This is a genomic window from Streptomyces blattellae (assembly GCF_009709555.1).
Lineage (GTDB): Bacteria > Actinomycetota > Actinomycetes > Streptomycetales > Streptomycetaceae > Streptomyces > Streptomyces blattellae.
In genome coordinates, this window is sequence record NZ_WJBG01000158.1 from 1 (window position 1) to 57,671 (window position 57,671).

Annotated in this window: 49 protein-coding genes and 3 tRNA genes (1 of these 52 running past the window's edge); 23 read left to right on the forward strand and 29 right to left on the reverse strand. The window is 67.8% G+C overall.

What is annotated here, in order from left to right; all coding sequences use genetic code 11:
* Nucleotides 1-158 precede the first annotated feature (158 nt).
* A complete protein-coding gene (locus GFH49_RS18430; RefSeq protein ID WP_230396364.1) occupies nt 159-1,835 on the forward strand; it encodes an IS1634 family transposase in 1,677 nt (558 codons plus the stop codon).
* 214 nt (nt 1,836-2,049) lie between these two features.
* Here GFH49_RS18430 and GFH49_RS18435 read toward each other — a convergent pair.
* Nucleotides 2,050-2,136, reverse strand: a tRNA-Leu gene (locus tag GFH49_RS18435).
* A 474-nt stretch (nt 2,137-2,610) separates the two neighbouring features.
* On the opposite strand from GFH49_RS18435, the gene GFH49_RS18440 reads away from it, so the two are divergent.
* The 7 genes from GFH49_RS18440 (at nt 2,611) to GFH49_RS18470 (ending at nt 11,797) form a co-directional block, all read left to right on the forward strand.
* Nucleotides 2,611-3,468 (forward strand): FHA domain-containing protein, encoded by an 858-nt coding sequence (locus GFH49_RS18440; protein WP_155057108.1) that lies wholly within the window; start codon nt 2,611-2,613, stop codon nt 3,466-3,468.
* A 9-nt stretch (nt 3,469-3,477) separates the two neighbouring features.
* Nucleotides 3,478-3,990 carry an FHA domain-containing protein FhaB/FipA gene (locus tag GFH49_RS18445; protein WP_155057110.1) on the forward strand — a complete coding sequence of 171 codons (513 nt, stop codon included), beginning with the start codon at nt 3,478-3,480 and terminating at the stop codon, nt 3,988-3,990.
* 98 nt (nt 3,991-4,088) lie between these two features.
* Nucleotides 4,089-5,666: a Stp1/IreP family PP2C-type Ser/Thr phosphatase gene (locus tag GFH49_RS18450; RefSeq protein WP_155057295.1), complete on the forward strand. Its 1,578-nt coding sequence runs from the start codon at nt 4,089-4,091 to the stop codon at nt 5,664-5,666.
* Nucleotides 5,667-5,693: 27 nt separating this feature from the next.
* Entirely contained in the window at nt 5,694-7,130 is a 1,437-nt protein-coding gene (locus GFH49_RS18455) for an FtsW/RodA/SpoVE family cell cycle protein (protein ID WP_155057112.1), read from the forward strand.
* Nucleotides 7,127-8,596 (forward strand): peptidoglycan D,D-transpeptidase FtsI family protein, encoded by a 1,470-nt coding sequence (locus GFH49_RS18460; protein ID WP_155057114.1) that lies wholly within the window; start codon nt 7,127-7,129, stop codon nt 8,594-8,596. The genes GFH49_RS18455 and GFH49_RS18460 overlap by 4 nt, the downstream gene beginning before the upstream one ends.
* 173 nt (nt 8,597-8,769) lie before the next feature.
* Nucleotides 8,770-10,752: a Stk1 family PASTA domain-containing Ser/Thr kinase gene (pknB, locus tag GFH49_RS18465; RefSeq protein WP_155057115.1), complete on the forward strand. Its 1,983-nt coding sequence runs from the start codon at nt 8,770-8,772 to the stop codon at nt 10,750-10,752.
* 187 nt (nt 10,753-10,939) lie between these two features.
* On the forward strand, nt 10,940-11,797 hold the full coding sequence (locus GFH49_RS18470) for a restriction endonuclease (protein WP_155057117.1): 858 nt from the start codon (nt 10,940-10,942) through the stop codon (nt 11,795-11,797).
* 100 nt (nt 11,798-11,897) lie between these two features.
* Here GFH49_RS18470 and GFH49_RS18475 read toward each other — a convergent pair whose 3' ends face one another.
* Genes GFH49_RS18475 through GFH49_RS18505 form a run of 6 tightly spaced genes read right to left on the reverse strand, consistent with a single transcriptional unit; the run spans nt 11,898 to nt 16,383 of the window.
* A complete protein-coding gene (locus GFH49_RS18475) occupies nt 11,898-12,662 on the reverse strand; it encodes a class E sortase (RefSeq protein ID WP_196218041.1) in 765 nt (254 codons plus the stop codon).
* Between the two features lie 6 nt (nt 12,663-12,668).
* On the reverse strand, nt 12,669-14,045 hold the full coding sequence (locus tag GFH49_RS18480) for a class E sortase (protein ID WP_230396365.1): 1,377 nt from the start codon (nt 14,043-14,045) through the stop codon (nt 12,669-12,671).
* Nucleotides 14,042-14,680: an aminodeoxychorismate/anthranilate synthase component II gene (locus GFH49_RS18490; RefSeq protein ID WP_155057121.1), complete on the reverse strand. Its 639-nt coding sequence runs from the start codon at nt 14,678-14,680 to the stop codon at nt 14,042-14,044. Before GFH49_RS18490 ends, GFH49_RS18480 begins: the two co-directional genes overlap by 4 nt.
* Nucleotides 14,677-14,874: a hypothetical protein gene (locus GFH49_RS18495; protein WP_196218053.1), complete on the reverse strand. Its 198-nt coding sequence runs from the start codon at nt 14,872-14,874 to the stop codon at nt 14,677-14,679. Before GFH49_RS18495 ends, GFH49_RS18490 begins: the two co-directional genes overlap by 4 nt.
* A 17-nt stretch (nt 14,875-14,891) precedes the next feature.
* Nucleotides 14,892-15,584, reverse strand: coding sequence for a class E sortase (locus GFH49_RS18500; RefSeq protein WP_155057123.1), 693 nt, complete (start codon nt 15,582-15,584; stop codon nt 14,892-14,894).
* Between the two features lie 19 nt (nt 15,585-15,603).
* Nucleotides 15,604-16,383: a DUF881 domain-containing protein gene (locus GFH49_RS18505; RefSeq protein WP_155057125.1), complete on the reverse strand. Its 780-nt coding sequence runs from the start codon at nt 16,381-16,383 to the stop codon at nt 15,604-15,606.
* Between the two features lie 142 nt (nt 16,384-16,525).
* On the opposite strand from GFH49_RS18505, the gene crgA reads away from it, so the two are divergent.
* The gene (gene crgA, locus GFH49_RS18510) at nt 16,526-16,780 is read left to right on the forward strand and encodes a cell division protein CrgA (RefSeq protein WP_155057126.1); all 255 of its coding nucleotides are present in this window, start codon (nt 16,526-16,528) and stop codon (nt 16,778-16,780) included.
* Between the two features lie 271 nt (nt 16,781-17,051).
* Here crgA and GFH49_RS18515 read toward each other — a convergent pair whose 3' ends face one another.
* Together GFH49_RS18515 and GFH49_RS18520 are read right to left on the reverse strand one after the other, a co-directional pair.
* Entirely contained in the window at nt 17,052-17,954 is a 903-nt protein-coding gene (locus GFH49_RS18515; protein ID WP_155057128.1) for a rhomboid family intramembrane serine protease, read from the reverse strand.
* A 111-nt stretch (nt 17,955-18,065) separates the two neighbouring features.
* Entirely contained in the window at nt 18,066-18,599 is a 534-nt protein-coding gene (locus tag GFH49_RS18520) for a peptidylprolyl isomerase (protein ID WP_155057130.1), read from the reverse strand.
* Nucleotides 18,600-18,918: 319 nt separating this feature from the next.
* Between GFH49_RS18520 and GFH49_RS18525 the strand changes: the two genes are divergently transcribed.
* Entirely contained in the window at nt 18,919-19,620 is a 702-nt protein-coding gene (locus GFH49_RS18525; RefSeq protein ID WP_155057132.1) for a DUF5324 family protein, read from the forward strand.
* A 428-nt stretch (nt 19,621-20,048) separates the two neighbouring features.
* On the opposite strand, the gene GFH49_RS18530 is transcribed toward GFH49_RS18525, so the two are convergent.
* Nucleotides 20,049-20,121: transfer RNA gene (locus tag GFH49_RS18530), tRNA-Ala, on the reverse strand.
* Nucleotides 20,122-20,302: 181 nt separating this feature from the next.
* Here GFH49_RS18530 and GFH49_RS18535 point away from each other — a divergent pair.
* Both GFH49_RS18535 and GFH49_RS18540 read left to right on the forward strand, forming a co-directional pair.
* Nucleotides 20,303-20,851, forward strand: coding sequence for a helix-turn-helix domain-containing protein (locus GFH49_RS18535; RefSeq protein WP_155057134.1), 549 nt, complete (start codon nt 20,303-20,305; stop codon nt 20,849-20,851).
* Between the two features lie 198 nt (nt 20,852-21,049).
* On the forward strand, nt 21,050-22,690 hold the full coding sequence (locus tag GFH49_RS18540; protein ID WP_155057135.1) for a serine/threonine-protein kinase: 1,641 nt from the start codon (nt 21,050-21,052) through the stop codon (nt 22,688-22,690).
* Between the two features lie 39 nt (nt 22,691-22,729).
* Here the strand turns inward: GFH49_RS18540 and GFH49_RS18545 are convergent, their stop codons facing one another.
* Nucleotides 22,730-24,010 (reverse strand): hypothetical protein, encoded by a 1,281-nt coding sequence (locus GFH49_RS18545; protein ID WP_230396366.1) that lies wholly within the window; start codon nt 24,008-24,010, stop codon nt 22,730-22,732.
* 288 nt (nt 24,011-24,298) lie between these two features.
* Nucleotides 24,299-24,427 carry a DLW-39 family protein gene (locus GFH49_RS40195; protein ID WP_003999697.1) on the reverse strand — a complete coding sequence of 43 codons (129 nt, stop codon included), beginning with the start codon at nt 24,425-24,427 and terminating at the stop codon, nt 24,299-24,301.
* A 326-nt stretch (nt 24,428-24,753) separates the two neighbouring features.
* Between GFH49_RS40195 and GFH49_RS18555 the strand changes: the two genes are divergently transcribed.
* The gene (locus tag GFH49_RS18555) at nt 24,754-25,089 is read left to right on the forward strand and encodes a DUF6344 domain-containing protein (RefSeq protein ID WP_155057142.1); all 336 of its coding nucleotides are present in this window, start codon (nt 24,754-24,756) and stop codon (nt 25,087-25,089) included.
* Nucleotides 25,090-25,521: 432 nt separating this feature from the next.
* Here the strand turns inward: GFH49_RS18555 and GFH49_RS18560 are convergent.
* The 9 genes from GFH49_RS18560 to dnaA all read right to left on the reverse strand — a co-directional run bounded on the left by GFH49_RS18560 (nt 25,522) and on the right by dnaA (nt 38,266).
* Nucleotides 25,522-25,598, reverse strand: a tRNA-Ile gene (locus tag GFH49_RS18560).
* A gap of 124 nt (nt 25,599-25,722) precedes the next feature.
* On the reverse strand, nt 25,723-26,511 hold the full coding sequence (locus tag GFH49_RS18565) for a DUF3566 domain-containing protein (RefSeq protein WP_155057144.1): 789 nt from the start codon (nt 26,509-26,511) through the stop codon (nt 25,723-25,725).
* Nucleotides 26,512-26,529: 18 nt separating this feature from the next.
* Entirely contained in the window at nt 26,530-29,121 is a 2,592-nt protein-coding gene (gene gyrA / locus GFH49_RS18570) for a DNA gyrase subunit A (protein ID WP_155057146.1), read from the reverse strand.
* Between the two features lie 42 nt (nt 29,122-29,163).
* On the reverse strand, nt 29,164-31,248 hold the full coding sequence (gyrB, locus tag GFH49_RS18575) for a DNA topoisomerase (ATP-hydrolyzing) subunit B (RefSeq protein ID WP_155057148.1): 2,085 nt from the start codon (nt 31,246-31,248) through the stop codon (nt 29,164-29,166).
* 387 nt (nt 31,249-31,635) lie between these two features.
* Nucleotides 31,636-32,178, reverse strand: a complete 543-nt coding sequence (locus GFH49_RS18580) for a DciA family protein (protein ID WP_155057149.1) — start codon at nt 32,176-32,178, stop codon at nt 31,636-31,638.
* The gene (recF, locus tag GFH49_RS18585; RefSeq protein WP_155057151.1) at nt 32,175-33,296 is read right to left on the reverse strand and encodes a DNA replication/repair protein RecF; all 1,122 of its coding nucleotides are present in this window, start codon (nt 33,294-33,296) and stop codon (nt 32,175-32,177) included. The genes GFH49_RS18580 and recF overlap by 4 nt, the downstream gene beginning before the upstream one ends.
* A 52-nt stretch (nt 33,297-33,348) precedes the next feature.
* A complete protein-coding gene (gene gnd / locus GFH49_RS18590; RefSeq protein WP_155057153.1) occupies nt 33,349-34,224 on the reverse strand; it encodes a phosphogluconate dehydrogenase (NAD(+)-dependent, decarboxylating) in 876 nt (291 codons plus the stop codon).
* A gap of 140 nt (nt 34,225-34,364) precedes the next feature.
* Nucleotides 34,365-35,495 (reverse strand): DNA polymerase III subunit beta, encoded by a 1,131-nt coding sequence (gene dnaN / locus GFH49_RS18595; RefSeq protein ID WP_155057155.1) that lies wholly within the window; start codon nt 35,493-35,495, stop codon nt 34,365-34,367.
* An 860-nt stretch (nt 35,496-36,355) separates the two neighbouring features.
* Nucleotides 36,356-38,266 carry a chromosomal replication initiator protein DnaA gene (dnaA, locus tag GFH49_RS18600; protein WP_155057157.1) on the reverse strand — a complete coding sequence of 637 codons (1,911 nt, stop codon included), beginning with the start codon at nt 38,264-38,266 and terminating at the stop codon, nt 36,356-36,358.
* 364 nt (nt 38,267-38,630) lie between these two features.
* On the opposite strand from dnaA, the gene rpmH reads away from it, so the two are divergent.
* From rpmH to GFH49_RS18645, 9 genes are all read left to right on the forward strand, one after another.
* Nucleotides 38,631-38,768 (forward strand): 50S ribosomal protein L34, encoded by a 138-nt coding sequence (gene rpmH / locus GFH49_RS18605; protein WP_003956500.1) that lies wholly within the window; start codon nt 38,631-38,633, stop codon nt 38,766-38,768.
* A gap of 21 nt (nt 38,769-38,789) precedes the next feature.
* Nucleotides 38,790-39,161, forward strand: a complete 372-nt coding sequence (gene rnpA / locus GFH49_RS18610; protein WP_155057158.1) for a ribonuclease P protein component — start codon at nt 38,790-38,792, stop codon at nt 39,159-39,161.
* A complete protein-coding gene (gene yidD / locus GFH49_RS18615; RefSeq protein ID WP_155057160.1) occupies nt 39,158-39,511 on the forward strand; it encodes a membrane protein insertion efficiency factor YidD in 354 nt (117 codons plus the stop codon). Before rnpA ends, yidD begins: the two co-directional genes overlap by 4 nt.
* A 3-nt stretch (nt 39,512-39,514) precedes the next feature.
* Nucleotides 39,515-40,792: a membrane protein insertase YidC gene (gene yidC, locus GFH49_RS18620; RefSeq protein WP_155057162.1), complete on the forward strand. Its 1,278-nt coding sequence runs from the start codon at nt 39,515-39,517 to the stop codon at nt 40,790-40,792.
* Between the two features lie 15 nt (nt 40,793-40,807).
* A complete protein-coding gene (locus GFH49_RS18625) occupies nt 40,808-41,320 on the forward strand; it encodes a Jag family protein (protein WP_155057164.1) in 513 nt (170 codons plus the stop codon).
* A 127-nt stretch (nt 41,321-41,447) separates the two neighbouring features.
* A complete protein-coding gene (gene rsmG, locus GFH49_RS18630; RefSeq protein ID WP_155057166.1) occupies nt 41,448-42,164 on the forward strand; it encodes a 16S rRNA (guanine(527)-N(7))-methyltransferase RsmG in 717 nt (238 codons plus the stop codon).
* A 338-nt stretch (nt 42,165-42,502) separates the two neighbouring features.
* The gene (locus tag GFH49_RS18635; RefSeq protein WP_155057298.1) at nt 42,503-43,576 is read left to right on the forward strand and encodes a ParA family protein; all 1,074 of its coding nucleotides are present in this window, start codon (nt 42,503-42,505) and stop codon (nt 43,574-43,576) included.
* Nucleotides 43,573-44,673 carry a ParB/RepB/Spo0J family partition protein gene (locus tag GFH49_RS18640; protein WP_155057167.1) on the forward strand — a complete coding sequence of 367 codons (1,101 nt, stop codon included), beginning with the start codon at nt 43,573-43,575 and terminating at the stop codon, nt 44,671-44,673. Before GFH49_RS18635 ends, GFH49_RS18640 begins: the two co-directional genes overlap by 4 nt.
* A 319-nt stretch (nt 44,674-44,992) precedes the next feature.
* Nucleotides 44,993-45,610, forward strand: coding sequence for a GNAT family N-acetyltransferase (locus tag GFH49_RS18645; RefSeq protein WP_155057170.1), 618 nt, complete (start codon nt 44,993-44,995; stop codon nt 45,608-45,610).
* Between the two features lie 69 nt (nt 45,611-45,679).
* On the opposite strand, the gene trxA is transcribed toward GFH49_RS18645, so the two are convergent.
* From trxA to GFH49_RS18680, 7 genes are all read right to left on the reverse strand, one after another.
* The gene (gene trxA / locus GFH49_RS18650; RefSeq protein WP_123998972.1) at nt 45,680-46,012 is read right to left on the reverse strand and encodes a thioredoxin; all 333 of its coding nucleotides are present in this window, start codon (nt 46,010-46,012) and stop codon (nt 45,680-45,682) included.
* A gap of 41 nt (nt 46,013-46,053) precedes the next feature.
* A complete protein-coding gene (gene trxB / locus GFH49_RS18655) occupies nt 46,054-47,022 on the reverse strand; it encodes a thioredoxin-disulfide reductase (RefSeq protein ID WP_155057172.1) in 969 nt (322 codons plus the stop codon).
* Between the two features lie 166 nt (nt 47,023-47,188).
* On the reverse strand, nt 47,189-48,091 hold the full coding sequence (locus tag GFH49_RS18660; protein WP_155057174.1) for an RsmA family anti-sigma factor: 903 nt from the start codon (nt 48,089-48,091) through the stop codon (nt 47,189-47,191).
* Complete coding sequence (gene sigM / locus GFH49_RS18665) at nt 48,088-48,810, reverse strand: RNA polymerase sigma factor SigM (protein WP_155057176.1); 723 nt, start codon at nt 48,808-48,810, stop codon at nt 48,088-48,090. Before sigM ends, GFH49_RS18660 begins: the two co-directional genes overlap by 4 nt.
* Before the next feature lie 32 nt (nt 48,811-48,842).
* Nucleotides 48,843-50,564: a protein kinase family protein gene (locus GFH49_RS18670; protein WP_155057178.1), complete on the reverse strand. Its 1,722-nt coding sequence runs from the start codon at nt 50,562-50,564 to the stop codon at nt 48,843-48,845.
* Nucleotides 50,565-50,702: 138 nt separating this feature from the next.
* Entirely contained in the window at nt 50,703-52,991 is a 2,289-nt protein-coding gene (gene murJ / locus GFH49_RS18675; RefSeq protein WP_155057180.1) for a murein biosynthesis integral membrane protein MurJ, read from the reverse strand.
* A gap of 45 nt (nt 52,992-53,036) precedes the next feature.
* Nucleotides 53,037-55,427 (reverse strand): DUF6049 family protein, encoded by a 2,391-nt coding sequence (locus GFH49_RS18680; RefSeq protein ID WP_155057181.1) that lies wholly within the window; start codon nt 55,425-55,427, stop codon nt 53,037-53,039.
* 308 nt (nt 55,428-55,735) lie between these two features.
* Here GFH49_RS18680 and GFH49_RS18685 point away from each other — a divergent pair, with 308 nt between their 5' ends.
* Nucleotides 55,736-57,178 carry a CCA tRNA nucleotidyltransferase gene (locus tag GFH49_RS18685; protein WP_155057183.1) on the forward strand — a complete coding sequence of 481 codons (1,443 nt, stop codon included), beginning with the start codon at nt 55,736-55,738 and terminating at the stop codon, nt 57,176-57,178.
* 103 nt (nt 57,179-57,281) lie between these two features.
* Here GFH49_RS18685 and GFH49_RS18690 read toward each other — a convergent pair whose 3' ends face one another.
* A protein-coding gene (locus tag GFH49_RS18690; protein WP_155057185.1) for an LppU/SCO3897 family protein crosses the window boundary here: on the reverse strand, nt 57,282-57,671 show its 3' portion. 171 nt of this gene lie beyond the right edge of the window; the window shows 390 of its 561 coding nt (coding positions 172-561); its start codon lies off the right edge, out of view — the gene reads right to left on this strand; its stop codon occupies nt 57,282-57,284.

Sequence of the window (57,671 nt, forward strand, 5' to 3'; positions counted from 1 at the left end):
CCCTGGGTTCGACGTAATTCGAGGGTCCTGGAGGCTCTTGCGGGCTGAAGGTGCAGGTCATCGGGGTACGGACGGCGCAAACGGCTGGAATGGCCTAGAGACACGACTTTTCTGATTCACCTGTGTTGGCCTGCTACTTCGGCCTATCGTCTGGATCCATGTACGTGAGGACGACGAAGCGGGAGAACAAGTCCGGCACGGTCCGGTACCTGCATCTGGCCCACAACGAGTGGGATCCGGTGAAGGGGCGGGCGGTGCCGAAGGTGCTGTTCACCTTCGGCCGCGAAGACGACCTGGACCGCGAGGCGGTCAGGCGTCTGGTCATGTCTCTATCGAAGCTGCTGGAGCCGGGCGACGCGCTGGCCGCAACCGCGGCGTCGGACCTGGAGTTCGTCTCCTCGGTGCCGTTCGGCGGCGCCTATGTGCTCGACCAGCTGTGGCGCCGGCTGCGGATCGACCAGATCGTGGGCCGGGTCGGGCAGCCCAAGCGAGGCCGGCGCCGGGACATGACCGCGACCGAGCGGGTGCTGTTCGCCCTGGTCGCCAACCGGGCGCTGGCCCCGTCGTCGAAGCTCGCGGCGGCGGAGTGGATCACGAACGACGTGCACATCGACGGCCTGGCCGAGACCGGCGAACAGCCCTGCTACCGGGCGATGGACTGGCTGCACGAGGTGCAGGACGACTTGGAGAAGCAGGTGTTCGACGAGGTCGCGAACCTGCTGAACCTGGAAGTCGACCTGCTGTTCTTCGATACCACCAGCACCTACTTCGAACTGGAGGAGCCCGACGAGCCCCTCGCCCGCAACGACGCGGGCCGGCGCCTGGACGCCGACGATGTGGACGACAACGAGGCCAAGCAGGCCGGGTTTCGGACCTACGGCAAGTCGAAGGACTCCCGCGACGACCTGCCGCAGATCGTGATCGGCATGGCGGTCACCCGGGACGGGATACCGGTCCGCTGCTGGTGCTGGCCGGGCAATGCCTCCGACCAGACGCTGATCCGCCAGGTCAAGGACGAGATGCGGGACTGGACCCTGTCCAAGATCGTGTGGGTGGCAGACCGCGGTTTCTCCTCCGCCGCCAACCGCCGCTACCTGCGCAAGGGCGACCACGCCTACATCATCGGCGAGAAGCTCCGCTCCGGAAGTCCCGAGGTGCAGGCCGCCCTGTCCCGGCAGGGCCGCTACCAGGACGTCGGCGAGAACATGCGCGTCAAGGAGGTGCGGATATCCGACACCGACCGGTTCGTGATCTGTTACAACCCCGAAGCGGCCGAGCGCGACCGGCACATGCGTGAACAACTCGTCACCCAGCTCGCCGACCTGATCGCCGACACCGACAAGCTCAGCGACTTCAAGCGCGGCGAACTACGCGGGAAGATCGCCGACAAGCCCGGCCTGAACCGCTACCTTCGGGCCACCCCGGCCGGCAAGCTCCGCGTCGACCAGGCGAAGATCAAGGCGGAGGAGAACCTCGACGGGAAGTACCTCCTGCGCTGCAGCGACCCCCACCTGAGCGCCGAGGACATCGCGCTGGGCTACAAGCAACTGCTCGAAGTCGAGGGCATCAACGGCTACGCCAAGGACACCCTCCGCGAACGCCTCGAGAACCCCGGCACCCGTCGCATCCGCGGAATCGCCGCCCAGGCACTCCTCCTCGCCTTCCAGCTCGCCCACGCCAACAAGCGCAAACTCACCGCCTGGGCCGACGCCGTAGCCCTGAACGGCGACCGCCCCCACCGTCGGCCCACCCGCCGCCGCAAGACCAAGCCCCTGGGCACCTGGACCCCGAAGGGCTACACGACCGCCCCCGAGGAGTCCCAGTCCGACCAGTGAGTCAACTCACACTCAACCCCTCGCGCTGAAGATCAACAAACGAAGACCAGGAAGAGAAGTCCGACTGCCCGGCGGCTCTCCAGCCGCCGGGCAGTCATGCGTGTAAGCAGTCTCACACCGCGTCCAACCTGCACAGACACAACGAAACGGGCTCATCGTGATCACGATGAGCCCGTTTCGTCGGTGCTATCAGGACACTTTCGTCGGTGCCCCCTGGTGCGCGAGGGGGGAGTTGAACCCCCACGCCCTTGCGGGCACTGGAACCTGAATCCAGCGCGTCTGCCTATTCCGCCACCCGCGCATTGGGTGTGTCCTCGGGCCCTTCCCGCTTGGGGTCCGGCGCCTTCCGACACCCAGAACACTAGCACGGCGGCCAGGGTGGATTCACATCCCTTATCCCCGGGAAGCCGCCGACCAGCGACGTCTGGGCCACCGGCCGGGCCGGGCGGCAAACCTCCGAACGCCGGGCTACGTATCAAGGTGTACCGGTTCACGTATCAACCTCGTACCGGTACCGGCCGTCTCCCCAGAAGCCGGTCGGGGTCCACAGTCAGGTGCGGGACACTTGTCTGCGGCCGCCTCTACGATCCTTGGCAGGACCGTGTCCCCGAGGGAGTTCGAAGGGGACCTGAGGAGGGAACTTCGTCAGGCGTCGACAACCGTCGGAATGGGCCGACAGGGGGAACCAGCCGATTCACCGGCGCGTGGATACGATCAGTAAGCAGTACCAGGTAAGAAGCAGTACACAGGACAGCAGCCTAAGAGGAGGTGCCCCATGGGAGTCCTGAAGAAGTTCGAGCAGCGTCTCGAAGGTCTGGTCAACGGCACCTTCGCCAAGGTCTTCAAGTCCGAGGTGCAGCCCGTGGAGATCGCGGGAGCACTCCAGCGCGAGTGCGACAACAACGCCACCATCTGGAACCGCGACCGCACCGTCGTACCCAATGACTTCATCGTGGAGCTGAGCACGCCGGACTTCGAGCGGCTCAGCCCCTACTCCGGCCAGCTCGGGGACGAGCTCGCCGGCATGGTGCGCGACTACGCCAAGCAGCAGCGCTACACCTTCATGGGCCCCATCAAGGTCAACCTGGACAAGGCGGACGACCTCGACACCGGCCTGTACCGGGTGCGCAGCCGCACGCTCGCCGGCTCCACCGACCAGCAGGCCCCGGCCGGCGCCCCCGCGCCCCCGCCGGCCGGCCGCCCCGGCGGCGGATACGGCTACCCGCAGCCCGCCGCGCCCGCGGGCCCCCCGCCCATGCCGTCCGCGCCGCCGCCCGGCGGCCGCCCCGGCGGTTACGGCTACCCGCAGCCCGCGGGCGGCCAGCGTCCCCCGGCCCCCGCGGCCGGCGGCCGCACCCGCCACTGGATCGAGATCAACGGCACCCGCCATCAGATCTCCCGCGCGACGCTGGTGCTGGGCCGCAGCACCGACGCCGACGTGCGGATCGACGACCCCGGCGTCTCCCGCCGGCACTGCGAGATCCGGACCGGAACGCCCTCGACGATCCAGGATCTCGGATCCACCAACGGCATTGTGGTGGACGGGCAGCACACCACCCGCGCTACGCTCCGCGACGGCTCGCGGATCGTCGTGGGCAGCACCACCATCATTTACCGGCAAGCCGAAGGGTGAAGCGGGGGCATGTCAGAGCTGACCCTCACGGTCATGCGGCTGGGTTTCCTGGCCGTACTGTGGCTGTTCGTGATCGTGGCCGTGCAGGTCATCCGCAGCGACCTGTTCGGAACGCGCGTCACCCAGCGCGGCTCGCGCCGGGAGGCGGGCCGGGCGCAGCAGGCCCAGCGCCAGGCGCCCCCGCAGCAGCGCCAGCAGCCCGCCCCCGGCGGTCGCAGGGGGCGTAACGCCCCGACGAAGCTCGTCGTGTCCGAGGGCACCCTCACCGGCACGACCGTCGCGCTGCAGGGCCAGACCATCACCCTGGGCCGGGCGCACGACAGCACGATCGTGCTGGACGACGACTACGCCTCCAGCCGCCATGCCAGGATCTACCCGGACCGCGACGGCCAGTGGATCGTCGAGGACCTGGGCTCCACCAACGGCACATACCTGGACCGGTCCCGGCTGACGACCCCTACACCGATCCCGCTGGGCGCACCGATCCGCATCGGCAAGACCGTCATCGAGCTGCGGAAGTAGTGCTACGTCATGAAAGAGCACGAGCGGAGCGAGCACGCAGCGGCGGTCCACACCCCGGACCCCGGCGCGCTCCCGACCGGAGGGTGGGCACCGTGCGGATGTACCCGGAGCCGACGGGCGAGGTGCGCATGAGTCTGTCACTGCGCTTCGCCGCCGGATCGCACAAAGGCATGATCCGGGAGGGCAACGAGGACTCCGGATACGCAGGGCCCCGCCTGCTCGCCATCGCCGACGGCATGGGCGGCGCCGCGGCCGGCGAGGTCGCCTCCTCCGAGGCGATCTCCACGATCGTCGCCCTCGACGACGACGTCCCCGGCTCCGACGTCCTGACCTCGCTCGGTACGGCCGTACAGCGCGCCAACGACCAGCTGCGCGCGATGGTCGAAGAGGACCCGCAGCTGGAGGGCATGGGAACCACCCTCACCGCCCTGCTGTGGACCGGCCAGCGGCTCGGGCTCGTACACGTCGGCGACTCGCGCGCGTATCTGCTCCGCGACGGCGTCCTCACCCAGATCACGCAGGACCACACCTGGGTGCAGCGGCTGGTCGACGAGGGCCGCATCACCGAAGAGGAAGCCACCACCCACCCCCAACGCTCCCTGCTGATGCGGGCGTTGGGCAGCGGCGACCACGTCGAGCCCGACCTCTCCATCCGCGAAGTCCGCGCCGGCGACCGCTACTTGATCTGCTCCGACGGCCTCTCCGGCGTCGTCTCCCACCAGACGCTTGAGGACACCCTCGCCAGCTACCAGGGCCCGCAGGAGACCGTCCAGCAGCTGATCGAACTCGCGCTGCGCGGCGGCGGCCCCGACAACATCACCGTCATCGTCGCCGATGTCCTCGACCTGGACACCGGCGACACCCTCGCCGGGCAACTGTCCGACACCCCCGTCGTGGTGGGCGCCGTCGCCGAGAACCAGAACCACCTGCACGACAACGGCATCATGCAGACCCCGGCAGGACGCGCCTCCGGACTCGGCCGCCAGGTCCCCGGCCAGGGCGGCGGCGAGTTCGGCCCGCCCAGCACCGGCGACACCACCGGCTACATCCCCGAAGGCGGCTTCGGGGACTACACCGACGACGACTTCGTCAAACCGCGGCGGGGCCGCAAGTGGCTGAAGAGATCCCTCTACGGCGCCCTCACGCTCGCCGTCATCGGCGGCGGGCTCTACGGCGGCTGGCGCTGGACGCAGACGCAGTACTACGTCGGCGTCAATGACGAGCATGTCGCCCTGTACCGGGGCATCAGCCAGGACCTCGCCTGGGTCTCGCTGTCGGACGTGGAGAAGGACCACCCCGAGATCGAACTCAAGTACCTGCCGCCGTACCAGCAGAAACTCGTCGAGGACACCATCGCCGAAGGTGATCTGAAGCAGGCCCAGAAGAAGATCGACGAACTGGCCGTGCAGGCCTCCGCGTGCAAGAAGCGGTCCGAGCAGCAGGCGGCCGAGAGCGAGAACAACTCCAATACCGGCCAGGGTGAGGCCGGAGGCACCACGGGAACCACCCGAAGCTCCCTCACGTCCAAGGCGACACCGACTCCCAACCCGTCGGGCTCGCCCTCGGACTCCCCGTCCACCGCCCCGTCCTCGTCCCCGACCGCACCCACTCCCACCCCCGGCCCCACTCTCTCGGAGGAAGAGCAGAAGGTCGTCTCGCAGTGCGGTACGCAGTAGGCAAGCCGTGAGAGGCCCCGTCACACGATGAGCAGTTCTACCAACACGTCGACGCACCACACGTCCACGATCGGCGCGATCGGCACGCCGAGCCGGCGCAACACCGAGCTCGCCCTGCTGGTGTTCGCCGTCCTCATCCCGGTCTTCGCCTACGCCAACGTCGGCCTCGCCATCAACGACGAGGTCCCGGCCGGCCTGCTGAGCTACGGCCTGGGCCTCGGCCTCCTGGCCGGCGTCGCCCATCTCGTCGTACGCAAGTTCGCCCCGTACGCGGACCCGCTGATGCTGCCTCTGGCCACGCTGCTCAACGGACTCGGGCTGGTCGCCATCTGGCGGCTGGACCAGTCCGCGCTGCTGCGGGAAATCAACGTCGCCGGCGGCAAGGCGACCAACCAGCTGCTGTACACGGCCATGGGCATCGCGCTGTTCGCCGTCGTGATGGTCTTCCTCAAGGACCACCGGGTCCTGCAGCGGTACACCTACATCTCCATGGTCGGCGCGCTGATCCTGCTGCTCCTGCCGCTCGTCCCGGGCCTCGGGCTGGACGTCTTCGGCGCCAGGATCTGGATCCAGATCGGCTCCTTCACCATCCAGCCCGGTGAGTTCGCGAAGATCGCCCTCGCCGTCTTCTTCGCCGGCTATCTGATGGTCAAGCGCGACGCGCTCGCCCTCGCCAGCCGCCGCTTCATGGGCCTGTACCTGCCGCGCGGCCGCGACCTCGGCCCGATCCTCGTCGTCTGGGCGATGTCGATCCTGATCCTGGTCTTCGAGACCGACCTCGGTACGTCGCTGCTGTTCTTCGGAATGTTCATCATCATGCTGTACGTCGCCACCGAGCGGACCAGCTGGATCGTCTTCGGTCTGCTGATGTCCGCGGTCGGCGCCGTCGGCGTGGCCAGCTTCGAGTCGCACATCCAGCAGCGCATCGACGCCTGGCTCGACCCGATGCGCGAGTACACCCTCAGCCAGCAGGGCGTCGCCGGCCACTCCGAGCAGGCGATGCAGGCACTGTGGGCCTTCGGCTCCGGCGGCACCCTCGGCACCGGCTGGGGCCAGGGCCACTCCGAACTCATCCGGTTCGCCGCCAACTCCGACTTCATCCTCGCCACCTTCGGCGAGGAACTGGGCCTGGCCGGCGTGATGGCACTGCTGCTGCTCTACGGCCTGATCGTCGAGCGCGGCGTGCGCACCGCCCTCGCCGCCCGCGACCCGTTCGGAAAACTGCTCGCCATCGGCCTGTCCGGCGCCTTCGCGCTCCAGGTCTTCGTCGTCGCCGGCGGCGTCATGGGCCTGATCCCGCTGACCGGTATGACGATGCCGTTCCTGGCGTACGGAGGTTCCTCCGTCATCGCCAACTGGGCGCTCATCGGCGTCCTGATCAGGATCAGCGACACCGCCCGCCGTCCGGCACCCGCTCCCGCCCCCAACCCCGACGCCGAGATGACCCAGGTGGTCCGCCCGTGAACAAGCCCCTGCGCCGGATCGCGATCTTCTGCGGACTCCTGGTACTCACCCTGCTCATCCGGGACAACTGGCTGCAGTACGTCCAGGCCGACCAGCTGAAGGACGACCCCAAGAACCGCCGCGTCGCCATCGCCCGCTACGCCACCCCGCGCGGCGACATCATCGTCGACGGCAAGGCCATCACCGGCCACGCCACGACGGAGGGCGACTTCAAGTACAAGCGCACCTACAAGGACGGCGCCATGTGGGCGCCCGTCACCGGCTTCGTCTCCCAGGCCTACGGCGCCAACCAGCTGGAGTCCATCGAGGACGGCATCCTCACCGGCGACGACGACCGGCTCTTCTTCCGCAACACCCTCGACATGATCACGGGCGAGCCGAAGGAGGGCGGCAACGTCGTCACCACCCTCAACGCCGCCGCGCAGAAGGCCGCGTACGAAGGCCTGGCGGCGCAGGGCGGCAAGGGCGCCGTCGCCGCGATAGAACCATCCACCGGCAAGATCCTGGCGCTGGCCTCCTACCCGTCGTACGACCCCTCGACGATCGCCGGCAGCAGCACCTCCGACGAAGAGGCGTGGAAGAAGCTCCAGAAGAACGAGAACCCCGACGACCCGATGCTGAACCGGGCGCTGCGCGAGGTCTACCCGCCCGGCTCCACCTTCAAGGTCGTCACCGCGGCCGCCGCGCTGGAGAACGGCCTGTACACGGACGCCGACAGCAAGACCAACTCGCCGCTGCCGTGGACCATGCCGGGCACCACCACCGAGCTGGAGAACGAGGGCAACATCCCCTGCAAGGACGCGACGCTCCGGGTCGCCCTGCAGTACTCCTGCAATACCGTCTTCGGCAAGATCGGCTCCGACCTCGGCAACGACAAGATGCTGGAAGAGGCCAAGAAGTTCGGCTTCACCGAGGAGCAGTTCACGCCGGTCCGCTCCAGCGCGTCGGTCTTCTCCGACGACATGAACCAGTCGCAGACCGCACTGTCCTCCATCGGCCAGTTCAACACCGCCGCGACGCCGCTGCAGATGGCCATGGTCGCCTCGGCCGTCGCCAACGACGGTGAGCTGATGAAGCCGTACATGGTGGACGAACTCCAGGCGCCGAACCTCGACCCCGTCGAGAAGACCGAACCGGAGCCGATGAGCCGCCCGCTGTCGGCGAAGAACGCGCAGATCCTCCAGTCGATGATGGAGACCGTCGTCTCCGACGGCACCGGCCAGAACGCGCAGATCAACGGCGTCACCGTGGGCGGCAAGACCGGTACCGCCCAGCACGGCGTCGACAACAGCGAGAACCCCTACGCCTGGTTCCTGTCGTACGCCAAGACCGACGAGGGCTCGCCGGTCGCCGTGGCCGTGGTCGTCGAGGACGAGGATGCCGTCCGTGACGACATCTCCGGCGGTGGCCTCGCGGCGCCCATCGCCAAGAGCGTGATGGAGGCGGTCATCGACAGCAAGCGGTGAGAACCCCGTCACGTCGCCTTCGCATCGCCGCACGTTGCGATACCGGTCCTGTATCGGCTGACGGGCTTGGCCAGGTCACACAGAGCGAGCCGGGTACGGTAGGCCCGGACGGCAGTCTCCGATCCGCACACGAGTGCGGACCGGGACCGACGGAGAGGGCTGGTAGGTAGCTTATGGAAGAGCCGCGTCGCCTCGGCGGCCGGTACGAGCTGGGCCAGGTGCTCGGCCGCGGTGGCATGGCGGAGGTCTACCTCGCCCATGACACCCGCCTCGGCCGCACCGTGGCAGTGAAGACGCTGCGCGCGGACCTCGCACGCGATCCGTCCTTCCAGGCCCGCTTCCGCCGGGAGGCCCAGTCGGCCGCCTCACTCAACCACCCCGCGATCGTGGCGGTCTACGACACGGGCGAGGACTACATCGACAACGTGTCGATCCCGTACATCGTCATGGAGTACGTCGACGGCTCCACGCTCCGTGAGCTGCTGCACTCCGGCCGCAAGCTGCTGCCGGAGCGCGCCATGGAGATGACCATCGGCATCCTCCAGGGCCTGGAGTACGCCCACCGCAACGGCATCGTCCACCGCGACATCAAGCCCGCCAACGTCATGCTGACGCGCAACGGCCAGGTCAAGGTGATGGACTTCGGCATCGCCCGCGCCATGGGCGACTCCGGCATGACGATGACCCAGACCTCCGCCGTCATCGGCACCGCGCAGTACCTCTCGCCGGAGCAGGCGAAGGGCGAGCAGGTCGACGCACGATCGGACCTGTACTCGACGGGTTGCCTGCTGTACGAGCTCCTGACGGTCCGCCCGCCGTTCGTGGGCGACTCCCCGGTGGCGGTCGCGTACCAGCACGTACGCGAGGAACCCCAGCCCCCCTCCGTCTTCGACCCCGAGATCACGCCCGAAATAGACGCGATCGTCCTGAAGGCGCTGACCAAGGACCCCAACTACCGCTACCAGTCCGCCGACGAGATGCGCGCCGACATCGAGGCCTGCCTCGACGGCCAGCCGGTCGCCGCCACCGCCGCGATGGGCTCCGTCGGCTACGGCGGCTACCCCGACGACCAGCCGACCACGGCCCTGCGCTCCGCCGACGCCGGCGCCACGTCGATGCTGCCGCCGATGAACCCGGACGACGGCGGCTTCGGCTACGACGACCGACCGGACCGGCGACGCCAGAAGTCGAACACATCGACGGTCCTGCTGGTCATCGCAGGTGTGCTGGTGCTGGTCGGTGCGGTCCTGATCGGGACGTGGGTGGTCAACGGCAGCGGCGGCGCAAGCAACGACACCGTGGCGGTGCCGAACTTCGTCGACCAGACACTGGAAGACGCCCGCAAGCTGGCCGACAACGCGGAACTCACCCTCAACCCCACGAACAAGGCGTGCGAGAACACGCCCAGCGGCTCCATCTGCTCCCAGAACCCCCAGCCCCCGACCGAGGTCAAGAAGGGCAGCACCGTCGAGGTCGTGGTGTCCACGGGGGCGCCGAAGGTCACCATCCCCAGCGTGATCAACCTCAGCCTCGACGAGGCCAAGGAAAAGCTTGAGGGCGACGACTACCAACTCGTCGTCAAGACGGAGACCCGGGAGTCTCCGGACGCCCCGAACACCGTCCTGGAGCAGGATCCGGTCCCTGGCCAGGAGGTGGAGAAGGGTTCGACGATCACCCTCACCATCTCCAAGGCCGAGGAGAAGGCCACTGTCCCGGATGTCACCGGCCAGTCCTGTGACGCGGCCAAGGCCCAGATGGACGCCAACAACCTCACCGGCAACTGCGTCGACGTCGAGACCGCCGACCCGAACCTGGTTGGCAAGGTCATCAACACCACGCCGGCAGCGGGCTCGTCGGTCGACAAGGACTCCACGATCCAGATCAACATCGGCAAGGCCCAGCAGCAGACCGCGGTGCCGAACGTCGTCGGAGGGACGGTGTCGCAGGCCAGGCAGACGCTCCAGGCACAGGGCTTCACGAACATCCAGTTCGCCAACGGCAGCGACCAGAGCGACACCGCGATCGTGACCGCCCAGGACCCCGGCGCGAACACACCGGTCGGCGACCCGGCCGGCACGACGATCACCCTCACGACCGTCGGCTTCGGCAACGGCAACGGCAACGGAGGCATCATCGGAGGCAACGACTCCGACTGACCTCGCCGCAACGTGAGTGGGCCCTGCCGGGACTTCTGGCAGGGCCCACTTGCTTCTGTTGTGCAGCTCCGCATAGCCGTACACACCTCGATCGTGTCTTCGTATTTCACGACTCGTTGATCGGGTGGGGTGGGGCATCAGAGCTCTGCCCTGGCCATACGGCCACGACACGAGCGGAAGGCAGACCGTGATCAACGAACAGGCTCTACTGGAATCGCAGGCCCTGCGCGGCAGCGTGCTCGACCGCACGGACGTGCTCGACCGCACGGACGTGCTCGACCGAGTGAAGGTGCTGTCACTGCTGCCGGACGGGATGCATGTGACGACGGCGATGGTGGCGGCGTACTTCGAGGTGGGGCTCAAGGCCATCGAGTCCCTCGTGCTCGATCATCGAGACGAGATGGCAGCCAGCGGCTACCGCGTTTTGTCAGGTGCAGAACTGACATCCTTCAAGGAGGTCAGTGGGATTCAGTCGCGCTCTCGAGCCCTCGCGCTGTTTCCCCGCCGAGCCGTCCTCAACGTCGCCATGCTGCTCCGCGACAGCGAAACCGCACGTCAGGTGCGTGTGTACCTCCTCGACATGGAGCACCTGGCGCGTACACAGCCTGTGGAAAACTCTGTCCACACAGGCCCAGTGACTCTCGATGACCGCATCGACCAGCGCATCGCCCACATCCTGGGCAAGACCGTCGTCCCGATGTTCAACGCTCTGATCGAAACGTCGGGCGAGCACCGCAAGGAGCTGATCGCCCTGCGGGCGGGAGTCCAGCGCATCGAACGACGGCTCCACCAGCACCACGCCCGGCTGCAGCGGCTCGAAGGGGTACGAGACGACCGGCCTGCCGTGGGTGTCATGGCTGCCATGGACGCCATGAACGGCCGCACCTTCGAGCGCCACATCGCCAAGCTGCTGCTCCGGGACGGTTGCACCAACGTAGTCGTCCAGGGCGGCCGCGGGGACCGGGGCGTCGACATCATCGGGCTCACGGCCGACGGGCGACGCCGGTGTGGAGCACCGGGGGAACCGCTGAGGGTTCTGGAGTGAGCACGGCGTGACGCACAAGGCCCGAAGTCGCAAGAGTTGGTTGCGGCTTCGGGCCTCCTTCATGCTAGGTGACTGGCCCTCTTTCGGAAGGCCAGTCACCTCACTGCAACTCCTTCGGCGGCGTCCGCTCCTCGTTCACCTTCTCCACCCGCTCCAACTCGCCCCACACCACATAGCGATACCGGGACGTGAACACCGGCGTGCAGGTCGTCAGCGTGATGTACTTGCCGGCCTTCTTCTTGCCCGACTCCTTCGGGATGGGCGAGAGGACCTTGACGTTGTACTTCGAGGTCTCGGGCAGGACGGCGTAGACCTTGTAGACGTACCAGTTGTCCTTCGTCTCGAAGACGATCGGGTCGCCCTTGTCGATCTTGTCGATGTTGTGGAACTTGGCGCCGTGGCCGTCGCGGTGCGCGGCGAGGCTGAAGTTGCCGTTCTTGTCACTGGTGGGGAGGGCGGCCTTGACGGGGTCGACGTAGTAGCCGGCGACGCCATCGTTGAGGACGCTGGAGGATGTGCCCTTCTCGACAAGGATCTCGCCCTTGCTCATCGCGGGGACATGCAGGAAGCCGATGCCGTTCTTGCTGTCGAAGGCGACGGAGCCGGAGTCGTCGTCGCGGGCCCAGGTGTCGCGGACCCTGTCGGCCTGCTTTTCGGCCTCCCGGTCCGCGATGACGTTCGTCCACCACAGCGAGTAGACGACGAACAGGCCGAGCACCAGGCCCGCCGTGATGAGGAGTTCGCCGAAGACACTGACCGCCATGGCGATCCGCCCGGGGCCACGGCGGCGCGGGGCGGGCGCGGATTCGGGCGCGTCGGTGCGCTCTGCGTGCTCGGTGTCGTCAGTGGTCGCTGCCACGTTCATCCGCCCTTACGAGACGAGCGCATCCGGCTTCCCCTTGCTGCGCGGCCGTTCCTCGACCATCTTGCCCCAGACGATCATCCGGTACTTACTGGTGAACTCCGGCGTGCAGGTCGTCAGCGTGATGTACCGGCCGGGCCCGGTGAAACCGGCGGCCTTGGGCACGGGATCGAGCACGCTCACGTTGCTCGGCGAGGTCACCGGCAGGATCGACTCCATCTTGTAGACGTAGTACGCGTCCTGCGTCTCGACGACGATCGGATCGCCCGGCTCAAGCTTGTTGATGTACCGGAACGGCTCACCATGCGTGTTGCGATGCCCCGCCAGCCCGAAGTTGCCGGTCTTCGCACTGGGCATCGCCGTCTTCAGCGCGCCCTCGCCGTAGTGGCCGACCATCCCCTTGTCGAGCACCTTCTCGTTGCTGACGCCCTCGGCTATCGGCACCACCACGTCCAGCTTCGGCATGTACAGGAGGGCGAAACCCTGCCCCGGCTCGAAGGTCCCCGGAGCGCGCTTCCCGCTCGCCCAGTCCTCCTGGAGGTCGCTCGCCGCCTTCCCGGCCTGCGCATGCGCCCGGACGTTCGTCCACCACAGCTGGTAGGTGACGAACAGCAGCATCAGCACACCGGTGGTGATGAACACCTCACCGATCGCCCGGCTGGCCATGACACCGGCGCTCGGCTTGTTCGCCCGCGCCCGCCGACGAGCCTCCACGCGCGACAGCGGCCGGTCGTCCGCCGCCTCGGCCGGAGATGCCCCCTCCTGCGTCTCCCGAGCTCCGCCATGCCGCCCGTGACGGCGCTTGGCTGCCTTTCTGCGGGCCGCTCGGCCGCCCGGGGCGGGTTCGGTGGCCGACGCGGCGGAGGACGCGTCAGAAGCCGATATGGCCTCGCCGTCGCCGACTGCGGGAGGCGGATCGGGTATCCGCAGCGCGACGGTCTCCTCGTCGACGGGAGGCAGGAAGGGCTCACCGCCGGACAGTATGGAAGCGTCGTCCACGGGGGTTTGGTACGAGGCGTTGTCGACGGGCGTGCGATACGGGGCGTCACCGCCAGGCGTGCGATACGCGGCGTCGTCGGCAGAACGCCGGTACGACGACGGTGTGTACGGCTCCTGCGCCGCGTAGGCATGCGCCTCCTGCGCCGCGTACGCCTGCGTGTCCTCCACCCCGTACGCCCGCGGCTTCCGGCCGTACCCCTCCCGCACTCCTTGGCCGTACGCCCCCTGCCCGCCCTGCCGGTCCTGCTGGTCCTGCCGGTTCTCTCCCTGCCAGTCCTCGAACGCGCCTGGCGCCCCGTACGGCTGCTCTCCGTACGAGGTCCCCTGGTCGCCGGCGTCGCCGTAGGCTGCCGCGCCGGACTCGCGCTCGGGACGCAGGGCGGTCACGCCGAGGCCCTGCCCACCACCGGGGCGAGCCCCGACGACCTCGCCACGGCACCCTGGTCGCCGCACTCCACCAGCCAGTTGGCCAGCATCCGGTGACCGTGCTCGGTCAGCACCGACTCGGGGTGGAACTGCACGCCCTCGACCGGGAGTTCGCGGTGACGCAGGCCCATGATGATCCCGTCGTGCGTACGGGCGGTGACTTCGAGCTCGGCCGGGACCGTCTCGGGCTCCGCCGCCAGGGAGTGATAGCGGGTCGCCGTGAAGGGCGTCGGCAGACCCGCGAAGACGCCCTTGCCCTGATGCTCGACCAGCGAGGTCTTGCCGTGCAGCAACTCGGGCGCACGGTCCACGACACCGCCGTACGCCACCTGCATCGACTGCATGCCGAGGCAGACGCCGAAGACGGGCACCCCGGTGGCGGCGCAGTGCCGGACCATGTCCACACAGACCCCGGCCTGCTCCGGCGTACCCGGGCCCGGCGACAGCAGCACCCCGGCGAAGCCGTCCTGGGCGTGCGCCGTCGACACCTCGTCGTTGCGCAGAACCTCGCACTCGGCACCCAGCTGGTACAGGTACTGGACCAGGTTGAAGACGAAGCTGTCGTAGTTGTCGACGACGAGAATGCGCGCGCTCACTGGTTGTCCACCGTCACATCGTTGAAGGGAAGCAGCGGTTCGGCCCACGGGAAGACGTACTGGAAGAGGACGTAGACCACGGCCACGACCAGCATGAGCGAGAGCAGCGCCTTCACCCATGCGTTCCCCGGCAGATGCCGCCAGATCCAGCCGTACATGCCGTCCCTTCCGTCGCACCACGGCCCCAGACTCACGCCGTACCCGCACCAGACTAACGGCGCAGGGCCTCTGGTTTCCCGGCCTCCACAGGCTGGGTGGAGTCGAGATGCGCCCAGACGATCAGCCGGTGGCTGTGTCCCCACTCCGGTTCGCAGGTGGTCAGCGTGAGATAGCGGCCCGCACGCGTGTATCCCGATTTACGCGGCACAGGATCGATCACCTCAACGTCTGTGGGCACGGTTTTGTAGGGCCCTTTGTCGATCCTGTACGTGAACCACGTCGCCCCGTCCGTCAGCACCACCGCATCCCCCGGCCTCAGCTTTGGGAAGTCCTTGAACGGGTCTCCGTACGTGCGCCGATGCCCGGCAACCGAGAAGTTGCCCTTCTGCCCGAGCTGGGCGGTCCGCGCGTAGTGGCCGAGGCCCTTCTTGAGGGTGTCGGTGGCGGTGCCCTCCAGCACGGGCTTGTTCCACGTGAAACCAAGACGCGGGATGTACATGATCGCGAAAGCCTCGCCGCTCTCGTACGGCGCCGGCTCAGCGGGCGCGGCTGAAGCGCCGGGCGCCGTCGTCGGCGCGGACCGTACAGCACCGCGCGCCCACTGTTCCTCAAGCTGGTCGATCTGCTCGCCCATGTCGTTGTCGGCCTTCACGCCGGTCCAGAACAGCACATAGCCGACGAACAGGACTATCAAGGTGCCTACGGTGATACAGAGCTCGCTGACGGTCCTGACGACGACACGCACCGGCAGCTCCTGAACGGACTCACTCCACGGGCTGGGCGTACTGCAGATCCACTGTGCCCGAGTAACCCGGCAGAGTCACCGGCCCGTTCTCCTCGACTTTCCAGCCGAGCCCGTAGACGTCGACGTACACCATGTAGTTCTGGATCGCCGCAGACGCGGTGAGCGCCTTCTGCAGCTCCTCCGGGTCCCCGACCGCCGTGATCTTGTACGGCGGCGAGTAGACGCGGCCCTGAAGGATCAGGGTGTTGCCCACACACCGCACGGCGCTGGTGGAGATCAGCCGCTGGTCCATGACCTTGATGCCCTTGGCACCGCCCTGCCAGAGCGCGTTCACCACGGCCTGGAGGTCCTGCTGGTGGATGACCAGGTAGTCGGGCTCCGGCTCGGGGTAGCCGGGGAGCTTGGCGGTGGCGTCCGGCGGAGCGTCATTGAGGGTGACCGTGATCGCCTCACCGGTGAGCTTCTGGGTGCCCGCGTTCTTCTCCAGGCCCGCCAGCTTGTCGTCCTCGGCCTTGCTGCCGCCGTCGTCCCGCCCGGCGAGCGCGTCGATGTCGTCCCGCAGGCCCGCGTTGGACTCGTCGAGCTCGCCGTTGTTGTGACTGCGCTCCTGAATCAGGTCGGACAGCCTCAGCAAGGAGTCATCCGTACGGATGTTGGTGCCTTTGGCAGTATTGAAACTGGTGAAGAAGATGAGCCCCGCGAGAGCGAAGACGCCCGCCGTGAGCACCCGCACGGGCCGGAAACGGCGTTCGCGGGCAGGACTGGATCCTGTCCCGGGGGAGTCGGCAGAATTGCTCAACGTACCCTTATCTCCTTCGGCACCGCGGAAGCACTACGCTAACGGACGCCCGGGGGAGCGCTAAGAGTCCCCTTGTACGCTGCCCCGGAGCCCACCCCAGTTCCCTGCGCGGCCACGCAGCGCATCGACAGGAGAGACCCTCGTGCCGAAGTCACGTATCCGCAAGAAGGCCGACTACACGCCGCCTCCGGCGAAGCAGGCGACCGCCCTCAACCTCAACAGCCGTGCCTGGGTCGCGCCCGTCATGCTGGGCATGTTCCTCCTCGGCCTGGCATGGATCGTCCTGTTCTACGTCACCGACGGCTCACTGCCCATCGACGGTCTGGACAACTGGAACATCGTCGTGGGCTTCGGCTTCATCGCCGCCGGATTCGGTGTCTCGACCCAGTGGAAGTAGCGGCCACAGGCCGGTGAACACAGCTCTGCCCAGGGCTATCCGGTGAGTTATCCACAGCTTGTAAAGATTTCCACACGCCGCCTGGGGATAAAGAACGACGATCTGTGGATAACCCACCGAGCGTTGACGCCGGTACGACTGTCGCACGACAGATTCGGAAACATGTTCGCCCCCTGCCTGACCTGCGGAAACAAAGGTCAGGAACAGGGGGCACACCTGTTCCCGCACAGCGTGCACAAGATCCGCCACATGCTGTGGACAATGCTGGGGATCACGTGAGCTGGGCTGTCCTCAACAGAGTCACTCCGACGATCACGGCCAGGAGCAGCACACAGCTGCCGTACTGGATGAGATTCCGCCGCTCCCTCGGGGCGTGGACCATGGCATAGCCGATCAGCAGGCCGCCGACAAGTCCGCCGATGTGGGCCTGCCAGGCGATGTTGCTCCACCCGAAGGTAAAGATCAGGTTGATCACCAGGAGGGCGATGATCGGCCGCATGTCGTAGTTCAGGCGGCGGACGAGGACGGCGGTGGCGCCGAAGAGGCCGAAGATGGCTCCGGATGCGCCGAGCGAGGCTGTGGTCGGAGATTCGATCAGGTAGGTCAGGGCGCTGCCCGACAGTCCGGAGATCAGGTAGAGGGAGATGTAGCGGGCCCGGCCGAGGGCGGCTTCGAGGGGGCCGCCGAGCCACCACAGGCTGAGCATGTTGAAGGCGATGTGCCAGACGGCCTCGTGCGTGAACATCGCGGTGAACATGCGGTACCACTCGCCCTCGGCGACGCCTTCGGTGGGCGTGAAGGGGGCGGGGGGCCATTCGCCGATGAGGACGAGGTCGTTCAGGAGCGACGACGATGACTGGACCGCGATGAAGACCGCGAGGTTGATCCCGATGAGGATCTTGGTGAGGAGTCGGGGGTCGGCGGTGACGGTGCCGCCGGCGATGGTGCGGGGCCGGGATGCGGTGGGCGAGACGCCGGTGCCGGTGCCTTCACGGACGCAGTGGGGGCATTGGAAGCCGACGGCGGCGCTGACCATGCACTCGGGGCAGATGGGGCGATCGCAGCGGGTGCAGCGCACGCCGGTCTCGCGGTCCGGGTGCCGGTAGCAGACGGGTGCGCTCTGGGCGGGCCCCTGGTTTTCCGGGCCCTGTGGGCTGCCTGGCGCCTGGTCCATGAGATCCCCTCGTGGTCGTACGCAGATGAACCGCCCCGCCCATCCTTACGGATGAGCGGGGCGTTTGGTTCCCTGTGGGAGGTACCGGGCCCTTCGGGCCGGGAGTGTGTCCTAGCCTTCGCGGGTCTCGACGACGACCGACTCGATGACGACGTCGTTGAGCGGGCGGTCGGTGCGCGGGTTGGTCTGCGTCGACACGATGGCGTCGATGACCTTCTGGCTCGCGCCGTCGGTGACCTCACCGAAGATGGTGTGCTTGCGGTTCAGCCAGGTCGTCGGGGCGACCGTGATGAAGAACTGCGAGCCGTTGGTGCCCGGACCGGCGTTGGCCATGGCCAGGAGGTAGGGCTTGTCGAAGGAGAGGTCCGGGTGGAACTCGTCCTCGAACTGGTAGCCGGGACCGCCGGTGCCGTTGCCCAGCGGGTCACCGCCCTGGATCATGAAGCCGCTGATCACCCGGTGGAAGACCGTGCCGTCGTAGAGCTTGTTGGTGGACCGCTCGCCGGTGGCGGGGTTGGTCCACTCACGCTCGCCCTTGGCGAGCTCGACAAAGTTCCGGACCGTCTTGGGGGCGTGGTTCGGCAGGAGCCGGACTTCGATGTCGCCGTTGTTGGTCTTCAGGGTGGCGTAGAGCTGCTCAGCCACGATCTGCCTTCCGTTGTCTTCCTGTGATCCCCTGATCCTCGCACGGTCGGCGCCGTACGTCGCCCGCCGCCCGGTTCCGGACCGGTTTGCCTGCGTGTCGCTTGCGAGAAATCCGGGCGACTGGGCCTGGGCCGGGGGCGCGAAGCGACGATCCGTGGCATTGTCGACGACAAGCTCCTGTTGCCCCGTATTCATCCGCTATTGCACTTGAGCCATGACCCGGATGCCCGCCCTCACATGCCCCGGGGCTCCTCGGCAGGCATGATCCGTAAAAGGGTGGATAGCCGAAATACCGTACGCCACCGAGGAGGAGGATCCCGTGACCCGCATCGACAGCGTGCGCGCCGCGACCGGCTCGGCGAAGGACAGCGTGCTGCACGCCGCGGAAGTGGTGGCGCCCTACGCCGACACGGCCAAGGACAGGGCCACGCACTATGCGCACGAGGCGCGCGTACGGCTCGCGCCGAAGGTGTCGCTGGCCGCCGAGCAGGCCCGCGCCCAGTACGGCACGCATGTCGTACCGCGCCTGGAACAGGCCCGCGCACATGTACCGCCGAAGGTCGACCATGCCGCCCATGAGGCCGCCGTCCGCACTCGCAAGGCTGCTCGGCAGGCCGCCGACTACTCCAAGCCGCGGTTTGAGCAGGCGGTGGCTGTGGCTGTGCCCGTCAAGGACGAGGCCGCCGCCCGGAGCGCGGCCGCACTGGCCGCGCTGCGCAACCATGTCTCGGCCGAGGACATCCAGAAGCTGGCCCGCAGGCATGAGCGGCGTGCCAGGGCCGGCCGGATCGCCAGGGCGCTGGCGGTTCTGGGTGTGTTGGGGGCCGGCGCCTTCGCCGCCTGGAAGTGGTGGGACAAGCAGGCCAACCCTGACTGGCTGGTCGAGCCGCCCGCCGCGACGGAGGTGCCCGAGGGTGACCGGCTGACCTCGGTGGACGGCAGCGGCCAGTCCGCGCTCGATCCCGAAGTGCAGGCCAAGGAGGCTGAGGAGGAGGCCGCCAAGCGCGAAGAGGGACGGTGAGCGTTCCGGCTGGTCGCGCAGAGTGTGCGGTGGGGCGGGAGACTTGACGGTCTCCCGCCCCACCGCGATGTTTCACGTGGAACAGTCGCGGGGCGTCGAACCGGGCATGTGTTTACGCCCACCACTCTCGATGACGTTTGCAACGGACCGAGTGTGCAGGTTCGGCACAGACTTCCTTAACGGAACGTATTCTGCTGGCTACTTTTACGCGTACGCACCAGCTCACAAGGCCTGCACGTCGGGGCGTGCTCACGCCCGCGCGGCCGATCGCGTCCGCGGCCACCCTGTCGGCTTCACCGGCCGCCATCTCTTTGCGCAAATAACTGCAACGACATCGGACCGGTCCGCGTGACGCACGTCACCCCTGGAAGGCGGCCCGCCAAAAGAACCGGCCAGGCGCCGCTGAGGCACCTGGCCGGTCCGAGGTGTGGAGCCTAGGGGAGTCGAACCCCTGACATCTGCCATGCAAAGACAGCGCTCTACCAACTGAGCTAAGGCCCCGGAAAACAAGCATCCGACCGGAAGAACCACATACCGGCGGGCGCGCAGACCAGAGTACCGGGTCGCCCCCGGTATCTCGCAAAACGATTAGGGGTCCCGGTGGACCGCCACTCTCCGTAAGATGCTCGGCGTGGTTCGCGACAGCGAACCGCCGTTTTGGGGAAAGCGATGGGGAGACGCAATGGACGCCGTACAGCAGGAAGCCACCGCAAGAGCGCGGGAACTGCAGCGGAACTGGTACGGGGAGCCGCTGGGGGCACTCTTCCGTAAGCTGATAGAAGATCTTGGCCTGAACCAGGCTCGCCTCGCGGGGGTACTGGGCCTGTCCGCACCGATGCTGTCGCAGCTGATGAGCGGCCAGCGGGCGAAGATCGGCAATCCCGCCGTGGTCCAGCGGGTGCAGCTGCTCCAGGACCTGGCCGGTCAGGTCGCGGACGGCAGCGTCAGTGCGGCCGAGGCGACCGAGCGCATGGAAGAGATCAAGAAGTCGCAGGGGGGCTCGGTGCTCAGCAACACCACGACCACGACCAGCAGTTCGGGGGCGCCCACGGTCAAGCGGGTGGTCCGCGAGATCCAGTCGCTGCTGCGCTCCGTGGCGGCCGCGGGAGACATCATCGAGGCGGCGGACACCCTCGCCCCGGCCCACCCGGAACTGGCAGAGTTCCTCCGGGTGTACGGCGCGGGCCGCACCTCCGACGCGGTGGCGCACTACCAGTCCCACCAGAGCTGAACCGGCGCCCCGGTCACCGAAGGGGGTTCGGTAGCCGGGTCGACAGCCGAGGACGAGGACGGGACTGAAGGGGATTCGCGGAACACGGGGGACGCGATCCACGGGCGTATCGCTCATCGCACAGGGGGCGGCAGGAGTCGTAACACGCTCTGAGGGGGAAGCAAGGGACAGCCGAAGGGGGAGGAGCGACGCACAGCCATGGGTGAGGTCTTCGCCGGCCGGTATGAACTGGCCGACCCGATCGGACGCGGCGGCGTAGGTGCTGTGTGGCGTGCCTGGGACCATCGCAGGCGCCGCTATGTCGCCGCCAAGGTGCTGCAGCAGAGCGACGCGCACTCGCTGCTGCGCTTCGTTCGGGAGCAGGCACTGCGGATCGACCACCCGCATGTGCTCGCGCCCGCCAGCTGGGCCGCCGACGACGACAAGGTCATGTTCACCATGGATCTGGTCGCCGGGGGTTCGCTGGTCCATCTGGTCGGGGACTACGGTCCTCTGCCCGCTCGCTTCGTCTGCACCCTCCTCGACCAGCTCCTCTCGGGGCTGGCCGCCGTGCACGCTGAAGACGTCGTGCATCGCGACATCAAGCCCGCCAACGTCCTGTTGGAGGCCACCGGTACGGGCCGGCCTCGGCTGCGGCTGTCCGACTTCGGCATCGCCATGCGGCTGGGTGAGCCGCGGTTGACGGAGACCAATCTCGTGGTGGGCACGCCGGGTTATCTGGCGCCCGAGCAGATGATGGGCGCGGAACCGGACTTTGCCGCGGACCTGTTCGCCGTAGGACTGGTGGCGCTGTATCTGCTGGAGGGCGCGAAACCTGACGCCAAGGCCCTCATCCAGTACTTCGCGGAGCACGGGACTCCGGGGGCGCCCAAGAGCGTTCCCGAGCCGCTGTGGCAGGTCGTGGCCATGCTGCTCCAGCCGGACCCGCAGGCGCGGTTCCGGACGGCCACGGGGGCACGCAAGGCGCTCGCCTCGGCCGCGGAACTCCTTCCGGAGGCAGGCCCCGACGACGAGCTGATCGAGATCTTCGACCAGATAGGCCCGCTTCCCCCGGGGTTCGGCCCCGGCGGTCCACTCAAACCGGCAAGGGGAGTGGAGCCGCCGAGCGGCGGGCCAGGGCAGGCTGCCGAGCGCGGCGAAGCGGCCTCCGTGCCGAACAGCTCTGATACGAGCTCCGGGTCGAACGGCACCGGCACGGGTTCGGTACCGACCGGTGCGGGCGCCGCCGTCGTACGGGCTGATCTGCGGCGGGAGTCCGATCCGCGGCAGGTGTCCGATCCTCAGCAGCGGGTCGGCGGTCCACGGCAGGGCACCGATCCCCAGCAGCCGACGGGCTCGCAGCCGTCCAGCATGTCGGACACCGGCAGCTTCCATCTGCCGCCCCCTCAGCCCACCGGCTCCTCCCCCCGACCACAGCCCGCGCCCCATCCCCCGGCGCCGGCTCAGCAGCATCCAGAACTGCACCAGAACCCGTACCCACACTCGCAGCACCAGCACCAGCAGCCCCATCCGCAGGCAGCCGAGGACAGCCACCCCAGCCCTGCCCCCTTCTCCCCCTACGACTCCACGCGTGTCCTGTCCTCCCCTCAGCCGCACACACCGCGCCACTCCACTCAGGCCCTGACACCGGTGTCGCAGCAGCGCGCCGATGCCTCTACTGCTTCGTACACCGCTCAAGACGCGCGGGTTCCACCTTCCGCGCAGGCGATTTCACAACCGCGGCACCGCGCAGCCCGGCCACCCCGCCGCCCCGGTCCGCCGGCGAAAGTGGCCGTCCCGCTGCTGCTGCTTGCTCTGGCCTGCTATGCGGTGGGGTTCTGGGCGCTGACCCGCATCTGAGCCCAACCCTCGGGCCGCCCCAGCCCGCAGGCGGGACCGCTACCAGGCCCGCGCCCGCCTCCGGGCCATCACCGTCCACACCCCGAGCACCGCCACCAGCACCGTGCCCGCGCCGATCCCGCTCACGGCGACCACCGTCATCGCGGCGTCCCCGCTCCCGGACCCGCCGGAGCCGCCCTCGATGACGGCCTCCTGCTCCTGTGCCGTCTGCTCCTGTGCCGTGACGTCGAAGAGGTTCGGTGGCTCGGCTTTCCCTGCGTAACGCGGCCCGGCGTCTGCCGTGCCGCTGACACGGATCCGCAGCGTCAGCCCGAAGGGCCCGTCGCCGAACTCTTCGGCCATCTGCTCGGCGAGATGGACTACGAGGTAGTACGAGCCGGCGAACCGCATGCCGCTGACTGGGTCGGACCTATTGGCGTACCGGTTGTCGTACGCGACCGGTGGCAGCGGATCGAGCGACTCCGACTTCTGGCTGCCGTTGTAGTGCAGGCTGACGTCGTCGATGTGGGCGCGTACGGGGTTGTAGAGGGACATGTCCAGGGCGGAGGCCACGAGGCTGCCATCGCTGCTCGAACTGCCCAGCTCGGCGGTTGCGTACAGTTGCTGTCCCCAGTCGACCGGCACCTTGTAGAAGAGGGTCTGCCCGGGCCGCGGGTGGTCGCGCCAGACGCCTTGACCGATGGTTGTCGCCCGGCTGAAGCCGCCGCCGCCCTCGCGCTGCTCTGCCTCGCTCAGCGGGGGTGTGGGCGAGGCGGAGTTCCAGTCCTCGGGTGCCTCGGTCGAACCGGTCTGCCTCAGCCGTGGTTCGGAGACGGGGGCCAGCTCCAGATCCCAGGCGCCGGGTGTGGAACCGCTCCGGTCGACGCGCTCGACGACCACGTAGTAGGTGCCCGCGCCTTCGCAGGAGGAGCCGCCTGGGGCGGCCTCGCGCTCTCCCCAGGCGACGATGGGATGCGGGCTGCGGCTGCCGAAGGTGGCGGTGTCGTACGAGCAGGAGCGGCTGTTGGCGTTCTGCACCGACACCTTGAGGCTGTCGGTGGGGGTCACTGTGGCGTCCGCGCGCGGGACGGCGGTCACGGAGACGTACACATTCGAGGTGGCGTCGAGTTCGAGGCGGTAGAAGAGCTTGCCGCCCTGTGGAAGGGAACTGCGGTACGTCGTGGCCACGTCCAGCCGTTCGGCCTCCGTGGTGCCCGTCGCCCCCTCGACGGGCCGCGCGTCCTCGTCGAACTCGTACGATCCGGGCGACGCCCCGGCGGCGAGCGCCGTACCCCCCGCCGGGACCGCCGCCGCACAGAGGACGGCTGCCACAACAGCCACGCGCGCGTACCGCGACGGACGAAGACGACGACCGGGCCATGCCCTGGCCCGCCCCCACGTCGTACGCAGCCCCATCACACGCCCCCCTCGTCGTCGCCGGACCCGGGACCGTGGCCCATCCTGCCCCGTTCGGGGATGCGGCATCGGCGTAATCCGTACGAGCGGCCGAAACACCCGCCTCAAAGGCACCGCGAAGCACATCGCACCCCATGCCAGATCCGGGGATGCCTCGCAACACAAAACCCCGACCGCTCGGCGGCCGGGGTTTTCAGAATCCGATGTCGATACTCACGAACCCGTGGGCACGGAGTCAGTCGCCTCCGTCCACAGATCCTGCTCGGCGCGATCCGCCTGGATCTGGCGGTACACGAGGAGCCCGCCGATGGCGGCCAGTGCGACCAGGAGAAGCTTCTTCACCGCGCGACCTCGTCTTTCCTTGACGTAGGGGACCTCTGGCGCCCGACTATACACACCGACCGATATCGATCGGTGACCTGTGTCGGCAGCCAACTCCGGTCCCGAACACCGCAGTAGAAGCGGACGACACCGCTCCGATCGGACGGTGATCACACGGCCACGGACGGCGACTTTGTGACTTTATTTCGCTTTTCTTCCCATATGCACCCATCCGGGTGGTGTTGATCAGAACATCAAGGCGCAACGGGCGTCGGTCCACCACTTCGCGAGCCACATAAACATCATGAGGAAAGTACGCAAATCGCCCAACCCGAAAGTGAGGGGCCATGGCCAGGAACAAGGTCATGAAGCTGTGGACCGCCATCGTCACCGCCTTCCTCGCGCTGTGCACGGCGCTCGGATTCGTCACCACGACCGCGAACGCGGCCGTAGCGCAGTCCGAGGCACCGAGCGACAGCGCCACGCACGTGACGGCGCCGCCGATCCCGTGGGCCTGGTCCCGCTCTCTGCCCCCCACCATGAAGCAACGCATCCGCGCCGAGGCTCACGGCAAGTCCCCCAGCTGCCGACACCGACCGCGGACGGACACGGTTGTGGACGCGGCACTGGAAGCCGCCTCCCTCTGCGACCCGGCCGATCCCCCTACGCCCCTCCAGCGCTGACCCCTGCGCCGCTTCTTCCTCCCCCATCCCGCAACGGCGAACTTGCGTACAGCACCGCCCGGACCAAGGCCCGGCCGCTCAACCCGAGCGGCCGGGCCTTTCTCATGAAGCACAGGATTGAGCACGATGTGCAGAACACAGAACACAGAACAGAAAACGCAGAGCACAGAACACGAGCCGCTCACCCACCCCCCGCAGCCGGCCAGGACCAGCCCTGCCTGCTTTAGACGCGGTGCTGTGCGTCCAGGGCGACGCCCTTCACAGAGACGGGCCACAGGGGTGACGCCTACGTCATCACGATCCTTTCCGGTGATGCAGGCGCGGGACGTGCGGAACGTGACAAGCCACCCCAACCCACCACTTCCCCCAGCAGTTGATGTCAACCGTTGATGCCAGAAGACCCCCGGCCCTGTGGACCGGGGGTCTTCTCGCTGGTGGGGCTAACAGGATTTGAACCTGTGGCCTCATCCTTATCAGGGATGCGCTCTAACCAACTGAGCTATAGCCCCGCCGCGCTCTGCGGTGTATGCCCCGCGCGCTGACTCCTGAAGATTAGCGCACGACGTGGGCAGTCCCAAAATCGATAGGTGGAGGACCGTCGGCCGAGGTTTGAAACGGCGCTGCCGGTTAATGTCACTCGTCTTCGGCCAGCGTCAGCTCGACGCCACCGACGAAGCCCGCTGACAGGTTGTAGATGAACGCGCCGAGTGTCGCCAGGGCCGTGGCGAGGACGACGTCGATGACCGCGATGATCGTCGTGAAGATCAGGACGTTCGGGAGGGACAGGAAAGACTGGAGGTCGAAGCCGTTCGACTCGTTGGAGCCGGTGGCCTCGGAGATCGTTCCGCCGACCGTCGAGAAGACGCCCATCGCGTCCATGACCATCCACAGTACCGCCGACGCGACGATCGTGCAGATGCCCAGGGCGATGGAGAGCAGGAAGCTCACCTTCATGACCGACCACGGGTCGGCCTTCGCCACGCGCAGCCGGGCCTTGCGGATGCGGGGCGTCGTACGCGCGCCCGTGCGGGGCCGGCGTACGGCACCGGCGGGCGCCTCCGTCGACTGGTAGGCCTGCGGCGGGTGGTACGGGCCGGAGGGCTGCTGTTGCCGGCGCTCTCCCGGCAGCGGAGAGGCCGACGCCTGCGGCGCCGCCTGGGCGGCGGGCTGGGCCGACGGCTGGGGCTGGGTGCCCGGTGCGGCCGGGCCCGCCCCAGCCGCGTACTGCTGGGTCTGCGAGCCGCGGGTGTCCGTCACAGTTCTCCCCTGGGATCCATGAGTGTCAGGCGAGTGCGAGTCGGTCGGGGACGACTTGATCGCTTGCAGGTTGGTCGTGTGCGAGTCCGTCCCACGCGCGGCGGAGCCACGGCCGCCGCCGTCCCTCTCCGTACCGGTCGGTCCGGCGCCCGTGGCTCCGCTCACGATGACTCACTCCTCGCGCTACTCGTCCGAGGGCGCCTCGCCCTCGTCCGTGCCGGTGGTCGCGGCACCCTCGGCGGTCTCGTCCACGGCCACGTCGCCGTCGACTTCCTCCGCCTCGCGTCCCGCCTCGGCGTTGCGTGCGATGCCGACCACGGCATCGCGCTTGCCCAGGTTGATCAGTTGGACGCCCATCGTGTCACGGCCCGTCTCCCTGACCCCGTTGACTCGCGTACGAATCACACCGCCGGACAGCGTGATGGCGAGGATCTCGTCGGTCTCCTCGACCACCAGCGCACCGACGAGCGATCCGCGGTCCTCCACGATCTTGGCGGCCTTGATGCCGAGGCCGCCGCGTCCCTGGACGCGGTACTCGTCGACAGCGGTCCGCTTTGCGTACCCACCGTCGGTGGCAGTGAACACGAACGTACCGGGTCGAACAACATTCATCGAGAGCAGCTCGTCGCCCTCGCGGAAACTCATGCCCTTGACACCCGAGGTGGCACGGCCCATGGGACGCAGGACGTCGTCCGTGGCGGTGAACCTGATCGACTGCGCCTTCTTGCTGATCAGAAGCAGATCGTCATCGGGCGATACGAGTTCGGCTCCGATCAGTTCGTCGTCCGAACCGTCCGCCGTCTCACGGAGGTTGATCGCGATGACGCCACCGGAACGCGGCGAATCGTAATCCTTCAGAGGCGTCTTCTTCACCAGACCGCCCTTGGTGGCGAGGACCAGGTACGGCGCCGCCTCATAGTCGCGGATCGCGAGGATCTCGGCGATCGCCTCGTCCGGCTGGAAGGCGAGCAGGTTCGCCACGTGCTGACCGCGCGCGTCACGGCCGGCGTCCGGCAGCTCGTACGCCTTCGCCCGGTAGACACGGCCCTTGTTGGTGAAGAACAGCAGCCAGTGGTGGGTGGTCGACACGAAGAAGTGGTCGACGATGTCGTCTTCCTTGAGCTTCGTGCCGCGCACGCCCTTGCCGCCGCGCTTCTGGGCCCGGTAGTCCACGGTCTTGGTGCGCTTGACGTAACCGCCGCGGGTGACGGTCACCACGATGTCCTCTTCGGCGATCAGGTCCTCGATGGACATGTCACCGTCGTAGGGCACCAGCATGGTCTTGCGGTCGTCGCCGTACTTCTCCACCAGCGCGGCCAGCTCCGCGCTGACGATGCCGCGCTGGCGGACCGGCGAGGCGAGGATCTCGTTGTACTCGTTGATCTTCGCCTGGAGTTCGTCGTGCTCCTGGACGATCTTCTGGCGCTCCAGGGCGGCAAGGCGCCGCAGCTGCATCTCAAGGATGGCGTTGGCCTGGATCTCGTCGATCTCCAGGAGCTGCATCAGGCCGCCGCGCGCGATCTCGACGGTGTCGCTGCGCCGGATCAGTGCGATGACCTCGTCGATGGCGTCCAGGGCCTTGAGGAGGCCGCGGAGGATGTGGGCGCGTTCCTCGGCCTTGCGCAGGCGGAAGCGCGTCCGGCGGACGATGACCTCGATCTGGTGCGTCACCCAGTGGCGGATGAACGCGTCGAGCGACAACGTCCTGGGCACCCCGTCCACCAGCGCCAGCATGTTGGCGCCGAAGTTCGTCTGCAGGTCCGTGTGCTTGTAGAGGTTGTTGAGTACGACCTTGGCGACCGCGTCCCTCTTGAGCACGATGACCAGACGCTGACCGGTACGGGACGACGTCTCGTCACGGACGTCCGCGATACCGCCGACCTTGCCGTCCTTCACCAGGTCGGCGATCTTCTGCGCCAGGTTGTCGGGGTTGACCTGGTACGGCAGCTCCGTCACCACCAGGCACTGGCGGCCCTGGATCTCCTCGACCTCGACGACCGCGCGCATCGTGATGGAGCCGCGGCCGGTGCGGTACGCCTCCTCGATGCCCTTGCGGCCGACGACGAGCGCGCCGGTCGGGAAGTCCGGGCCCTTGATGCGCTCGACGAGGGCGTCGAGCAGTTCCTCGTGCGACGCCTCGGGGTTCTCCAGGTACCACTGGGCGCCGGACGCGACCTCGCGCAGGTTGTGCGGCGGGATGTTGGTCGCCATGCCGACCGCGATACCGGCCGAGCCGTTGATCAGCAGGTTCGGGAAGCGGGCCGGCAGAACGGTCGGCTCCTGGGAGCGGCCGTCGTAGTTGTCCGTGAAGTCGACGGTCTCCTCGTCGATGTCGCGGACCATCTCCATCGACAGCGGCGCCATCTTGCACTCGGTGTAGCGCATGGCGGCCGCGGGGTCGTTGCCCGGAGAGCCGAAGTTGCCGTTGGAGTCGACGAGCGGCATGCGCATCGACCACGGCTGGGCGAGGCGGACCAGGGCGTCATAGATCGAGGAGTCGCCGTGGGGGTGGTAGTTGCCCATGACGTCGCCGACCACACGGGCGCACTTGTAGAAGCCCCGCTCGGGACGGTAGCCGCCGTCGTACATGGCGTACAGGACGCGTCGGTGGACGGGCTTGAGCCCGTCCCGGACGTCCGGCAGCGCGCGGGAGACGATGACGGACATCGCGTAGTCGAGGTACGAGCGCTGCATCTCCGTCTCAAGCCCGACGGGCTCGACGCGCAGGGTGAAGCCCTCGTCTTCAGGAGTGCCTGGAGTGTTCTCGTCGGCCATTGCTGGTGAAGATCCTTCCTGGTGCGGTCAGCTGAGACCGACTCAGATGTCGAGGAAGCGGACGTCCTTGGCGTTGCGCTGGATGAACTGGCGGCGTGCCTCGACGTCCTCTCCCATGAGGACCGAGAACAGGTCGTCGGCCTGGGCGGCGTCATCGAGGGTGACCTGGCCGAGGACGCGGTGCTCCTGGTCCATCGTGGTGATGCGCAGTTCCTCGGCGTTCATCTCGCCGAGCCCCTTGAAGCGCTGCACCGAGTCCTCGCGGATGCGCTTGCCGTTCTGCCGGCCGAGTTCGATCAGCGCGTCGCGCTCGCGGTCGGAGTACGCGTACTCGAAGTCGTCCCGGCCCCACTTGATCTTGTAGAGCGGGGGACGCGACAGGAACACGTGCCCGGCCTCGACCAGCGGCCGCATGAAGCGGAACAGGAACGTCAGCAGCAGGGTGTTGATGTGCTGGCCGTCGACATCGGCGTCCGCCATCAGGATGATCTTGTGATACCGCAGCTTCTCGATGTCGAAGTCCTCGTGGACCCCGGTGCCGAAGGCGGAGATCAGCGCCTGGATCTCCTGGTTCTGCAGGATCTTGTCGATCCGCGCCTTCTCGACGTTGAGGATCTTGCCTCGGATCGGGAGGATCGCCTGGTACTGCGGGTTGCGGCCGGACTTGGCCGAGCCGCCGGCGGAGTCACCCTCGACGATGAAGATCTCGCACTTGGTGGGGTCGTTCGACTGGCAGTCGGAGAGCTTGCCCGGCAGGGACGCCGACTCCAGCAGGCCCTTGCGGCGGGTGAGGTCGCGCGCCTTGCGGGCGGCCACGCGCGCGGTGGCGGCCTGGATGCCCTTGCGGACGATGTCCGCCGCCTCGTTCGGGTTGCGGTCCAGCCAGTCGTTGAGGTGCTCGTAGACCGCCTTCTGAACGAAGGTCTTCGCCTCCGTGTTGCCCAGCTTGGTCTTGGTCTGGCCCTCGAACTGGGGCTCGCTCAGCTTCACCGAGATGATCGCGGTGAGACCCTCGCGGATGTCGTCGCCCGTGAGGTTGTCGTCCTTCTCACGAAGCAGCTTCTTGTCGCGCGCGTACTTGTTGACCAGATTCGTCAGCGCCGCGCGGAAGCCCTCTTCGTGGGTGCCGCCCTCGTGGGTGTGGATGATGTTGGCGAAGGAGTACACGCCCTCGCTGTAGCCGCTGTTCCACTGCATGGCGACTTCGAGGGAGAGGGCCTTGTCCCTGTCCTCGGCCTCAAGGTCGATCACCGAGGGGTGCACCACGTCCCCCTTGCGGGAGTTGAGGTACTTCACGAAGTCGACGATGCCGCCTTCGTAGTGGTACGTGACCGTCTTGACCTCGGCGGTTTCGTCCGCCCCGGCCTCGTCCGCCCCGGAGGTGGCCTTCGCCGACTCGCGCTCATCAGTGAGTTTGATGGTCAAACCCTTGTTGAGGAACGCCATCTCCTGGAAGCGCCGCGAGAGCGTCTCGAAGGAGTAGTCCGTGGTCTCGAAGATGTCGCCGTCGGCCCAGAAGGTGACCGACGTGCCGGTCTCCTCGGTGGCCTCGTGCTGGGCGAGCGGTGCCGTGGGGACGCCCATCTTGTAGTCCTGCGTCCAGCGGTGGCCGTCCGTCCTGACCTCGACGGCGACCTTCGACGACAGCGCGTTCACCACGGAGACGCCCACGCCGTGCAGACCACCGGAGACCGCGTAGCCGCCGCCGCCGAACTTGCCGCCCGCGTGCAGCACGGTCAGCACGACCTCCAGGGCCGGCTTGCCCTCGGAGGGGACGATGCCCACCGGGATGCCGCGGCCGTTGTCGACGACGCGCACGCCGCCGTCGGCGAGGATCGTCACCTCGATGGTGTCCGCGTGGCCGGCCAGCGCCTCGTCGACGGAGTTGTCGACCACCTCGTACACGAGGTGGTGCAGTCCGCGCTCACCGGTCGAGCCGATGTACATACCGGGTCGCTTGCGGACCGCGTCCAGACCCTCGAGGACGGTGATGGCGCTGGCGTCGTACGAGGCGGTGACCTCGCCGTTCGACGAAGTCACCGCGGCGCTGGCGCCGACGTCGGTGGACGGGATGTTCTCGTTGGGGTTGCCGGAATCGGCCACGAAGCGCCCTTTCTGGCACAGCACGAGCCAGGCTCTGCGGGTCCCCCCTCCGGGGAGGGTTGCCGGAGCGGCTGCGGCATGTTGCGTTGGTAAGCCTTGATCAGCCTTGATCGGTGTTGCTCAGCTTTTCCCGGACGGTCCCCACGGCTGGGGCGGGATTAGCTTCCAGTCTACCGGTAGCGCCGACAGTGATGGGGCTTTGCCGGTACCTGAGTCCCCATGTGGCGCCCTGAATCGGTCTCCACCGGGTCCCCATATACGGAGCGGGGCTCCAAGAGGCTCACAGCGGCACTCAGCGCTTCCGACTGTCAACCCTTGGCTACTTCGGAGTCAGGTCGGGATTCGCGACCGCGTCCGCTGTACGCCGCGGGCGTCGACGCGCGTTGATCGCACACCCCGACGTGATGTCCGTCACCCATAGGTGTCGCCGGGTCCCGTGCTGCCCGGGGCGCGCAGCGGGCCGTAGCGGCGAGAGGGACCGCCCGGGCCGTTCACCTTGATCAGCCGCACCGCGCCGTGGCCCAGATCCTCGTTGAGGCGGGCCACCAGCGTGGGGGCGAGCAGACGCAGGTTCGTCGCCCAGGCCGTGGAGTCGCAGCGCACGATCAGCACCCGCTCGTCCTCGTCGTACCGCTCCGGCACACAGTGCTTCGCGACGTCCTCGCCGACGATCTGCGGCCAGCGGCCCATCACACCGCCCACCGCGGCCGGGGCCTCCCAACCCCGCTCGGTGATGAGGCGGTTGATCGCAGCCCCGAGCGCCATGGGGTCGCGTCCGTCGGCGCGCGCGCCGGAGCGCAGACCACCGCGGCGTGCCTGCTTCCTCTGCTGCGCGGCCTCCCCACGCGCGCGTGCCTGCTCCTTCGCGGCGCGCAACGCCACGCGCGCGAGATCGACGCCGGACGGCTCGGGTGCCCCCTGCCCCGGTGCCCTCTGGGAATCGTCGGCTGTCATGCGCGCTCCACCGTCCCGTCCGACACGGTGTACCGCGTCCCCGTCAGCACGTGCGGTACGTCATCGTCGACCGCGGCCGTCACCAGCACCTGCTCACCAGGGGCGACCAGCTCGGCCAGCCGCTCGCGCCGCCGGGTGTCCAACTCGGCGAACACGTCGTCGAGGATCAGCACCGGCTCATTGCCCTCGGCCCTGAGCAGGTCGTACGACGCCAGCCGCAGCGCCAGCGCAAAGGACCACGACTCACCGTGGGAGGCGTACCCCTTGGCCGGCAACTGACCGAGTCTGAAATGCATGTCGTCTCGATGAGGCCCTACGAGGGTGACGCCCCGCTCGATCTCCTGCTTGCGGGCATCGGCGAGCGCGGCCATCAGCTGCGCGTAGAGGTCCTCGCGTGTGTGCGCCTCACCCGGCGCGGACGGCTTGTACTCCAGGCCCACCGGACCGCCACCGGGGGCCAGTTGCTCGTACGCCTTGTCGACCAGCGGCTGGATCGCGGCTATCAGGTCCAGGCGCTGGGCGAGCAGCTCGGCGCCCGCGCGCGCGAGATGCTGGTCCCATACGTCGAGGGTCGACAGATCCATGGCACGGCCACCGTGCCGGCGGGCCAACGCGGCAGTTTTCAAAAGGGTGTTCCGCTGCTTCAGGACACGCTCGTAGTCGGAGCGCACACCGGCCATGCGCGGGGAACGGGCGGTGATCAGCTCGTCGAGGAAGCGGCGGCGCTCCCCGGGGTCGCCCTTGACCAGGGCAAGATCCTCGGGCGCGAACAGCACGGTCCGTACGATGCCCAGCACGTCACGGGGTCTGACCTGCGAGGACCTGTTGATGCGGGCGCGGTTCGCCCTGCCGGGATTCAGCTCCAGCTCGATCAGCTGCTGCCTCTCGCCCTGCTTGACCTGCGCACGGATGACCGCCCGGTCGGCGCCCATGCGGACGAGAGGCGCGTCGGAGGCGGCGCGGTGGCTGCCGAGGGTGGCGAGGTAGCCGACCGCCTCGACGAGGTTCGTCTTGCCCTGCCCGTTGGGGCCGACGAAGGCGGTGACGCCCGGGTCGAGCGGAACTTCGACCCGGGCGTAGGAGCGGAAGTCAGCCAGCGACAGATGCGTGACGTGCATGGTCGTTCGCCGACCTCCCCCAGTGTCGTGGACCGCTCAGCAGCCCTGTGGATTACTTCTTCTCGACCGCGTGCCCGCCGAACTGGTTCCGCAGCGCCGCGATCATCTTCATCTGCGGGGAGTCCTCCTGCCGGGAGGCGAACCGCGCGAACAGGGAGGCCGTGATCGCGGGCAGCGGCACGGCGTTGTCGATGGCGGCCTCCACAGTCCAGCGGCCCTCGCCGGAGTCCTGTGCACAACCGCGCAGCTTCTCCAGGTGCTCGTCCTCGTCGAGGGCGTTCACCGCGAGGTCGAGCAGCCAGGACCGGATGACCGTGCCCTCCTGCCAGGAACGGAACACCTCCCGGACATCGGTCACGGAGTCGACCTTCTCCAGGAGCTCCCAGCCCTCGGCATAGGCCTGCATCATCGCGTACTCGACGCCGTTGTGGACCATCTTCGCGAAGTGGCCCGCGCCGACCTTGCCGGCGTGCACCGCGCCGAAGTCGCCCTCGGGCTTGAGGGCGTCGAAGACCGGCTGCACCTTGGCGACGTTCTCCGCGTCGCCTCCGTACATCAGCGCATAGCCGTTCGCCAGGCCCCAGACGCCGCCGGAGACACCGCAGTCGACGAAGCCGATACCCCTGGCGCCCAGCTCTTCGGCGTGCTTCTCGTCGTCCGTCCAGCGCGAGTTGCCGCCGTCCACGACGACATCACCGGGCTCCAGCAGCTCGGCCAGCTCGTCGATGGTCGACTGGGTGGGTGCACCGGCCGGGACCATCACCCATACGACGCGCGGACCCGCAAGCTTGCCCACAAGATCAGAGAGGCTGTGGACATCTGCGAGGTCCGGATTGCGGTCGTATCCGATGACGGTGTGGCCTGCGCGGCGGATCCGCTCGCGCATGTTGCCGCCCATCTTGCCGAGACCGACGAGACCGAGCTCCATCAGTTGTTCCTTAGGTTGCTGTGTGGCGTGTGAGGCACCTTCGTACCCATGTCCGAGCCTAAACCCGGACTCTCACGCCCACCTGTGGGCATACGCGCTCAAACGTATGCCCCGACCTGCGGTGTTCTCGTCGGTCGCGGTCAGCCGCTGAGCCGGACCGGCATGATCAGGTACTTGTAGGCCTCGTCCGCCTCGGCGTCCAGCGCCGGCTTGCCGCTGAGCAGCGCGGGCTTGGTGGACGTCGTGAAGGACAGCTGGGCCACCGGGGAATCGATGGCGCTCAGGCCGTCCAGCAGGAACGTCGGGTTGAAGGCGATCGAGATGTCGTCGCCCTCCAGTTGAGCGTCCACCCGTTCCACAGCCTGTGCATCGTCGCTGGAACCGGCCTCCAGGATCAGCACACCCTGCTCGAAGCTGAGCCGCACCGGGGTGTTGCGCTCGGCGACCAGGGCCACACGCTTGACGGCCTCCACGAAGGGGGCGGTCTCGATCACGGCGACCGAGTTGAACTCCGTCGGGAACAGCGTGCGGTACTTCGGGAGGTCGCCCTCCAGCAGCCGCGTCGTCGTACGCCGACCGGCGCCCTCGAAACCGATCAGGCCCTCGCCCGCGCCCGAGCCGGACAGCGCCAGGATCACACTGTCGCCGCTGGTCAGCGCCTTGGCGGTGTCCAGGAGCGTCTTGGCGGGCACCAGGGCGACCGCGGACGCCTCCGGGTTCTCCGGCTTCCACAGGAACTCACGGACCGCGAAGCGGTAGCGGTCGGTGGAGGCCAGGGTGACCCGGTCGCCCTCGATCTCGATGCGCACACCGGTGAGGACGGGCAGCGTGTCGTCACGTCCCGCGGCGATGGCGACCTGAGAGGCCGCCGACGCGAAGACCTCGCCGGGGACGGTGCCGGTCGCCGTCGGCATCTGCGGCAGCGCCGGATACTCCTCCACAGGCAGTGTGTGGAGTGTGAATCGCGAGGAGCCGCAGACCACCGTCGCCCGTACACCGTCTGTGGAAATCTCCACCGGGCGGTTGGGCAGGGCGCGGGAGATGTCGGCGAGCAGCCTGCCGGAGACGAGGACCGTGCCCTCCTCCTCGACCTCGGCCTCCACGGACACCCGCGCGGAGACCTCGTAGTCGAAGCTGGACAGGCTCAGCTGGCCGTCCTCGGCCTTCAGCAGAAGGCCGGCGAGGACAGGCGCCGGCGGACGGGCCGGGAGGCTGCGCGCCGCCCAGGCCACTGCCTCCGCGAGTACGTCGCGTTCCACCCGGATCTTCACTGTTGCCGCCTCCTGCTGTTGCCGGCGCTTCTCGGCCTGCCTGGCTTCGTCGTCTGTCTCGGTGTCGTCGGCCCCTGGGAGGGGAAGGACACCGGGGAACAGTCTGACGCACGGCACTGACAGTAGGTGCCTCTCGGGGTCAAGTCGTGACGAGGGGCAGTCGGGCGCCGAAGAGTGAGTTGTGCACAGGGCCCCCTTCGAAACGGATTCCCAGCTCTCTCTAGTTGGGAGTAGTAGTAGGGGCTGTGGATACCGTGGATAACCTTGTTTTCCCAGGTCAACGCCGAGATTTTGTCCACGGGCCCTGTGGGGGACACCGGTGGACAACTGAACCAGTCTGTGGAGAACGGAAAGTTCTGCACACGCCATGCACAGCCTGGGGTGACTTCTCCCCAGCGCCGTCCCCAGCTTTGGTCACCTTTCCCACAGCCCATGCCGGCAGCTTGATGTGACGCCTTTCACTCGTCCCGGTGAGGAGGCGCGTCGCGTTGCCGAACAGTGGACAGCGATGTGGAGAAGTGAACCCTCACTGGGGACAACCGGCCTCAGCCTGTGGGTTGCCGGTGGACAACTTCGTGCACACCCTGTGGACTGTGCCCCTGTCCACAGGGTGTGGAGATCCTTCGTCCACCAATCCACAGCCACTTGACCTGCCTTGATGTCCTGTCGACAGGGGCACCTGTGGACAGGATCTGGACAACTCCCCAGTCCCCAGGGTGTGGACGGCAGAAAGTCAACCAATCTGTGGAGAGGGGCCGTAACCCCGGCACGCAATCGAACACCGGGCTGCCGCGGCATGACGAAGGGCGCCCTCCGGATCTTCTCCGGAGGGCGCCCTCGGTGCCGTAACCCTGTGGTCGTCAGCCGTTCTTGATGCGGTTCGTCAGCTCGGTCACCTGGTTGTAGATGGAGCGCCGCTCGGCCATCAGATTGCGGATCTTGCGGTCGGCGTGCATCACCGTCGTGTGGTCGCGGCCGCCGAACAGCGCGCCGATCTTCGGCAGTGACAGGTCCGTCAGCTCGCGGCACAGGTACATGGCGATCTGGCGGGCCGTGACGAGCTGGCGGCCGCGCGAGCTGCCGCACAGATCCTCGACCGTGAGGCCGAAGTAGTCGGCGGTCGCGCCCATGATGGCCGTCGAGGTGATCTCCGGCGTCGAGTCCTCGCCACCGGGGATGAGGTCCTTGAGCACGATCTCGGTCAGGCCCAGGTCCACCGGCTGCCGGTTGAGCGACGCGAACGCCGTCACCCGGATCAGAGCGCCCTCCAGCTCGCGGATGTTGCGCGAGATCCGGGAGGCGATGAACTCCAGCACCTCCGGCGGGGCGTTGAGCTGCTCCTGCACCGCCTTCTTGCGAAGGATGGCGATACGGGTCTCCAGCTCGGGCGGCTGGACGTCGGTGATCAGCCCCCACTCGAAGCGGTTGCGCAGGCGGTCCTCCAGTGTGACCAGCTGCTTGGGCGGCCGGTCGCTGGAGAGCACGATCTGCTTGTTGGCGTTGTGGAGCGTGTTGAAGGTGTGGAAGAACTCCTCCTGAGTCGACTCCTTGTCCGCGAGGAACTGGATGTCGTCGACGAGCAGGATGTCCATTTCCCGGTACCGCTTACGGAAGCTGTCGCCCTTGCCGTCGCGGATGGAGTTGATGAACTCGTTGGTGAACTCCTCCGAGCTCACGTACCGCACGCGCGTGCCCGGGTACAGGCTGCGTGCGTAGTGCCCGATCGCGTGCAGCAGGTGCGTCTTGCCGAGCCCCGACTCCCCATAGATGAAGAGGGGGTTGTACGCCTTCGCGGGCGCTTCGGCGACCGCCACCGCCGCCGCGTGCGCGAAGCGGTTGGAGGCGCCGATGACGAACGTGTCGAAGAGGTATTTCGGGTTCAGCCGCGCGGTCGGCTCGCCGGGACCGGTCGCCGGCGCGGGCTGCGCGGCCAGCGGGCCGGGGGCGCCGGTCGTGGGAAGCGTGGGTCCGACCGGTCCGCCGCGATGCACATGACCGGCGCCGGACGGCGGCTCGGGAAGCTCCCGGCGGACGTCACGCTGGTCGTAGTCGGAGCGGGACTGCTCGTAGTCGGAGCGCTGCGTGTCGTAGGAGGGGCGCTCCATGGACTGCGGGCGGTAGTCCTGGGCGGGCTGGCGGTACGCGTCCTGGGGAGGTGGGGAGTACGACTCCTGAGAGCCGTAGGAATCCTGGGGCCGGTACGAGTCCTGCGACGGCGATGCGTACGGGTCGCGGTCCGGGAAGCCGAGCCGCTGCTGTTGCCAGCCGTAGTCGTCCTGGGATCCGCGCGGCCACGCGCCGGGCTCGGGGCGCTGGTATTCCGAGGGATATGCGGGGCGGGCCGTCGGGAGCTGATCCGTGCGGGGCGGGGGCAGCTGATCGCTGGCGGTGCCGGAGCGGTCGTCGGCGCGGTGGCGGCCGTAGCCCTCGTACTGGGAGGAGGGGAGTTCAGGCTCCTCGTAGCGGGGGCGCGGGGGCGGGGAGGGGGCTTCGCCGACGGAGTCGTCGACGGTGATCGCGATGCGGATCGGGCGGCCGCATTCACGGCTCAGCGTCTCGCTGACGATCGGCGCGAGACGGCCCTCCAGTACGCCCTTCGCGAATTCGTTCGGTACGGCGAGCAGGGCGGTGTCCGCGACCAGCGCCAGGGGCTGGCAGCGGCGGATCCAGCGCTCGTCCTTCGCCTCGACGCCCTGCCCGCGTCCGTCTCCGAGGAGTTGCTCCAGTACTCGTGGCCACACTGCGGCAAGATCGGCAGGTACGTCAGCCACAGGGCACGCTCTCTCGTGGGTCCCACGAACGTGTGGTTCCGGGACTGGGTTGGGATGCACATCGGATGGGACGGGCGAATCGGAGTCCAGCCACGGTAGTCAGGGCGACGGGTGCGGTTCAAGTTGTTGTCCCCAGGCTGTGGATAGTGTCTCCCGCAGGCCGCTGGTTTGACCGGATGGCGTAGCCCCGCGTACCGTAACCAGGTCGAGTTGTCGATGGCTGCTGCCGCCTGCCTCCGATGGGCACAGATCGCTGAAGGTGATCGGGAAGCGGTGCACTCGGGCGTGATGCGAGCTACTCGTGGGCGCACGGTGACAGCCAGGACGGCACCCGCCACCACCGATTGATTTCTGGAGCCCCCGAGTGAGCAAGCGCACCTTCCAGCCGAACAACCGTCGCCGCGCGAAGACCCACGGCTTCCGGCTGCGTATGCGCACCCGTGCCGGCCGCGCGATTCTCGCGTCCCGCCGTAGCAAGGGTCGCGCCCGTCTGTCCGCCTGATCCCGGTCAGGTCATGACATCGTGCTGCCCACCGAGAACCGGCTGAGGCGGCGCGAGGACTTCGCGACCGCGGTACGACGAGGACGCAGGGCCGGACGCCCGACGCTCGTCGTCCACCTTCGAAGCGATGCCACGGACCCGCACGCGCCTGGGGAGAGCGCTCCCCCGACGCGTGCGGGTTTCGTCGTGAGCAAAGCGGTGGGCGGCGCGGTCGTACGGAACAAAGTGAAGCGCAGACTCCGTCACCTGATGCGGGAGCGAGTCGCCCTGTTGCCCCCCGGTAGCCTGGTAGTCGTACGAGCGTTGCCCGGCGCGGGCGACGCCGACCATGGACAACTGGCCCAAGACCTGGATGCCGCTCTGCGGCGGCTGCTGGGAGGGGGCGCACGATGAAGTACCCGCTGCTTGCTCTGATCAAGCTCTATCAGTGGACGATCAGTCCGCTGCTCGGGCCGGTCTGCAAGTACTACCCGTCGTGCTCCCATTACGGCTACACGGCCATTGACCGGCACGGTGCGATCAAGGGAACGGCACTCACTGCCTGGCGCATCCTGCGGTGCAATCCGTGGTCGCTGGGCGGCGTGGACCATGTCCCGCCGCGTAAGCGACCGCGGTGGCACGAAATGCTGCGTGACGCTTGGCGCACACGCAGGGGCGGGAACTCCGCCGCCGAAACGGCCACCGAGGGGCAGATTCCTTCGAGCCCGGCCGCAGAGACCCCGTCCCATGCCCAAGGAGCATGATTAGTGGACACGATTGCCAGCCTCTTCAGCTTCATCACGACACCTGTCTCCTGGGTCATCGTCCAGTTCCACACGGTGTACGGCGCCATTTTCGGCGATGACACCGGGTGGGCCTGGGGCCTGTCCATCGTGTCCCTGGTGATCCTGATCCGAATCTGCCTGATCCCGCTCTTCGTGCGGCAGATCAAGGCGACCCGGGCGATGCAGACGCTCCAGCCCGAGATGAAGAAGATCCAGGAGCGTTACAAGAACGACAGGCAGCGTCAGTCCGAAGAGATGATGAAGCTGTACAAGGAGACGGGTACCAACCCGCTCTCCTCGTGCCTTCCCATCCTGGCGCAGTCGCCGTTCTTCTTCGCGCTGTACCACGTGCTCAACAGCATCGCGAACAACGACACCGTCGGCGTGATCAACGATCGGCTGCTGGAGAGCGCGCAGCAGGCGCACATCTTCGGTGCCCCGCTGGCGGCGAAGTTCACCGACAGCTCGTCGGACGTCGCCGCGCTCGACGCCTCGCTGACCACCGTCCGCATCGTCACCGCGGTCATGATCGTCCTGATGTCGGCGTCGCAGTTCTACACGCAGCGCCAGCTGATGACGAAGAACGTCGACACCACGGTGAAGACGCCGTTCATGCAGCAGCAGAAGATGCTGATGTACATCTTCCCGGTCATGTTCGCCGTCTTCGGCATCAACTTCCCGGTGGGCGTCCTCGTCTACTGGCTGACCACCAACGTGTGGACCATGGGCCAGCAGATGTACGTCATCCGCAACAACCCGACTCCCGGTTCCAAGGCTCAGGCCGCGTACCTGGAGCGCCTGCACAAGCACGTCACGCACCATGGCAAGACGCGCAGCCGCGGTGAGAAGGCCATCGTCAAGGCCATCGTGGCCAAGGGCCGCGACCGCAACGAGTACGAGCGGAAGTTCATCAACGGCCTGAGCAAGGCCGGCCTCGCGGCTCAGACTGACGGCACCGTGGTGAAGAGCGAGACCGCGACCGTCCTGGAGACCGAGGACGGCACGCCGACCACCACCACGCCCAAGCGCCAGCAGCCGAAGCGGCAGAGCAAGTCCCAGCGGCAGGCCGGCGGCGCAAAGGCGGCTGGGGAGTCCTCCGGGCCGAAGACGTCACTGAGCAAGTCCGACGAGCCCGAGGATGCCAAGCCCGCCCCGAAGAAGGCCGCGCAGCAGAAGCCCGGCTCCGGTGGCGGCCGCAGCAAGGCCCAGTCCGGGCAGCGCAAGGGTCCGCAGCGGCCCAAGTCCCCGACCAAGAAGTAAGAAGGAGTCCATCCCGTGACGGAAGGCACCACCTCCGCCGCTGCCGAGGGTGCAGACACCCTGACCCGCCTGGAGCAGGAGGGCGAGATCGCGGCGGACTACCTTGAGGGTCTGCTGGACATCGCCGATCTCGACGGCGACATCGACATGGATGTCGAGGCGGACCGCGCGGCTGTGTCGATCATCAGCGACTCCGGCAGCCGTGACCTGCAGAAGCTGGTCGGCCGTGACGGCGAGGTGCTGGAGGCGCTCCAGGAGCTCACGCGCCTGGCCGTGCACCGGGAGACCGGGGACCGCAGCCGCCTGATGCTGGACATCGCGGGCTACCGGGCCAAGAAGCGCGCGGAGCTCTCCGAGCTGGGTGCGAAGGCCGCTGCCGAGGTCAGGAGCAGCGGTGAGCCCGTGAAGCTGAAGCCGATGAGTCCTTTCGAGCGCAAGGTCGTGCACGACGCGGTCAAGGCCGCGGGTCTGCGCAGTGAGTCCGAGGGCGAGGAGCCGCAGCGCTTCGTCGTTGTACTTCCTGCCTGATCGGTCCCTACGGTCCTCCGGCCCCGTCTGCCCGGCAGGCGGGGCCGAACTTTGTCAGCCTGATAGTTCTGGTGGTTCTCGTGGTCGGCGTTCGGTGCGCCGATGCGGTACGGAAGGACGGTCCCCCGTGACGGAGGCAGCGGAGCTTCCCCCTGCGCCCGAGCAGGCGCGCGAGGTGTTCGGCGATCGCTTCGCTGATGCCGTGCGCTATGCCGAGCTGCTTGCGGAGGCGGGCGTGCAGCGCGGTCTGATCGGCCCGCGTGAGGTGCCCCGCCTCTGGGAGCGACACCTGCTGAACTGTGCGGTGCTCTCCGAGGTCGTGCCCGAGGGGGTGACCGTGTGCGATGTCGGCTCGGGTGCCGGTCTGCCCGGCATTCCTCTGGCTCTCGTCCGGGAGGACCTGAAGATTACGCTGCTGGAGCCGCTGCTGCGCCGCACCAACTTCCTGACCGAGGTCGTGGAGTTGCTGGGGCTCGATCATGTGACGGTCGTGCGCGGTCGAGCCGAGGAAGTCATGGGGAAGCTGGCGCCCGTGCATGTCGTGACGGCTCGTGCTGTGGCGCCACTGGACCGACTGGCCGCGTGGGGCATCCCGTTGCTGCGCCCGTACGGCGAGATGCTCGCGCTCAAGGGCGACGCCGCCGAGGAGGAACTCAAGAGCGCATCCACGGCGCTGAGCAAGCTCGGAGCCGTGGAGACGTCCATCCTCCATGTGGGCGAGGGAGTGGTGGATCCGATGTCCACCGTCGTCCGTGTGGAGGTCGGCGAGAGTCCTGGAGGCGTGCGTTTCGCGGCGAAGCGCGCGAAGGCGGCCCGGACGGGGCGAGCACGTCGTCGCCGTTGAGATGGGTGGGCACAGGAACGGGCGCTACTGATCCGTCCTGACGACGACACGTACTCCACACAAGCTGCCAAACCTACGCATGCCGGAGTGTCGCGACAGTCTGGCCAGGGCTGCTGTGCATCGTGTTTCACGTGAAACGTCGCTCACTGCTGCACGGCATCATCAGTCGCGGCCGCGCCGCGGCCGAACCCCGCGACCGAAGGCCTCTCGGATCCCTCGGTGAGGCGCCAGCTTCCGATTCCGGCGACTCTCGATCCCCCTCAGGGGTCACAGAGTTGTCCACAGAGGTGGAATTCTCCACAGAACAACAGGCCTCACTGGTTCACGACCCCGAAGACATGGGAGGCTCTGTTCATTGCGAGCCTGATGTCGAGGAGAGTGAATCCTTGCGGTCCGACGCCAACATCGCGGGACCGATGACCGATCCGGTCCCCGGTCCCCGTACCGAATCGATGGGGGGCGATGTTTCACGTGAAACACCGCCCCCGATGGACGACACTCCCATCGGTCGTGCTGCCCAACTGGCGGTAGAGGCTCTGGGCCGCGCCGGCGAGGGCCTGCCACGGCCTGAGCAGACCCGGGTCATGGTGGTCGCCAACCAGAAGGGGGGCGTGGGCAAGACGACGACGACCGTCAACCTTGCCGCTTCGCTGGCCCTGCATGGCAGCCGTGTCCTGGTGATCGACCTCGACCCTCAGGGCAATGCGTCCACCGCCCTGGGAATCGACCATCACGCCGAAGTTCCTTCCATCTACGACGTGTTGGTCGAGAGTAGGCCACTTTCGGAAGTCGTTCAGCCGGTCCCTGATGTCGAGGGCCTCTTCTGCGCACCCGCCACAATCGATCTCGCCGGTGCGGAGATCGAGTTGGTGTCTCTGGTGGCCCGGGAAAGTCGGCTGCAACGAGCCATCCAGGCCTACGAGCAGCCGCTGGACTACATCCTCATCGACTGCCCGCCTTCGCTCGGCCTGCTGACGGTCAATGCGCTGGTGGCCGGCGCGGAGGTGCTCATCCCCATCCAGTGCGAGTACTACGCGCTGGAAGGTCTGGGTCAGCTGCTGCGCAATGTCGATCTGGTGCGGGGGCACCTCAACCCCGCCCTTCATGTATCGACGATTCTGCTCACCATGTACGACGGCCGGACGCGTCTGGCGTCCCAGGTCGCGGACGAGGTGCGCAACCACTTCGGCGGCGAGGTGCTGCGGACGAGCATTCCTCGCTCGGTCCGTATCTCCGAGGCGCCGAGCTATGGACAGACGGTGCTGACCTACGATCCCGGATCGAGCGGTGCCCTGTCCTATCTTGAGGCGGCACGAGAAATCGCGTTGAAGGGCGTGGGCGTCAGTTACGAAGCGACGCACGCCCACATCGGTGCCCAGAGCGACCCGAGCATGGTGGAGGGGATCCAGTGAGCGAGCGACGGAGGGGGTTGGGCCGTGGTCTCGGCGCACTGATCCCCGCTGCCCCGACGGAGAAGACGGTGCCTCCAGCGGTGGGGGGCGCTGCTGCCGCGTCCCCGACGGCGGTACCGGTGCTGACGGCCGACCGTGGCGTGGCCGCGGCCAAGGTGGCCACACTGCCGCCTGTTTCACGTGAAACCGAGGAGCCGACGGTGAACGGCGCGGCGGAGGCGCCCGCGCCTCCCATGGGCGCCCACTTCGCGGAGATCCCTCTCGATGCGATCACCCCGAACCCGCGGCAGCCGCGTGAGGTCTTCGACGAAGATGCTCTGCACGAACTTGTCACCTCCATTCAGGAGGTCGGTCTCCTCCAGCCGATCGTCGTACGGCAGATTGGCCCCACTCAGTACGAGCTCATCATGGGCGAGCGGCGCTGGCGGGCCTGTCGTGAGGCCGGCCTCGACGCGATCCCGGCGATCGTACGGGCCACGGACGACGAGAAGCTTCTCCTGGATGCCCTCCTGGAGAACTTGCACCGTGCTCAGCTGAACCCGATCGAAGAGGCGGCTGCCTACGATCAGCTGCTGAAGGACTTCAACTGCACGCACGATCAGCTGGCGGACCGTATCGGCCGGTCCCGCCCGCAGGTCTCCAACACCCTGCGCCTGCTGAAGCTCTCACCGAAGGTCCAGAATCGGGTGGCCGCCGGTGTGCTCTCCGCCGGGCATGCGCGGGCGCTCCTTTCCGTCGACGATCCGGAGGAGCAGGAGAGGCTGGCTTACCGGGTCGTGGCCGAGGGGCTCTCGGTCCGCTCTGTCGAAGAGATCGTGACCCTGATGGGATCCCGCCCGCAGAAGGCCCAGCGTTCCAAGGGGCCGAGGGCTGGAGCCCGGGTCTCTCCGGCTCTGACCGATCTCGCGACTCGTCTCTCGGACCGTTTTGAGACGCGAGTGAAGGTCGACCTGGGACAGAAGAAGGGCAAGATCACGGTCGAGTTCGCCTCGATAGAGGATCTTGAACGCATCCTCGGCTCACTGGCGCCCGGTGAGGGTCCTGTCCTGCAGAAGAGTCTTCTGGACGAGGACGACGCTGAGGATTCCGAAGCCTGAGCCTCCGGCCGCCCGGGTCGTAGGCCGGTCAACAGAGCGGGCCGTGTCCGGTACACACCGGACACGGCCCGCTCTTTGCTTTGTGGCAGTTTCGATCGAATCGCAATCGTGGATACGATGCGTTCGGGTATGGCGCATCCACCCGGCAGTACCTCTCAGGGGAGGCAGGGGTCATGCGAACGGTGAGCCGCACCGGACTGGTGAGCGCGGGCCTGGGACTGGGCGCCGTCGGCGGATTCGTCGGCAGCCTGCTCCGGGAGCGAAGCGCTCTGACGGCCGCCCGCGACGCGGCGGGCGAAGGAAGCGAGGAACAGCCTTCATGGGGCGCCGGCTCGTACCGCTCACGCTGGACAACCTTCAGGACCTCCCCAAGCGCTGTCGCACGTGTGTCTTCTGGGAGCTGGACCCAGTCAGCGGCGAAGCCGCGGTAAAGGCGGGTACCCCGGGCCTGGAGAAGGAAGCCTGGATCTCCGCCGTACTGCTGGACTGGGGATCCTGCGGCCGCGTGGTGTACGTCGACGAGGTGCCTGTGGGTTTCGTGCTCTACGCCCCTCCCGCCTACGTCCCCCGCTCGACGGCGTTTCCCACGAGCCCTGTATCACCCGACGCCGTGCAGTTGATGACCGCATTCATCATGCCGGGCTACCAGGGCCAGGGACTGGGCCGAGTGATGGTGCAGACGGTCGCGAAGGATCTGCTGCGCCGGAGCTTCAAGGCGATCGAAGCTTTCGGTGACGCTCGTTGGTCGGAGCCTGCTTGTGTTCTGCCCGCTGACCATTTGACGGCCGTGGGCTTCAAGACGGTCCGGCCTCACCCCACATATCCGCGATTGCGTCTGGAACTGCGGACGACGCTCTCCTGGAAGGAAGACGTGGAGATGGCGTTGGACCGGTTGCTGGGGGCCGTTCAGAAGGAGCCGGTGCTGCGACCGCTGTAGAGACCCTCCGACAACCGAATGGGCCAGCCTTAAGAGGCTGGCCCATTCGTGTTTCACGTGAAACATCGACTACTCGGCGATGAAGTCCTCAAGGTCGCGGACAATCGCGGCCTTCGGCTTCGCGCCGACGATGGTCTTGGCGACCTCGCCGTTCTGGTAGACGTTCAGCGTCGGGATGGACATGACGCCGTACTTGGCGGCCGTACCCGGGTTTTCATCGATATTCAGCTTGACGATCTCGATCTTGTCGCCGTACTCGGCAGCGATCGCCTCAAGGGAGGGCGCGATCTGGCGGCACGGACCGCACCAGGCGGCCCAGAAGTCCACCAGAACGGGCTTGTCGCTCTTGAGGACGTCCTGCTCGAAAGAGTCGTCGGTTACATGCTTCAGGGTGCCGGCCACGGCGGGCTCCTTAACTGGTCGGTGCGTGGGGCGGATGAGGGTCAGACAGCGGTCTTCTCGGGCTCGGCCTGCTCCTCGTCCGCCAGGGCGGAGAGGAAGCGCTCGGCGTCGAGGGCGGCGGAGCAGCCGGTGCCGGCCGCGGTGATCGCCTGGCGGTAGGTGTGGTCCACGACGTCACCGGCGGCGAAGACACCGGCCAAATTGGTGCGCGTCGAGGGGGCGTCGACCTTCAGATAGCCCTCCTCGTCCAGGTTGAGCTGGCCCTTGAACAGCTCGGTGCGCGGGTCGTGGCCGATTGCGATGAACAGGCCGGTCACCGGCAGGTCCGAGAACTCACCGGTCTTGACGTTGCGCAGCTTCAGGCCGGACAGCTTCTGGTCACCCTGGACTTCGGCCACCTCGCTGTCCCAGATGAAGTTGATCTTCGGGTCGGCGAAGGCGCGCTCCTGCATCGCCTTGGAGGCCCGCAGGGTGTCACGGCGATGCACGATCGTCACGGACTTGGCGAAGCGGGAGAGGAAGGTCGCCTCCTCCATCGCGGTGTCGCCGCCGCCGATCACGGCGATGTCCTGGTCCTTGAAGAAGAAGCCGTCGCATGTGGCGCACCAGGAGACCCCGCGCCCGGAGAGGGCGTCCTCGTTCGGCAGGCCCAGCTTGCGGTGCTGCGAGCCGGTGGCGACGATCACGGCCTTCGCCTGGTGGACCGTGCCGGTGGTGTCCGTGACCGTCTTGATCTCACCGGACAGGTCGACGGCCACCACATCGTCCGGGACGAGCTCGGCACCGAAGCGCTCGGACTGGGCGCGCATGTTGTCCATGAGCTCGGGGCCCATGATGCCGTCCTGGAAGCCCGGGAAGTTCTCCACATCGGTGGTGTTCATCAGGGCGCCACCCGCGGTGACGGCGCCCTCGAACACCAGCGGCTTCAGCGACGCGCGCGCGGTGTACAGCGCCGCCGTGTAGCCGGCGGGCCCTGAGCCGATGATGATCACGTTACGAACGTCGCTCACGGCTTGATTCCTCGTCTCTGGACTCGTCAGTACGGCCGGTGGAGCCCTCTCGAACTCTCACCCCACCCAACGGATCCTAAGGGGCGTGCATTCCCGGTGTGCCCGGGAACACGGAGGGTGGACACCGTACGGGATACCACGCAGGACACAGACGAAGCGTTCGCGTTCAGGAGCGCGTGTAGGACTGCTTCAACAGGACCTTGGCCGTGTTGTCGGGCGACGGGTGGGCGACACACGTGGCGTCCATGACGTAGGCAACGACCCGAGTGGGGTCGGCGGGGTCGGGCAGCACGACGAGCATGGCGTCCGTCCCCTGGAAGGTGCCGTTCTGGGTCGCGATCGCCGTGTCGTTGCTGCCGATGCCTTGCTGGATGCATGGCGGGACTGTGGGCTCCCTGAAGACTTGGGGACCCTCGCTGGCAGGAGCCGACTCCGTACCGAAAGTGCGCGGGGCACGGGAGTCGTTTCCGCGGCCTTGGTCCTCGGCAAGGAGATCGGCGACCTGGTTCTCCAGCTTCCCCTCGGAGAAGGTGTCGGCGGCGGTGTTCGTATCGCTGGACGGATCGCCGTCGTTCAGATACGCCACCAGCGCGGAACCGAAACCCAGAGCGGCCACTGCGAAGACGGCACCGAGGACGGTGGCCCTGCGGCGCATGCCCTTCCTGCGGCCCTTGCGGCCAGGACCCGTGGTCGTGCCGCGGGCGTTCCCTGCGGGACGGGCTACAGACACCGATGTTTCACGTGAAACATGAGCACGGTGGTCGGGCGTGGGAGCGTCGACGGGTGCCGGGTCACTCGCACTATCGGGTGCGGTGGCCTGGAGAAGAGCTTCAGCGGCAAGGGCGGCATCGATACGGCCCGCAACATCGTCGGGCATGCGCTGTGGACCCGGCAGCGTGCCGAGGAGGCACCGGATCTCTTCGAGCGATGCGTGGACATCCGCGCAGAGCACGCACTCGTCCAGATGCCGCTGTACGTCTGCGGTCCGGTCTGGAGCCAGCAGGCCCTCGGTGAGGTCGGAGATCTCAGCGACGTCCGGGTGCCCGGCCGTGTCTGTCGTGGATGTCACGCTCGCCCACCTCCGCCCTTCACAGCTGCTGAATCACTGGGTCCTGTATCGCGGGACCCGGTGTCATGCGGATCCGTTGCTGGTGGGACGGAGGTCCCGTGCATCCGGTTCCGTCCCCGGCCGGGTTCTCTGTCGTCGCCGTCTTCCTGCCGCAGATGAGAGAGGAGGGGCAGGAGCCGGGCTCTGCCGCGGGCGCAGCGGCTCTTCACGGTGCCGGTCGGAACGTCGAGGACACGGGCGGCTTCGGCGACCGGGTAGCCCTGCATGTCCACCAGGACGAGGGCCGCGCGCTGGTCCGGCGGAAGCGTACCGAGCGCTTCGAGGAGCTGGCGGTTGAGATCGTTGCGCTCCGCGGGAGCCGAGGCCGACTCATGCGGCTCCAGCAACTGCTCCAGGCGCTCGGTGTCATCGACCGGAGCGGTCTTGCGTGAGGCCGCCTTGCGGGCGCGGTCGAGGCAGGCGTTCACCGTGATGCGGTGGAGCCATGTCGTGACGGCCGACTGGCCGCGGAAGGTCTGGGCGGCCCTGTAGGCGGAGACAAGGGCGTCCTGGACCGCGTCAGCGGCTTCCTCGCGGTCCCCGAGCGTCCGCAGTGCCACGGCCCAGAGCCGGTCACGGTGGCGCCGTACGAGTTCGCCGAAGGCATCGGGGTCGCCGCTCACATGGCGAGCGAGGAGGTCCTGATCGCTTGCGTCGCCGTATGCGGTGCCATCTGCCATCGGACCCCCTCCCCTGGGATGCGGGTGAGCTGTCAGCCGGTGAACTTCACGTCGGTGATGGCCTGCTTGTAGCCGGCCTGGCTGTAGTTGACGGAATCTTCTCCGGAATACGGCATCGCTGTCAGCCAGACCAGCAGATAGCGACTCTTCACCGGCTTGTCGACCGTCACCTTTGCGGAGGTGCTGCTCGTGGTGGCCTCGCCCAGCTCCTGCATCGAGCTCAACGGTGTGGAGGAATCCAGTGTGTCGGTCGCGTACAGCTTGACGGTGGTGTGATCGCCGCCGTAGCGGAGGGAGAGCGTCGCGGTCGACACCTCCTGAGCGGAGCCGAGGTCGTAGACGATGCCGACACCGGGCTTGATCACTATTTTCGGGCCGTCGTCGTAGCTGTTGGTCCGCCATCCCGTCGTTGTGCTGCTGTCGTACGTCAGGTCCACGTCGCTGGGATGCTGGGCTTCGCCCTCGGCCACGTACTCCTTGGCACCCTCGATGGGGAGCGTCGTGACCGGCTTGGGCTTGTCGGTGTTCTTCTCGTTGTCTTCCGTCGTCTGCGTCTGGTTGGTGTCCTCGGACGTGTTGCCCTGGTCCATGAGCGCATCGGCGAGCTGCCAGCTGCCCAGGCCCAGAGCCGCGATCAGGAGAGCCGAGACGGCCCACTTCAGCGCCTTGCCGGTACGGCTTTGCAGCGGAGGCGGCGGCGCCTGCACCGGCTGGGGGACTCCGGGGCGTGGTGCCTGACGGCCGTACGTGCCCTGATGGTAGGTCGTGCGCTGGTACTCGGGCGGGGCCGTGAACGCCGGCTCCGGTGGGCGGATGCGAGGCATCTCGCCGATCGCCTTCACCAGCTCCTCCGGCGTGGTGCACGGGGACTCGTGGCGGGAGGCGGTCGCACCGTCGTTGGCGAGTGCGCGCATGGCGAGCTCGGACAGACCGCGGTGGACGCCGGCGCGCACCTGGTCGGGGGCGATCAGACCGACGTCCTTGGGCAGCCCGGACAGGCCGTAGGCGTCGCTCTCGTACGGCCAGCGCTGGGTGAGCGCCACGTACAGCAGGGCGCCGATCGACTCCGTGTCGGTGCGCTGCGGGGTGTCGGAACTGATGCCGCGCAGCGCGGCGTTCACCGCGAGGCCGCGGATACGCCACTGACCGGACGAGGTGCGCAGGACGGCGTTGGGGTTCAGGCGCAGATGGGCGAGGCCCTCACGGTGGGCGGCGGCCATCGCGGCGGCCACCTGGCTGACCATCTGGTAGGCGTCGTGCGGCTCCAGTGGCCCGGGAGCGAGGAGCGCGGTCAGCTCGACGGCGTCGGGCAGCCACTCGTGGACGACGTAGACGAGATCGTTCTCCTCGACGGCGTCGAGGACTTGGACGAACCGGGGATCACCGAGCAGGGCGGAGGAGCGGGCCGCCGCCAGGACGGAACGCGCCCGGGTGTGGTCCGCGGGCAGGACGTGGACGCCGACGGCGCGACGGAGCTTCTCGTCCACCGCGCGCCAGCTGCTGAATCCGTCCAGACGGGTGACGCATTCCTCAAGGCGGTAGCGTCTGGCGAGTTTGTGGCCGCTGTGCAGCTCCGGCGGTGAGGCTTTCCCGGGACGCTCGGTCCCGCCGCTCCCCTGTGCCTCGTCGGTGTCCGTGTCCAGCTCCCGATTCTTGGCCACCCCGTCGGCCGTGGACTGGTCCGCCTGTGCGGTCAGCGGCTCGTCGCCGCTGTTGTCTGCCACGTCGACGGCAGCCGTGCTCCGTTCCGCCACCGTCGTTCCTGCCTCCCCATCCATTGCGCGCCGTTCGACTTCCGTCCGCGCTGTCCGACGCCGAAACCAATTGTGCCCACAGTCCGCCGCTATGCACGACACACGGTGGGGGTCGATGGTTGTGCGCCTACCCCGGCCCTAGCGCCCCAGACGCCCGCGGACCATGCCGACGAGTGAGTTCAGCTCCGCGATGCGCATACGACGGGCAGCCACGTAGAAGACGCCCAGCAGTACGGCTCCGCCGGCGAGGAGCGCGGCGAAGGAGCCGATGACGCCCTGGCCGAGCGAGTGGCCGATGGCGTAGCAGGCTGCGCCGCTGAGCAGCGCCGCGGGCACCGAGGCGATGCACAGTCTGGTGTACGTCCGCATCACACGTGTCCCGTCGAGGTCCCCGCCCAGCTTCTTGCGCAGCCGGTTCCAGGCGATGCCGACGCCGATCGCGTAGGCCAGCCCGTACGAGGCCGCCATGCCGACAACGGCCCAGCGGGCCGGGAGCAGGACGTAGCAGAGCACTGACGCTCCTGCGTTGCCCGCGGCCACGATGACCGTGTTGTAGAACGGGGTGCGGGTGTCTTCGTAGGCGTAGAAGGCGCGCAGGACGACGTACTGGATCGAGTAGGGAATCAGGCCGAGGCCGAAGGCCATCAGCATGTAGCCCATGTTCGTTGCTTCGCTCGTGCCGGAGGAGCCGAACATCAGCGTGCACATCGGGATGCCGAGCGACACGAAACCGAAGGCGAGCGGCACGATCGCGACCGCTGTCGTTCGCAGGCCCTGCGAGATGTCGTCACGGATGGCACCCGTGTCGCCCTCGGCCGCCGAGCGGGAGATCCGAGGCAGCAGGGCAGCCATCAGGGAGACGGTGATGATGGCCTGCGGGAGGCCCCAGATGAGCTGGGCGTTGGCATAGGCGCTGAAGCCGGTGCCGGGGACGCCGGAGTCGGTGATGGCCGCGGTGGCGAGCTGCGTCACGACGAGAGCGCCCGCCTGGTTGGCGAGGACGAAGAGAATCGTCCACTTGGCGAGCATCGCGGCCTTGCCGAGGCCGTGGCCCCTCCAGTCGAAGCGGAGCCGGAGCCTGAACCCGGTCTCGCGCAGGTACGGAATCATCGCGAGGGCCTGGACGACGAGCCCGAGGAGGACGCCGACGCCGAGCAGCTGCACACCCTCCGACGGGATGTTCGTGACCTGCATGCCGGAGTGCTCGGCGGTGCCGTACACCCACAGGAACGCGCCCAACGTCACGATGATGACGATGTTGTTCAGGACCGGCGTCCACATCATCGCGCCGAAGCGGCCACGGGCGTTGAGGATCTGCCCCATCACCACGTGGATGCCCATGAAGAAGATCGACGGCAGGAAGTACCGCGTGAACGTGACGGCGGTGTCGTTCGCCGAGGGATCGTTGGCCACGGGGGTCGACAAGGCCCTCACCAGGAGGGGGGCGGCCAGCATGGCGAGCACGGTGAGGACACCGAGGATCACCACGACCAGGGTCAGGAGTCTGTTGGCGTACGCCTCGCCGCCGTCTTTGTCGTCCTTCATGGCCCGGACGAGCTGCGGGACGAACACGGAATTGAGGCCGCCGCCGACGGTCAGAATGTAGATCATCGTCGGCAGCTGGTACGCCACCTGGAACGAGTCGCCCAGCAGGCCCAGGCCCAGCGCCGAGACGATCATCGCGGACCGGACGAACCCGGTGAGCCGGGAGACCATCGTGCCCGCCGCCATGACTGCGCTCGACTTCAGCAGGCCGCCGCTCGCCCGTCTGCGCCTCCTGGTCGCCGCACGGGAGGGCGCGGGAGCAGGGGTCTCAGGTGCGGCGGTCTCAGGCACGGGCGGCGGCGGTGTCGCCGCGGGGTACTGGCCGTACTGTTCCTGCGCCGGGTACTGACCGGGCACCGACGCGGGCTCGTACTGCGGATGGCCGCTGCCTTGCTGCTGGTCCCGGAAGAGATACGCGAAGGCGTCCGGCTCGTGGCGCTGCCCGGAGGAGTAGGCGACGAGGTCGTCGACGCCGACGTACTGGGTGGTGAGGGGATCGTCGCCGTACGGCAGGTACAGGGTCGGGCCGCTCGGCTCGGGAGCCGGGGTCTGGGCCCAGACGTGCGGGTCGGGGGCGTACGGCGACTGCGGCGGCTGGGCGTAGAGCTGCTGTGGTGGCGGGTAGGTGCCCGGGGGAGGTGGCGGGTGCGCGGCGCGGTCGTAGAGCGCCTCGGCGACCGGGTCCTGGGCCGAGAGGTCCTGAGCCCGGTAGGGATCCTGGTTGTAGGGATCCTGGTTGTAGGCGTCCTGGTTGTAGGCGTCCTGGAGGTACATGTCCGCGGGATGCTGCGGCGGCACCTGGCCGTGCTCGGGCGGCAGGTCTTCGGGGTACCCCGAGCTGCCCGCGGGCTGGCCGCGGTCACCGTCGTATGGCGCGTTCATGGTTACCCCACCTCATCAGTCCCGGGCCCACCAGCCACGACATCCTCAACGGTCCACTCTCTCACCCGTGCCGGACGGGTCTGTGCTTTCCGCTGGGGTGTCCGATGTCAGGTCACTCGGCTGCTTCGGGTCGCCTGCCCGGGGTCGGGCGCCAGACTCCTCCTTGAGACGGTCTTCAGGGCCCTCGGGGTTCTGCGGGCTCTCGTCGCTCTCGCCCGCCTCGTCAGGGCCGTCCCCCTCGGCCTCACGGGCGGCGGCGCGCTTGCGCTGGGTATACATCCGGAAGCCGGCCAGGACGAGCAGCAGGACACCGCCGCCGATGACCAGCATGACCGTGGCCGTGAATTCGGTGACCCTCACGTCGAAGGTGACCGGCGCTCCGTACGGCTGGCCGTCCTCTGTGTACAGCTGGGCCATCACCGTCGCTCGGCCGTTGGCCTTGGCCGACGTGGTGAACTTCACCGTCTGGCTGTGCCCGCCGGAGACCGTGACGGGCTGCTCCTCGTAGGAAGCGCCGCCGATCTGGAGCCGGTTCGGGCTGGTGGAGGTGAGGCGCAGCACCAGCTGGTCGACGCTCTGCACCAGGTTGTTCTGCACGGTGACGGGGATCGTGGCGCTGCGTCCGGAGAGCTTGGTCTCGGACTTGTCGATCAGTGTGACCTGGCCGGCGAGGCTGTCGAGATATTCCGCCACGTCGGCGCGGAAGCTTTCCGCCTCGTCGGCACGGCCGCGCCAGGAGGTGGACATCTCACGGTTCATGGCCCGCCCGAAGGGGGTCACGACACGGGACTGGTCGCTGAGGATCACCTTGAAGTTGTCGAGCTTGTCCTGCGTCGTCGCGATCTGCTGGAAGGCCGGCAGCGGCAGCTCCTGCTTACGCAGCGACGAGGGGTAGGCGGATCCCGACGGCACCTTCGTGGTGGCGCCCTCGTCCGGCTCGGCTGCTGCGGCCGCCGTGAGCTCCTGGGACTCGGACCAGGCACCGCCCTGGAGCGTTGTCACCGCCTCGGCCATCGCACGCGCCTGGCTGGCTGTCGGCATGCGCTGCGGTGCGACGACGACGCTGCGCTGTATGTTCGTCTGGAGGTTCATCGTGAGGCTCTGCGCGAGAAACTTCTGCACGGCGAGCGTGGAGGCCGACGCTTTCGTCAGATCGCCCTGGAAGGCCGTCGACAGCCGCGCGTCTGCGACCACCGCGGTGGTGCCCCCGCCGATGGGGCGTGCCGCCGAGGGCGTGTACGGCAGGCCGCCCGTCTCCTCCAGGCTGTCGCTGCGCGCGATCACCTTGTCTGCTCCGGCCGAGGTGGCGACCTTGACGATCGACCGGTCGACGGCTCCGTCCACGGGCCAGGCGAAGTCTGTGATCGGCTGCACGTGGAGGATCGGCTCGACCGTGTTGGCGACGACGTCAGTGGCTTCCTTGAGGTGGCTCAGCGAGCCGGTGACACTGGTGCCGTTGTGGGCGATCGAGGCCAGGTCCGGGTCGGCGAAGGGCAGAGCGACGACCTCCTTGTCGACCACAGCCTCCTGCAGCCTGGCGAGCCACTCTTTCGCGACCGCCTGATGGGTGCCGGCTGTGGTGGTGCCGTCCTCGTTCTTCACCCGGTAGCCGCGTGTCATCGCATCGACCGATGCCAGTAGATCCGGGTCGATCACCCAGGTGACGTCGAGGTTCTTGCCCAGGGACAGGAGCCGGTCCAGCCGGCCGCCCGGGGAGATCTCCTTGGCGAGGTCGTCGTTGAGGAAGACCGGCGTCTGCTGCTCGTTCGATCCTGTCTCCGCCGTCATGTGGACCGTGGAGATCAGCGGCCACAGGACGGTCGTCTTCGTCTTGGTGTCGGCCTCGCCGGACTGCCAGGGCAGGAACGTCCGCTGGATGCCGAGCACCTGCTCCCACGGCTGCGCGGACGTCTCGCCGGAGACTGAGACGGCGAACTGGTAGACCCCGTCCGAGCCGAGATCCAGTTTGTCGACCGGCACGGAGATGCTGAAGTGCTCGGAGACGCCCGGCGTGAGCTTCGAGAACTCCTCGACGTACTCCCCGCCGACCGGTGATCCGTCGAGACCCTCCTGGTAGCCGGTGCGTTGGGCGGCGCTGTCGACGGCCGAGCGGGTGGTCAGTTGCGGGCCCAGGCGTAGATCGACCTCGGCGCCGGTGACGGCCTGCTTGCCGTTGTTGGTCACCGTGCCGGACACGGTCAGGGTGTCGCCCTCTACGGGGGTGCTGGGCGTGAGTGAGTCGACGGCAACAGCCACCGTGCTCGAACCGGAGGCGGCCTTCACGGAGGTCTGCCCGGCGGCGTCCGCAGGCGTGGCTGCGGACAGCTGGATCAGCCCGGTCAGCAGGGGCGCCCCGGCGAGCAGTGCTCCCGTGCGCCGCAGCCACCGGCGGGCAGGTGAGGGACTGATCCCCTGGAATTCTGCCGCCTCGGCCACGCGCTCGTCCGTCCCTCGTCGTCGTCAGTGGTCGTTGGAATGTCCGCCCACGCATGGTAACGATGCGCGCTGAGGGGAAGTGCCGCGGACCGCTCCACAAGATCGGTGGGCGGCGTCGGGCTGTCCCGTATGTTCCCGTATAAAGGAGGCGCGTCCCCCGCGCACCGCAAGGACGGATCTTGTGCGCGTATCAGGGAGGCGACGTGCCCGTCCGCTTTGGGCTGTGATGTCTTCCCCCTTCAGCCGTGATGTCTTCCCTGCTTAATGGGGGCGCTCGGGGTCGCCCGGGCCACGTACCCTCTTCTGTTGTGCCGAACGCCAACGAAGACAACCTCAGTGCCCTGAGCCAGGTGCAGCACCGCGCGGTCAGTGAACTGCTGCGGGTCGCTCCTGTCGCCGACGACCTCGCTCGCCGCTTCCAGGAAGCCGGGTTCTCACTCGCCCTGGTCGGTGGATCGGTCAGGGACGTGTTGCTCGGCCGGCTCGGCAACGACCTCGACTTCACGACTGATGCCCGCCCGGAGGACGTCCTGAAGATCGTGCGCCCGTGGGCGGACGCCGTGTGGGAGGTCGGGATCGCCTTCGGTACCGTCGGGGCGCAGAAGGATGGCTACCAGATCGAGGTGACCACCTACCGGTCCGAGGCGTACGACCGGACGTCACGCAAGCCCGAAGTGTCATACGGCGATTCCATCGAGGAAGACCTCGTCCGGCGTGACTTCACGGTGAACGCGATGGCGGTCGCGCTCCCGGAGAAGGAGTTCATCGACCCGCATGGTGGTCTCAAGGACCTTGCGGAGCGTGTGCTGCGCACGCCGGGCACGCCCGAGGAGTCCTTCTCGGACGATCCGCTGCGGATGATGCGGGCCGCGCGCTTCGCCGCGCAACTCGACTTCGAGGTGGCCCCCGAGGTTGTCACGGCGATGAAGGAGATGGCCGGGCGCATTGAGATCGTCTCGGCCGAGCGGGTCCGGGACGAACTGAACAAGCTGATCCTTTCCGCGTACCCGCGCAAGGGACTGACCCTGCTGGTCGGCACCGAACTGGCCGACCACGTACTGCCCGAACTCCCGGCGCTCCGTCTGGAGCGCGACGAGCATCACCGGCACAAGGACGTCTACGACCACACGCTGATCGTCCTGGAGCAGGCGATCGCACTTGAGGATGACGGCCCCGACCTCACCCTGCGGCTCGCCGCGCTGCTGCATGACATCGGCAAGCCCCGCACCCGTCGCTTCGAGGGCGATGGCCGGGTCTCCTTCCACCACCACGAAGTGGTCGGCGCGAAGATGACCAAGAAGCGGATGACGGCGCTGAAGTACTCCAACGAACTCGTGAAGGACGTCTCCCGTCTGGTCGAACTCCACCTCCGTTTCCACGGCTACGGCACCGGCGAGTGGACGGACTCCGCGGTCCGCCGCTACGTCCGTGACGCCGGCCCCCTCCTCGACCGCCTGCACAAGCTGACCCGCTCGGACTGCACGACGCGGAACAAGCGCAAGGCAGCGGCTCTGGCCCGGGCGTACGACGGACTGGAGGACCGCATCGCCCAGCTCCAGGAGCAGGAGGAGCTGGACGCGATCCGCCCCGACCTCAATGGCAACCAGATCATGGAGATCCTGGGCGTTGGGCCGGGGCCGGCCGTTGGGCGTGCGTACACGCACATGCTGGAGCTTCGGCTGGAGAACGGGCCGATGGAGCACGACGCGGCGGTGGCGGCACTCAAGGAGTGGTGGGCAGAGCAGGGCTGAGGATATGGAAACGGGGTCATGTTTCACGTGAAACATGACCCCGTGCAGCACGCGCGAGGGGGGCGGTGTTTCACGTGAAACACCGCCCCCCTCGATGTCTGCCCTACTTGGTGTAGTCCTTCAGGCAAAGCAGGAAGTCGCTGCCGTCACCGCTCTCGGTGTACACGTACTGGAAGTCCTTGGCCTTGGCCTCGCACTGGGAGCTGGCCTCGGTGTCAGTGGTGTACGAGCCCTCGACCTTGGCCAGCACCACGTACTCAGCATCCGAAGAGCTGCACTCGACTACCTCTAGGTCCGGGTCGCTGTTGCTGGTGCTGCCGCGGTGCATGCAGTCGCCCACCGCGGCCGTGTTGGCGTCATCCCGGCTGGCGATGATGCCGCCGATGACCACGCCGATGACGACTATGCCGACCACGATGTTCCTGATCGTCTTGAAGCTGAGCTTGCGACCGGACGGCTGTGGCGGGACCGGCGCATAGGGCGAGGCGCCCTG

Coding starts and splice junctions, on each gene's coding strand:
- yidD (WP_155057160.1), top strand. CDS start 39,158: ATGAAGTACCCGCTGCTTGCTCTGATCAAGCTCTATCAGTGGACGATC.
- GFH49_RS18515 (WP_155057128.1), bottom strand. CDS start 17,954: ATGGACCAGGCGCCAGGCAGCCCACAGGGCCCGGAAAACCAGGGGCCC.
- GFH49_RS18445 (WP_155057110.1), top strand. CDS start 3,478: ATGTCAGAGCTGACCCTCACGGTCATGCGGCTGGGTTTCCTGGCCGTA.
- GFH49_RS18450 (WP_155057295.1), top strand. CDS start 4,089: ATGTACCCGGAGCCGACGGGCGAGGTGCGCATGAGTCTGTCACTGCGC.
- gyrA (WP_155057146.1), bottom strand. CDS start 29,121: ATGGCCGACGAGAACACTCCAGGCACTCCTGAAGACGAGGGCTTCACC.
- GFH49_RS18580 (WP_155057149.1), bottom strand. CDS start 32,178: ATGACAGCCGACGATTCCCAGAGGGCACCGGGGCAGGGGGCACCCGAG.
- GFH49_RS18635 (WP_155057298.1), top strand. CDS start 42,503: ATGGGAGGCTCTGTTCATTGCGAGCCTGATGTCGAGGAGAGTGAATCC.
- GFH49_RS18475 (WP_196218041.1), bottom strand. CDS start 12,662: ATGAACGTGGCAGCGACCACTGACGACACCGAGCACGCAGAGCGCACC.
- GFH49_RS18645 (WP_155057170.1), top strand. CDS start 44,993: ATGGGGCGCCGGCTCGTACCGCTCACGCTGGACAACCTTCAGGACCTC.
- GFH49_RS18455 (WP_155057112.1), top strand. CDS start 5,694: ATGAGCAGTTCTACCAACACGTCGACGCACCACACGTCCACGATCGGC.
- GFH49_RS18440 (WP_155057108.1), top strand. CDS start 2,611: ATGGGAGTCCTGAAGAAGTTCGAGCAGCGTCTCGAAGGTCTGGTCAAC.
- sigM (WP_155057176.1), bottom strand. CDS start 48,810: ATGGCAGATGGCACCGCATACGGCGACGCAAGCGATCAGGACCTCCTC.
- GFH49_RS18540 (WP_155057135.1), top strand. CDS start 21,050: ATGGGTGAGGTCTTCGCCGGCCGGTATGAACTGGCCGACCCGATCGGA.
- GFH49_RS18430 (WP_230396364.1), top strand. CDS start 159: ATGTACGTGAGGACGACGAAGCGGGAGAACAAGTCCGGCACGGTCCGG.
- recF (WP_155057151.1), bottom strand. CDS start 33,296: ATGCACGTCACGCATCTGTCGCTGGCTGACTTCCGCTCCTACGCCCGG.
- gnd (WP_155057153.1), bottom strand. CDS start 34,224: ATGGAGCTCGGTCTCGTCGGTCTCGGCAAGATGGGCGGCAACATGCGC.
- murJ (WP_155057180.1), bottom strand. CDS start 52,991: ATGAACGCGCCATACGACGGTGACCGCGGCCAGCCCGCGGGCAGCTCG.
- pknB (WP_155057115.1), top strand. CDS start 8,770: ATGGAAGAGCCGCGTCGCCTCGGCGGCCGGTACGAGCTGGGCCAGGTG.
- GFH49_RS18555 (WP_155057142.1), top strand. CDS start 24,754: ATGGCCAGGAACAAGGTCATGAAGCTGTGGACCGCCATCGTCACCGCC.
- GFH49_RS18535 (WP_155057134.1), top strand. CDS start 20,303: ATGGACGCCGTACAGCAGGAAGCCACCGCAAGAGCGCGGGAACTGCAG.